Here is a 57,671-nt window from a genome sequence, read left to right as displayed (position 1 = left end):
CCGGCCGTGCAGGTGTCGCAGTTGCCGCACGGTTCCGGCAGCTCGTCCCCGAAGTACCCGAGCAGGAACTGCCGACGGCACCCGCCGGTCTCGGCGAACCGGCGCATCATCGTGATGCGGGACTCCTCGATCTGCTCGCGCTCGGTGGCGTGCGCTCGTGACCGGTCGGCGGCGGCGTCGGCGCTCGCCGGACCGCCGGGGACGCGGTGCAGGCCGGATGCGTCGTCGGCGAGGACACCGGCGTCGACCAGGGCGTTCGCCGCGCGACCCGCGGTGCGGGCGGCGAGGCCGCTGGCCGCCGCGAGTTCGGACCGGGGGAGGGTGCCGGTGGCGGGCACGGCGTCGAAGACCGCGCGGAGCGAGGCCGGGCGCGGGCTGCCGGACGCGAAGAACCGGCGGAGCCCCAGGTCCTCGGCGCGGTAGTGCATCGTCGCGAGGGCGACGTCGCGGTCGCGGCCGGCGCGCCCGACCTCCTGGTAGTAGGCGTCGATCGACTCCGGCACGTCCGCGTGCACCACGAACCGGACGTCGGGCTTGTCGATCCCCATGCCGAAGGCGCTCGTCGCGACGACGACGTCCACGTCGCCCCCGAGGAAGGCGTGGTGGACGGCCTCGCGATCCCGGACCCGCAGGCCCGCGTGGTACGGCTTCGCCCGGCGTCCGGCCTCCACGAGCTCGTCCGCGTACACGAGCGTCTCGGCTCGGGTGGCGACGTAGACGATCCCGCTGCCGGACAGCTCGGTGACCTGAGCCACCAGGGCTTCGCGCTTGCCCTCCTCGTCCTCGTGTCGACGGACCTCGAGACGCAGTTCGGGCCGGTCGAACCCGGTGGCGAGGACGAGCGGGTCGCGCATGCCGAGGCGTTCGACGATCTCGGTCCGCACCGGGGTGGACCCGGTCGCGGTCATCGCGAGCACCGGCGGGCGTCCCAGCCGCTCGACCACCTCACCGAGCACGAGGTAGTCCGGACGGAAGTCGTGCCCCCACGAGGAGACGCAGTGCGCCTCGTCGACGGTGACGAGCGCGACGCCGGCGTCACGGAGCCGCTCCACGATCCCGTCCTTCGCGAGCTGCTCGGGAGCCAGGAACACGTAACCGACCTCGCCGCCCGCCACCGCGCCCCAGGCGTCGTCGAGCTCGCGGTGGCTCCTCGTCGCGTTGATCGTCACGGCACGCGGCGCGTCCGGGTGGACCTCGATGCCGACCACCTGGTCCTCCTGCAGGGCCACGAGCGGGGACACGACGACGACCGGCCCGTCGAGCGCGAGGGCCGCCACCTGGTGGATCGCGGACTTCCCGGACCCGGTCGGCATCAGCGCGAGTGCGTCGCGGCCGGCCAGCACCGCGTCGATCACGGTCTCCTGCGCAGGACGGAGGTGCCAGCCGAAGACGTCGGCGGCACGGGAACGGAGTGCGGTGTCCACGGTCACACCGTGCCGGAGCACTGCTGGGGGACGGCCGTGGGTCCGCGCGCACCGGACGTTCACGGTCCGGCGCTAGGCTGGCTCCGGCCGTTGTCTCGACATCGAGCGACCCTCGATGTGGAGTGCGCGACCGGGAAACCGATGCCGATCGCACGAACCGTGCGGGAAGAAGAACAGCGTGGATCTTTTCGAGTATCAGGCCAGGGACCTCTTCGAGTCCTACGGCGTCCCCGTCCTCCAGGGGATCATCGCCGACACCCCGGACGAGGCGAGAGCGGCGGCCGAGAAGATCGGCGGTGTCGTCGTCGTCAAGGCCCAGGTGAAGGTCGGCGGTCGCGGCAAGGCCGGCGGCGTCAAGGTCGCGAAGACCCCGGACGAGGCGTTCGAGCACGCGCAGGCGATCCTCGGCCTCGACATCAAGGGCCACACGGTCAAGCGGGTCATGATCGCGCAGGGTGCGGACATCGCCGAGGAGTTCTACTTCTCCGTGCTGCTCGACCGGGCCAACCGCTCCTACCTCTCGCTCACCAGCGTCGAGGGCGGCATGGAGATCGAGCAGCTCGCGGTCGAGAAGCCCGAGGCGCTCGCCCGGGTCGAGGTGGACCCCCTCACCGGGATCGACGCTGCCGCCGGTCGCGCGATCGCGGAGCAGGCCGGGTTCCCCGCGGACCTCGTCGAGCAGGTGGCCGACGTCTTCGCCAAGCTCTACGACGTCTACAAGGGCGAGGACGCCACCCTGGTCGAGGTGAACCCCCTGGTCCGGACGGGCGACGGGCAGATTCTCGCGCTCGACGGCAAGGTCTCGCTCGACGAGAACGCCGACTTCCGGCACGAGGGCCACAAGGCGCTCGAGGACTCCGCCAGCGAGGACCCGCTCGAGGCCAAGGCGAAGGCCCACGGCCTGAACTACGTCAAGCTCGACGGTGAGATCGGGGTCATCGGCAACGGTGCCGGTCTCGTGATGTCGACGCTCGACGTCGTCGCCTACGCCGGTGAGCGCCACGGTGGCGTCAAGCCCGCGAACTTCCTCGACATCGGCGGCGGCGCCTCGGCCGAGGTCATGGCCAACGGCCTCGACGTCATCCTCGGCGACCCGCAGGTGAAGAGCGTCTTCGTGAACGTCTTCGGAGGCATCACCGCCTGCGACGCCGTCGCGAACGGCATCGTCGCCGCGCTCGGCATCCTCGGTGACGCGGCCACCAAGCCGCTCGTCGTGCGGCTCGACGGCAACAAGGTGGAAGAGGGTCGACGGATCCTGGCGGAGGCAGCGCACCCGCTCGTCACCGTCGCCGCGACCATGGACGATGCGGCCGAGCAGGCCGCCGAGCTCGCCGCGGCCGCGGCGTAAGGAGCGAGAAGCAAGCATGTCGATCTTCCTCAACAAGGACTCCAAGGTCATCGTCCAGGGCATCACCGGCGGCGAGGGCACGAAGCACACCGCGCTCATGCTCAAGGCCGGCACCCAGGTCGTCGGCGGCGTCAACGCCCGCAAGGCCGGCACGACCGTCACCCACGGCGACGTCACCCTGCCGGTCTTCGGCTCCGTGCGCGAAGCCATCGACACCACCGGTGCCGACGTCTCGATCGTCTTCGTCCCCCCGGCGTTCGCGAAGGACGCCGTGATGGAGGCCATCGACGCCGAGATCCCGCTCGTCGTCGTCATCACCGAGGGCATCCCGGTGCAGGACTCCGCGGAGTTCTGGGCGCACGCGAAGGCCCTCGGCGGGAAGACCCGCATCATCGGCCCGAACTGCCCCGGCATCATCACCCCGGGGGAGTCCCTCGTCGGCATCACCCCCGCGACGATCACCGGCAAGGGGCCGATCGGCCTGGTCTCGAAGTCGGGCACCCTGACCTACCAGATGATGTACGAGCTCCGTGACCTCGGCTTCTCGACCGCCATCGGCATCGGTGGCGACCCGGTCATCGGCACCACGCACATCGACGCGCTCGCCGCGTTCGAGGCCGACCCCGAGACCGAGGCGATCGTGATGATCGGTGAGATCGGTGGCGACGCGGAAGAGCGCGCAGCCGAGTTCATCAAGGCGCACGTCACGAAGCCGGTCGTCGGGTACGTCGCGGGCTTCACCGCCCCCGAGGGCAAGACGATGGGCCACGCCGGAGCGATCGTGTCCGGATCCGCCGGCACCGCCGAGGCGAAGAAGCAGGCGCTCGAGGCGGCCGGGGTCAAGGTCGGCAAGACGCCGTCCGAGACCGCTGCGCTGCTGCGCGAGGTGGTCGCCGCTCGCTAGGCGCGTCACGCCCGACACGTGGTCGGGCAGCTGCCGGGAGGCTCGGTGCGGGTTCCGCACCGAGCCTCCTGTCGTTCGCGGGCAGCGTCCTCGACGGCCGTGCGCCCGAGCCGTGGCTGCCCCGTTGGCGCGCACTGCAACCGGGGTACGCGGCCAGCCTCGGCTGAGCCGCCCCACCGCGCGGCTGCCCGGGGATGCGGGCTGCTGCACGTATCCTCGCTCCGATGAACCGCCTGGGAACCGCTCTGCTCGCCGCGATCGAGGCGGTCGTGACGGTCGGCGTCGGGATCGGCGTCGCCCTCGTGCCGCTGACGCTGCTCTGGGGGTTCGAGTACGGCCTGCAGGTCGACTGGGACGTGTTCTGGAAGGCCACGGGGAGCGTCTGGCTCGTCGGCCACGGTGTCGACGTGTCGTTCCTGCTCGGGTCGGCGCTGGCGAAGAGCTCCGGGGTGAGCGGCGCCGCCGACCCCATCCACGTGACGCTCGCGGCGCTCGGCTTCGCGGTCGTCACGGCCTGGCTCGGCGCCCGCGCCGGACGCCGGTTCGCCGAGACCGAGCACCGCACCACCGGACTCCTGGTCGGCACCCTGGTCGTCGCGCTCCTCGGGCTCGCTGTTGCGCTGTCGTCGACCTCGGCGGCCACCCGTCCGACGATCTGGCAGGCCGTCGTCCTGCCGGCGCTGTGGTTCGGCATCCCAGCGCTCGTCGCGTCCGAGGTCTGCCGTCGTCGCCGCGACCTGCCCGCCGACGCCGGGACACAATGGCTGCTCGACCGGCTCGACCGCGTCCCCGCGGCCTGGCGCGCGGTCGTCGGCTTCGGGCTCCGGGCCGGCACCGCAGCCACCGCGGCCGTCGTCGCCGTCGCGGGGATCGTCGTCGCCCTGCTCCTGTTCGGGTCGTTCGCCGAGGTCATCACCCTGTACGAGCAGTCGCACGCCGGCGTCATCGGCGGGATCGCCCTGACGGTGGGGCAGCTCGCGTTCCTGCCCGACTTCGTCGGCTGGGCGACGTCGTGGCTGATCGGCCCCGGGTTCGCCATCGGCACCGGGTCGAGCGTGTCCCCGATCGCCACCACCCTCGGGCCGATCCCCGGGCTGCCGGTGTTCGGCGCGCTGCCGACGTCCGGGCACACCTTCGGTCTCGTCTGGATCCTCGTGCCGGTGGTCGCCGGCTTCGCGATCGGCGGCGCGATGCGACCCCGGCTCGTCCGGGCGCTGGGGCACGTCGACTCCGCGCTGCACCGCGCGCTCGCCGGGGTGGCCACCGGCCTGGTCGCCGGGGTCCTCACCGGACTGATCGCCTGGGCGTCGTCGGGGTCGTTCGGCCCCGGACGCCTGGCCGACGTCGGCCCGCACGCGCTCGTCGTCGGCGGGTTCGCCGCGCTCGAGGTCGGGGTGCCCGCCATCCTCGCGCTCGCGATGGGCAGCGACCTCGTCCGGATGCCGGAGCGCGGGTGGGGCCGCGAGCGGTGGAACGAGTCCGAGGACGACGACGCCGAGGCCGCTGCGCAGGCGGACGCCCACGAGGGCTCCCTGCTCGCCGCGCTCGACCTGGCCGGCGCCGGACGCACCACCGACGTGCACCGGTTCGTGGTCGAGGAGGAGCACGACGGCTCCACGGCAGCAGAGCCGCCCCGCTCGCGGGTGGACGCCCCGACGGAGCCGATCACCGACGAGCACGAGCACGAGCGCGAGCGCGAGCACGAGCACGACGCCCCCGGCCGCCAGGACACCGACCACGACGTGGCGCTGCCGGCCTGGGCGCGGACCGACGCAGTCGCCGCCGAACGGCTCGCCGACGCCCCGACCACCGAGCGCCGCGGTGCCGGACGACTGGGCATGGGCGGCCTGCGCGACCGGCTGCTCGGCGCGGCCGACGGTGTGCGCGAGCGCGCGGGCGAGCTGCGGGACCGGGTGACCGGGGCCGACGCCGAGCAGACGCCAGAGCGCCCGTCAGCCCCGTCCGCGACTCAGCGGGCCGTGACCCCCGACGCATCGCCTGCCCCCGACGCATCGCCTGCCGCCGACGCGCAGCCCGCGTTCCCGTGGAGCACCGAGGAGTTCGTTGCCGGTCGCGACGACGTGGACGACGAGCCCGACGCCCCCGCCACCCCCGCGCAGCCCGCACGCCCGGCGAACTGGGACGTCACCGACCAGATCCCCGAAGAGGAACTGCCGTGGTGGCGGCAGCCGAAGGGCGACCGGTAGCGACGACGTCACGTCGCGCGGGTCCCGGTAGGGTTGGTGCCGTGCTCGAACTGGTCGTCCTGATCTCCGGTACCGGGTCGAACCTCCGAGCCCTGCTCGAAGCGACCTTCGACGCCGAGTACCCCGCCCGTGTCGTCGCGATCGGCGCCGACCGCGACGCCGAGGGCCTCGGCCTCGGCGAGGAGTTCTCCATCCCCACCTTCACGGTGCCGTTCTCCCGGTACGAGACCCGCGCCGAGTGGGGGCAGGCGGTCGCCGAGCAGATCCGGCCGTGGTCGCCCGACCTGCTCGTGCTCTCCGGGCTGATGCGGCTGCTGCCGCCGGCCGTGGTGTCCGAGTTCGCGCCCGCGATCATCAACACCCACCCCGCGTACCTGCCCGAGTTCCCCGGCGCCCACGGTGTGCGGGACGCCCTCGCCGCCGGTGTCGACCAGACCGGCGCGAGCGTGATCCAGGTCGACGACGGCGTCGACAGCGGACCGATCCTCGCCCAGGAGCGCGTCCCCGTGCTGCCCGGCGACTCCGAGTCGACGCTGCACGACCGCATCAAGCCGGTCGAGCGTCGCCTGCTCGTCCAGACCATCCTCGACATCGCCAACGGCACCACCGAACTGAAGGGCACCACGAGCGCATGAGCGTGCACGCAGCCGACCCCAGCCTCTACCGCGACCGTGACGTCGTCCCGGTGCGGCGTGCCCTCATCTCGGTGAGCGACAAGTCCGGCCTGCTCGAGCTCGCGGGTGCGCTCGCCGACTCGGGCGTCGAGATCGTGTCGACGGGCTCGACCGCCCAGACGATCCGCGACGCTGGCTTCCCGGTGACCGACGTCTCGAGCGTGACCGGGTTCCCGGAGTCGCTCGACGGCCGCGTGAAGACGCTGCACCCCGCCGTGCACGCCGGTCTGCTCGCCGACCTCCGTCTCGAGTCGCACGAGCAGCAGCTGGCCGACCTCGGCATCGCGGCCTTCGAGCTCGTCGTCGTGAACCTGTACCCGTTCGTCGAGACGGTGGCCTCCGGTGCCGAGACGGCCACGGTCGTCGAGAACGTCGACATCGGCGGTCCGGCCATGGTCCGCGCGTCGGCGAAGAACCACCCGAACGTCGCGATCGTCGTGTCGCCGTCCTCGTACGCCGAGGTCGTCGAGGCCGTCCGTGCCGGCGGCACGACGCTCGAGCTCCGGAAGCGGCTCGCCGCGCAGGCCTTCGCCCACACCGCCGCCTACGACACCGCCGTCGCGTCGTACTTCGCGAGCGACGTCGTCGCGGCCGCCGCTGCTCCGACGACGAGCGGCGACATCCAGGCGCCCGGTGCGTTCGACGAGCACCTCAGCATCTCCGCCGACCTGTCCGCCACCCTGCGCTACGGCGAGAACGCGCACCAGGCCGCAGCGCTCTACACGCTGCAGGACGGCACCGGCACCGGCATCGCGCAGGCGACGCAGCTGCACGGCAAGGAGATGTCGTACAACAACTACGTCGACGCCGATGCAGCGGTCCGTGCCGCGTTCGACTTCGACGCCCCGGCCGTCGCGATCATCAAGCACGCGAACCCGTGCGGCATCGCGATCGCCCCGGCCGACGCCGCCGACCCGATCGCCTCGGCCCACGCCGCCGCGCACGCCTGCGACCCGCTGTCGGCGTTCGGCGGGGTCATCGCGGCGAACCGACCGGTCACCGTGGCCATGGCCGAGACCGTGAAGGACATCTTCACCGAGGTCGTCGTGGCCCCGGGCTTCGACCCCGAGGCCCTCGAGATCCTGTCCCGCAAGAAGAACATCCGTCTGCTCACGCTGCCGGCCGACTTCGCCCTCGCCGACCGCGAGGTCAAGCAGATCTCCGGCGGGTTCCTCGTGCAGGACGCCGACCGCTTCACCGGGTTCGACCAGTCCTCGTGGACCCTCGTCGCCGGGGAGCCCGCCGACGACCAGACCCTCGCGGACCTGGCGTTCGCGTGGAAGGCGAGCCGTTCGGTGAAGTCGAACGCGATCCTCCTGGCGAACCAGGGGGCGAGCGTCGGAGTCGGCATGGGCCAGGTCAACCGGGTCGACTCGTGCCACCTCGCGGTGAACCGTGCGGGCGAGCGAGCTGCGGGCAGCGTGGCGGCCTCCGACGCGTTCTTCCCGTTCGCCGACGGCCTGCAGGTCCTGCTCGACGCCGGCGTCCGCGCCGTCGCCCAGCCCGGCGGCAGTGTCCGCGACGACGAGGTCATCGCGGCGGCGACGGCTGCCGGCGTCACGATGTACTTCACGAGCGAGCGCCACTTCTTCCACTGAAGTGAACAGATCGCGGCACCCTATTGCGCGCCGAGAGTCACTGTGAATAGTCTGTAAGGCTCCGCGACAGGCAGTCGACGATCCTCCGGGACCGGCGGCACCGCGGACACAACGGTGACGAAGACGACGACTGGAGTGACGATGGACATCTCGACCGGAACCGTGGCGACGGCCGCCCGTGCAGGTCTCGTGTCCTTCGTGGGGACCGCTCCCGCACCGCGACCCCGAGTCGTGGCCGCCGCCTAGCCAGGCCGTTCCCACGGCCTCGCCGCGCCGTACCACCGGCGCCGGCGAACCAACCCGCCTGAACCCGGGGGACGAGTGTCTCCCGGTGCCCTCCGGCCCGACCGACGTCACGCGAGTGACGACGGAGGCGCGACCACGCGCCCGGCCGATGATCACCACGCAACGCCACACCGAGCCTCCAGGTCGAGGCCGCGCACGCAACGCAAGCAAGCGGCACGCCGCGAGCGAGCGACGCACGCGCGACGCGACCCGGGGACCCGGCAGACGCATGAGGACGCAACGCATGTCCAAGTCGCCCACCACGGCGCGCCCGTCCACCTTCCGCGCGATCGCGCGGATCTACCCCTACGTGAAGCCCTACCAGGGCCGCCTCATCGCCGGCATGGCCGCGGCGTTGGGTGCCTCCTTGGTGGCGCTCGCCATCCCCTACGTGCTGCAGTGGCTCGTCGACGGTCCGCTGTCGTCGCGCGACTCCGCCCAGATCTGGCCAGCCGGCCTCGCCGTGCTCGCACTCGGTGTGCTGGAGTCGGTGTTCATCGCCTCCCGTCGCCGGATGGTGATGCGGCCCTCGACGCGCATCGAGACGAGCATGCGGAACGCGCTCTACGCGAAGTTGCAGGACCTGCCCGTCGCCTTCCACGACCGGTGGGAGTCCGGGCAGCTGCTGTCCCGTTCCGTCTCGGACCTGTCGCTGATCCGCCGCTGGCTGGCGTTCGGTGTCGTGCTGCTCGTCGTGAACATCGTGACGATCGTCGTCGGCTTCGTCGTGCTGTTCACCTTCGGGTGGCTGCTCGGCCTGATCTTCCTGGTCGCGTCCATCCCGCTCTGGATCAACGGGCTGCTGTTCGAACGCCGGTACTCCGTCGTCGCGCGCCGCAGCCAGGACCAGGTCGGTGACCTCGCGACGAGCGTCGAGCAGTCGGTCCACGGCATCCGCGTGCTCAAGGCGTTCGGGCGCGGCGGCGCGAAGCTCGAAGAGTTCAGCGAGCAGGCCGAAGCGCTCCGCGGCACCGAGATCAAGAAGGCGAAGGCCATCGCGAGCATCTGGCTGTGGCTGCTGCTCGTGCCGGACGTCGCGTTCGCGCTCTGCCTGCTCGCCGGCATCTGGCTGGCGTCGCAGGGGGAGCTCAGCGTCGGGCAGCTCTTCGGGTTCTTCGCGACGGCGACGGTGCTCCGGTTCCCGATCGAGTCGATCGGCTTCTTCCTCTCGATGACGTTCGACACCCGCACCGCGGTGGACCGTTTCTTCGAGGTGATGGACTCCGAGAACACCATCACGGACCCGGAGGACCCGAAGACGATCGCCGAGCCGCACGGAGCGCTCTCCTTCAACGCCGTGCACTTCCGGTACCAGGACTCCGCGCCGCAGTACCCGGACCTCGTCAACGGCGTCGAGCTGCGGCTCGAGCCGGGCGAGACGATGGCGCTCGTCGGGCTCACCGGCTCCGGCAAGACGACGCTCCTGTCGCTCGTGCCGCGTCTGTACGACGTGACCGGCGGATCGGTGACGATCGACGGCGTCGACATCCGCGACCTCACGCGCGAGGAACTGCGGCGCCACGTCGGCGTCGCGTTCGAGGACGCCACCCTGTTCTCGACGACGGTGCGGCAGAACGTGCTGCTCGGTCGTCCGGACGTCGAGGGTGACGAGGCCGAGGCGCTGATGCGCGAGGCCCTCGACATCGCGCAGGCGTCCTTCGTGGACGACCTGCCGGAGGGCGTCGACACCCGCGTCGGCGAAGAGGGCCTCTCGCTCTCGGGTGGCCAGCGACAGCGGCTGGCGCTCGCCCGCGCGATCGCGGCGCGGCCGTCGGTGCTGGTGCTCGACGACCCCCTGTCGGCGCTCGACGTCGACACCGAGGCACGGGTCGAGGCGGGGCTCCGCCGCGTCCTCGCCGAGACCACGTCGCTCATCGTGGCGCACCGTCCGTCGACGGTGACGCTCGCGGACCGGGTGGCGCTGATGGAGAACGGCGTCATCTCCGCCGTCGGGACGCACCACGACCTGATGGCCACCAACGAGCACTACCGGTACGTCATCTCGTCGCTCGACGACGACGATGCGACTTCCCGACAGGAGGCGATGGCATGAGCCAGCAGACGGACCAGAACCTGCCGGGAGGCACGGCACCGGTCACGGACGACGCTGCGGACACGCAGTCTGCCGCACCCGTCACCGCGTCGATCACCACCCTGGGCGTGCGCGGCGAGGAGCGCGAGGACTTCACCAAGGCGGAGAGCAAGCGCCTGCGGCGCCGCTCCCTCGCCCTGCTCGGCTCCCTCGCCGCACCGCTGAAGCTGCGCCTCGTGCTGCTCGGGATCGTCGTGGTCGTCTCCACGGCCGGCACCGTCGCGGGTCCGGCGCTCATCGCGTGGGGCATCGACAACGCCCTGCCCCGGGTGCTCGACCAGAACGACTGGGTCCCGGCCTTCGCGGTCGTCTCGACGTACATCGTCGTGGCGGTCGTCGGTGCGGTGCTCACCGCCTGGTACACCGTGCTCGCGGCGCGGATCAGCCAGGCGATCCTGTTCGACCTGCGCAAGCGGGTGTTCCTGCACACGCAGCGGCTGTCGCTCGAGTTCCACGAGACCTACACGTCCGGCCGGATCATCTCCCGCCAGACGAGTGACCTCGACTCGATCCGCGAGCTGCTCGACTCCGGGCTCAACCAGCTCATCCAGGGCGTGCTGTACATGGTGTTCACCGCCGTGGCCCTGGTGCTGCTCGACCCGACCTCGGGTCTGGTGCTCGCGGTGTCGCTCATCCCGCTCTGGTTCCTGATCCGTTGGTTCCAGACGAACTCGCAGACGCTGTTCCGCTCCACCCGTGTCACGTCGGCCCGTGTGATCGTGCACTTCGTCGAGACGATGACGGGCATCCGCGCGGTGCAGGCGTTCCGCAAGGAGTCCCGCAACCGTGACGAGTACGGCGCGTACGTCGAGGACTACCGGGTGGCGAACACGAAGGTGTTCAACCTGTTCGGGACCTTCGACCCCGTGCTCGTGCTCATCGGGAACGTCACCCTCGCGGCGGTCGTCATCGTCGGCGGGTTCCGGATCGTCGGTGACTCGCTCGAGGTCGGGGTGCTCCTGGCGGTCGCGCTGTACGCCAAGCGCTTCTTCGACCCCGCGCAGGAACTCGCGATGTTCTACAACGGGTACCAGTCGGCGTCGGCGGCGATGGAGAAGATCTCCGGCGTCCTCGAGGAACGCCCGAGCGTGCCGGACCCGGCGAAGCCGACCCGGCTGGCGGACGCCACCGGTCGGATGGACTTCGACGGGGTCGAGTTCGCGTACAACGCGGGCAAGGTCGTGCTGCCGGAGTTCGACCTGCACATCCCGTCGGGGCAGACCATCGCCCTGGTCGGGTCCACCGGTGCCGGCAAGTCGACGCTCGCCAAGCTGATGGCGCGCTTCTACGACCCGACGAAGGGCGCGGTGACGCTCGACGGCGTGGACCTCCGCGACCTGGACACCCGGGACATGCGGCGCGCGATCGTCATGGTCACACAAGAGGCGTACCTGTTCTCCGGCACGGTCGCGGACAACATCGCGCTCGGCAAGCCGGGGGCCTCGCAGGACGAGATCGAGGCATCGGCGCGGGCGGTCGGCGCGCACGAGTTCATCATGGCGCTGCCCGACGGGTACGACACCGACGTGAACAAGCGCGGCGGTCGTGTCTCGGCGGGTCAGCGACAGCTGCTCTCGTTCGCCCGGGCGTTCATCGCGGACCCGAAGGTGCTCATCCTCGACGAGGCGACGGCATCGCTCGACATCCCCTCGGAGCGGCTCGTGCAGGAGGGTCTGGAGACCTTGCTCGCGGACCGCACCGCGGTGATCATCGCGCACCGGCTCTCCACCGTCGCGATCGCCCACCGGGTGCTCGTGATGGAGCACGGGAAGATCGTCGAGGACGGCGCTCCCGCCGACCTCATCGGCGGGACCGGGCGGTTTGCCCAGCTCCACGCGGCCTGGCGCGACTCGCTCGTGTAGGACGCGGCCGGGCTGCACGCACGTGGTTGGCTTGACCCATGAGCAACGACAGCGTGCAGCCCGGCGGCGTCGCCCTCGGCGACCCCTTCTACGGCGCACCCTTCCCCGAGGCGGTCCGGCGGTTCTGGCGGAAGTACACGGTGTTCACCGGCCGGGCCTCGCGGGCCGAGTTCTGGTGGTGGTGGCTGACGTCGCTCGCGATCGGACTCGTGTTGCAGCTCGTCCCGCAGGTGTTCACGCCGGACAGCGCGTTGTTCGAGAACCCCGTCGGCTCGTACCTGTTCATGCTGTGGGTGCTCGCGACGCTCATCGGGTCGCTCGCCCTCGGGGCCCGACGCCTGCACGACGCGAACCTGTCCGGCTTCTGGCAGTTCCTGCACGTGCTGCCGGGCATCGGGTCGCTCGCGCTGTTCGTCGTGTTCCTCCTGCCGACGAACCCGAAGGGCGTGCGCTTCGACCGCTGACGGGGGTGTCGGGCAGGATGGACCCGACAGGCACCGCACGACACGATCTGGGGGACGCACGATGTTCGGGTTCGGCAAGAAGAACGCCACGACGACGGAGACCGCGCCGGGGACCGCGGCAGGAGCAGCGTCGGCAGCCGCTCCGGCACCGGCCGCAGCAACACCGGCGGCGCCGGCCTCGGACCTCGGTCTGGCGAAGGGGCGGATCAGCCTCGAGAAGCGCCAGGTCATCAGCCTGACCAAGACGCCGACGATCACGGTGACGATCTCGTGGCCCAACAGCACCGACTACGACGTCTACGCGCTCGTGCAGTACCGCGACGGCCACGTCGAGACCGTCTCGCAGTTCGGCACGAAGGACGACCGCCACTTCACGGCGTCCACTGCCGACGGTGCCGTCGTGCACCGTGGCGACGAACGGCGCGGTGCCCGTGGCAAGACCACCCTGGCGGACGAGGTCGTCTCGATCACCCTCAACCCGGAGATCCTCCGCATCGTGCCGGTCGTCTACTCCGCGCAGTCGAACGGCACCGGGTCCTTCCGGCGGTACCAGGTGGGCATGACGATCGACAACGGCGCCGGCGACGTCGTCGAGATCGCCGCACGTGACGCCGACAAGAACGACAAGGTCTACACGTGCGTGCCCGGCGTCATCACCAACGGCGACCAGGTCCGGATCGAGAAGCTCGAGTCCTACTCGGCCCCCGGCTCCGAGAAGCGCCCGACGATCACCACCGACGGGGCCGTCGTGATGGACTCCGGCGCGGTGAACGCCTACAAGTAGTCACTCGGGCCCGGCCTGCTGCAGAACGGGTCGCGCGGGAACCCCGGATCGTCGCGGTCCGTCGGGTCGTCCGCGCCCGTGGGCGGCGACCAGCGCGCCCGACGCATGTCGAGCCTCCAGGCCGTCGTCCCCGCCACGATCGGCGTGCCCTCTGCGCGGTAGTGCTGGAGCGCACGGGCCTCGTGGTGGAGCGGCGGGTGCCCGCCGGCGCGCACGACGCGCCACCACGGCAGGTCGGCGCCCTCGTGGGCCATGACCTTGCCGACTGCTCGGGACGCACGCGAGCCGAGCGCTGCTGCGACGTCGCCGTAGGTCATGACGTGGCCGGGTGGGATCGACCGCACCACGTCGGCGACCGCTGCCCCGAAGTCGTCGGGAGCGGACGCCGGAGTGGCCGGCGCCACTAGAGCGTCAGGACCGCGAAGTGGTCGCCGTACTGGGTCTCACGGACGACCTCGAAACCGACGGCACGGAAGAACGCCTCGGGGCTGTCCTCGCCGCCGGGCTCGTAGACGACCGTCAGGCGCTCGAGGCCACGGCTCCGGGCCTCGTCCGCCAGGCCGTGCACCGCGAACCGGCCGACTCCGCGACCCTGCGCGCTGCCGGCCACGTTGACGCGCCAGATGCAGCTGCGGAGTTCTTCCTGCGCGTTGTCGGCGTCGAACGAACCGATGATCAGGCCCAGGACCTCGTCGTCGTCGAGCACCACACGGGTCCACGCGGAGCTCGGCTTGACGTCGGACTCGGCGACCCCGTAGGTCGTCGGCTGCACGAACTGTTCCTGCCCTGGCTTGAGCGTCAGGGAGTTCGCCGCGGCAGCGGTCTTCGCGGAGAGTTCTTCGAGACGCAGGTCGGACATGCGGCCAGGGTAGTGGTGCGACCCGTGTGGGGGCCAGAGACCACGGGAGACCGATACCGCACCGTTGCCGCGGTATGGTCGCGGCATGGCAGAGCATCGGCGTGGGGCGAACCTGCCGTCGATCGGTGGGTTCAACCGCACCGTCGTGCTCGACGCCGTCCGTCGGTCGCCGGACGGTCTGAGCCGCGTCGAGCTCGCCGCCCGCACCGGCCTCAGCGCGCAGACCGTCTCGAACGTCACCCGGTTCCTGATCGAGGCCGGCATGATCGTCGAGTCCGGCACCGTCGTCTCCGGTCGCGGGAAGCCCCGGACGATCCTGCGGCTCGAGCCGGGCAGCCGCTACGCGGTCGGCGTCCACGTCGACCCGGCCGTCGTCACCTACGTCCTGCTCGACCTGACCGGGACCGTGATCGCGTCCTCCACCACCTCGACCCCGACCGCCGACGACCCCTCGGAGGTCGTGCGCACCATCGCCTCGGCCGTCGACGGGCTCATCGCCGACGCCGGAGTGGACGTCGACGCCGTGCTCGGGGTCGGGATCGCGAGCCCCGGACCCATCGACGTCGACGCCGGCATCGTCGTGGACCCACCGTTCCTGCCCCGGTGGTGGGACGTCCCGCTCCGCGACGCGCTCGCCGACGCCACCGGCTACCCGGTGCTGCTCGAGAAGGACGTGACGGCGGCCGCGGTCGGCGAGATGTTCCTGGCGGGGGAGTCCTCGGCGCGGAACTTCGCCTTCGTGTACTTCGGCACCGGGTTCGGTGTCGGGCTCGTCATCGACCACGAACCCGTCCGCGGGGTCGGGTCGAACGCCGGTGACGCCGGGCACATCATGGTCGACCAGGGTGCGCTCGCGGGCACGCCGGACGGCTCCGGGACCCGGGGTGAGGTCGGCGCGGCGGTGGCTCCGGAGCGGCTGGTGCAGATCGCCCGGTCCCGAGGGGTGCCACTCGCCGGCGGTGGGGCAGGTGCCGGTGCCGAGTCCGTCGCTGGCTCCGGTGGTGTGTCCGTCGACGCGGTCGACCGCGCGTGGGACGAGCTCTCCGCCGCGATCGCCGCGGGTGACGAGGCCGCTGCGGGCCTGGCCGCGGACGCCGGCGCCGTGATGGGGAACGCCGTCGTGCTCATCGTGAACCTGCTCGACATCGACCGCGTGGTGTTCGGAGGCCCGTTCTGGTCCCGCATCGCGAGTGCCGCGCTGCCCGCTGCCCGCGAGTCCATCATCGGGTCGCCGTTGCTCGTGCCGAAGCACCCGGTCGAGGTCGTCGAGAGTGACCGCGGCGCCGACGTGGCGGCGGTCGGGGCGGCGTGCCTCGTGCTCGACGCGGCACTGTCCCCGCGGGCGAGTGCCCTGCTGATCCGGCGCTGATCCGCTGGCCGCTGGCCGCTGGCCGCTGATCCGCTGGCCGCTGGCCGCGGGCTGCTGCCGCCTGCGCCGTGCTGCTCGGTGCGGGTCGGTGCTGCTGCTCGGTGCTGGTCGGTGCTGCTGCTCGGTGCCGGTCGGTGCTGCCGCTCGGTCCCGCTACGCTGCGGAGCAATGCATCCGCCGAGGTGGGCGGGGAACGGCGGGGGACACATGACGGACACCGGGACGAACGGCGCGATCGACCCACGGTGGGCGAGGGTGCGCCCCCTCGTCTTCCGGACGATCATCGGAGCGGTCGTCGCGGCCGGGCTCGTCGGGATCGCCGCCGTGCTGCTCGGCGACTTCGGCAGGGTCGCGGTGCAGCTGCTCCTGACGATCGTCGTGGTGGTCGTCTTCGCGCTGCTGTCCTGGTACGACGCCGACGTCTCGTCCCGGCGATCGGGCACGTTCGCGTTCGCGAGCGTCGCCACGTCGATGTACCTGCTCGTTGCTGGGCTGTACAAGGTGTGGCTCGTCCCGGCGGATCCGTCCGGTGGAGACGGCATCTGGCTCGTCGGCGAGCGGTTCTGGCACTGGATCTGGCTCGTCGGCGTCGCCCGGGTGGCGCTCCTGCACGTGCACCTGCTGCTCGTCATCCACCGCCGGTACCCGACGCCCGCCCTGCAGGTCGTCGCCAAGGCCACCGTCGGGGTGATCGCCCTGCTCGCGCTGCTGCTGTCGATCCCGCTGCTCGCGCCGGACGTCGACTACGCCCGGGGGTACTGGCGCCTCGTGTGGGTGGTGGTCATCCTCGACCTGCTCGGGACGGTCGTCGTGCCGCTCAGCAACGCGCTCTTCCGGCCGCGGGGCATCCCGTCGGCGCCCGGCGGGTGGGAGGTCCCCGGCGGCGCCCCCTTCGGAGCCGGGGTCGGTGGGCCCGTCTCCGGACCGCCGTCGGCGCCGGGCACCGCGTGGCCGGGCACGGCAGCGCAGGGCACGGCCTGGCAGGGCACGGCAGCGCAGGGCGCGGCCTGGCAGGGCACCCCGATGCCGGGCGCACCAGCACCTGCTGCGCCCGCCGCTCCGTCCGTGCCCGCTGCGCCCGCCACCGGGGCTGCCGAGGCCGCTCCGTCGTCGCCGAGCCCGGCCGCGGTCACCGGCTCGGACGGCCACCGCTACGAGGCACGTCCGACGCCGTCCCGCGCGCTCGCCTGGCCGCGGTACGTCGACGGCACCCCGCTGCCCGCGCTGCCCGACGGGTCGCCGGACTTCTCCGAGGTCGCGCGCGCCTGAGCCAGACGAGCCGCGCGACACCTGTCGTTCACCTTCGAGTCATCCCCCGGACGCCCGGGTCCTGAACAGTCGTGCAGGTCCACCCCCCCTGCACACCCGAGAAGGACTCTGCATGCGCACTCCTGCCCTGCGACCCGCACCGTTGCGGCTCGGCGCCGCGATCGCGACGGCACTCGTCGTGGCCGCCGGCGTCACGACCGCCAGCCCGGCCTTCGCGGCCGTCGGTGACGACGACCCGACCATCGGTGCCGCCGCCGCGAACGGCCTCGTCGTGAACGAGGTCGAGTCCAACGGTGACGACACCGACTGGGTCGAGCTGAAGAACACGTCCGCCGCGTCGATCGACCTCAGCGGGTACTCGTTCCTCGACGACGACAGCACCCACGACGCGTACGTCCTGCCGTCCGGCTCGACCATCGCGGCCGGCGGCTACTTCGTGATCGACCAGCTCTCGGCCACGGCGTCGGGCTTCGACTTCGGACTGGGTGGCGCCGACACCGCCCGCGTGTACGACCCCGCCGGTGACCTGGTGCTCCGGTACTCGTGGACGAGCCACGCGGTCGTCACGTACGGCCGCTGTGCCGACGGAACCGGTGCGCTCGTGGAGACCACGGCATCCACGAAGGGCGCGGCGAACGACTGCTCTTCGCCGGTCCGCATCAACGAGGTCGAGTCGCAGGACGGCACCCCGGGCGACTGGGTGGAGCTGACCAACGTCGGCAGCACCACGGTCGACCTGGGTGGGTACGTCCTCAAGGACAGCGAGGACGACCACGCGTACACGATCCCCGACGGCACGACCGTTGCGGCCGGGGGCTTCACCGTCCTCGACGAGGCGGACTTCGGCTTCGGGCTCGGCAAGGCCGACTCCGCCCGGGTCTTCGATCCGCGGGGTGCGCTGGTCGACTCGTACTCGTGGTCGGCTCACGCTGCCTCGACCTACGGCCGCAACCCGGACGGCACCGGCGACTTCGCCGACACCGCCGAGCCGACCAAGGGTGCCGCGAACCGGTTCGCCGGGGTCGTCACCGCCGAGGCGTGGCCTGGTGGCCCCGACGAGACCGTGCTCGACGACGAGGACACCTTCTCCGGTGACCTGAGCGGCATCGACTGGACCACCTCCAGCACGTCCGAGGACGGCCAGCTGTGGGCCGTGCAGAACGGCGACGGCCTGCTCTACCACCTGACCTCGGACGGCCAGGGCGGCTGGGCGCCGTCGAACACCGCGGGAACGGACCTGCGGTACGCGGACGGTACGGGGACTCCGGACGCCGAGGGTGTCACCGTGACCAGCGACGACCCCGACGCCGTGTACGTGTCGACCGAGCGGGACAACGACGCGTCGAGCACGAGCCGACCCGCGGTCCTGCGCTTCGCCACGTCCGACGGCGCAGAGTCGACGCTCCGGGCCACCGACGAGTGGAACCTCGCCGCGGACTTCCCGGGTCTCGGTGCCAACGCCGGCCTCGAGGGGGTCACCTGGATCCCGGACTCGTGGCTCACCGAGCACGGCTTCGCGGACGAGCACACCGGCGCGGCCTACGCCCCGTCGACCTACGCCGGCCACGGCGACGGACTCTTCTTCGTCGGCGTCGAGGGCACCGCGAGCGTGTACGCCTACGCCCTGATGGCGGACGGATCGTTCCAGCGCGTGGCGACCATCGGCTCGCCGTTCGCCGTGGTCGCCGACGTGCAGTTCGACCCGACCCTCGATGCCCTCTGGGTGGCCTGCGACGACGCCTGCGCCGGCCGCACCGCACTGTACGAGCTGACCGACGGTGTGTTCACCGCCGCGAAGGTCTTCGAGGCACCGTCGAACGCGGACCGCACGCTCGCGAACGAGGGCTTCGCCGTCTCCGGCGTCTGCACCGACGGGGAGCTCGCGACCTTCTACGCGGACGACAACGACACGGACGGCTTCTCGCTCCGCACGGGGACGTACCCCTGCGAGGGCGGCGGCACGGAACCGGGCACCGACCCGACGGAGCCCACCGATCCCACCGACCCGACCGACCCGACCCCGACACCGACGCCGACGCCCGCGCCGAGCCCTGGTGCCGGTGTGACCCCGTCGCCGACCACGCCGGTCGCCCCGTCGGCCCCGTCCGAGACCGGTCTGACCGATGCGAACCGTGGGAACGTCTCGGCGCCGTCGTCGGCCCGTGCGGGAGAGACGATCACGGTGACGGTGGGCACGCAGTACACGGGTGACGTCGTGAAGGTCTGGCTGTACTCGACCCCGACGCTGCTCGGCACCGTGACGGTCGCCGCGGACGGCACGGTGCGCGTCACGATCCCGGCCGATGCTCCGGCTGGCGAGCACCGCATCGTGGTGACCGCCGCGGACGGCACGGTGCTGGGCTGGACCCCGATCACGATCACCGCGTCGGGTGAACTCGCGTTCACGGGCGCGGAGGGCCTCGGTGCCGGCGCGCTGGTCGCGTTCCTGCTGCTCGCGGCGGGTGCCGGCGTCCTGATCGTCCGCCGCCGTCGCACCGAGGCCGCCGCGGAGTAGTCCCCACGCCCCACGGGGGCACTTCGTGAGCAGGAATGGTCGGGTTCGCACAGCGGACCCGACCATTCCTGCTCACCATCCGAACCGCGAAGCGCGAACCGCGAACCGCGAACCGCGAACCGCGAACCGCGAACCGCGAACCGCGAAGCGCGAGCCGCCCCCGCCGGGCCACCCGAGGACGATCGGCCCGCGCGGCCCTCGCTGCTTCCGCAGTAGCGTCGAACCGTGAGCATCGACATCCTCCGGTACACCGCGTTCGCCTCCGAGCCCGGGGGCGGCAACCCCGCCGGGCTGGTCCTCGACGCAGCGGCACTCTCCGACGACGAGATGCTCGCGATCGCCAGCGAGGTCGGCTACCCCGAGACCGCCTTCGTCGTCGGCTCGACCGCGACGGGGCCGCACGTCCGCTACTTCTCGCCGAGCGCCGAGGTCCCGTTCTGCGGTCACGCCACGGTGGCGCTCGCCGTCGCACTGGCCGAACGCGACGGCCTCGGTCAGCGGGTCTTCACGACCGCTGCCGGCGAGGTCGCCCTCGACGCCACGACCGGTCCGGACGGGGCGGTGCAGGTCGCGATGACGAGTGTCGAGCCGGCCACACGAACCATCGACCCCGCGCGACGCGAGCGGCTGTTCGACCTGCTCGGCCTCCGGGCAGAGGACATCGCGCCCGGCTTCCCGGTACTCGAGTCCTTCGCCGGCAACTGGCACCCGGTGCTCGTGCTGCACGACCGCGAGCTGTTCCACCAGTTCCGCTTCGCTCCCGGCCCGCTCGCCGACCTCAAGCGCGAGGCCGGCTGGGCGGGGACGGTCACCGTGCTGCACCGCACGGGCGACCTGGAGTACGAGGCGCGGAACCTGTTCCCCGCCGGTCGCATCACCGAGGACCCGGCGACGGGTTCGGCGGCGGCGTCGACCGGCGCGTACCTGCGTGAGATCGGTGCGGTCGGACCGGGTGACCGCGTCGTCATCCGGCAGGGGCGCCACGTCGGCCGTCCGAGCCTGCTGCTCGTCGACGTCCCGGAGGCCGGCGGCATCACGGTGACGGGGAGCGCGACCCCGATCCAGTGAGCAGAAGATGTCGGGTCGAACGCGCGGACCCGACATCTTCTGCTCACCAAGTGGAAAAACTCCTTGACACGGTTAAGTCAATACGCTGGACTAATCCTGCGCGCGGGCGATGGAGCCCGCGGATGTCACCCGTGCAAAGGAGCACCGATGAAACGCACCCGCATCATCGCCGGACTCGCAGCCGTGGCCGTCGCCGCGGTCGGCCTGGCAGGCTGCTCGAGCTCGGGGTCCGCCTCGAGCGACACGATCAAGATCGCGTACCAGAAGTTCGGAGCCTTCCAGCAGCTCGACGCCCAGATGAAGGTCGTCAAGAAGGAGTACGAGAAGGACAACCCGGGCAAGAAGGTCACCCTCGTCCCGATCCAGGCCCAGGGCAACGACTACTACACGAAGCTCGCGCTGATGAACAAGGCGCCCGCGACCGCTCCCGACGTCATGTACGAGGACACCTTCCTCGTCAAGGCGGACGCCGAGGCGGGCTACCTCCTGCCGCTCGACAAGTACACGGCGAAGTGGAAGGAGTGGGACCAGTTCTTCGACAACGCCAAGCAGGCCGGGCAGGGTGACGACGGCAAGATCTACGGCGTCCCGATGGGCACCGACACCCGGGCGCTCTGGTACAACAAGGACATCTTCAAGTCGGTCGGCCTGCCGGTCCCGTGGAAGCCGAAGACGTGGGACGACGTGCTCGCGGCGGCGAAGACGATCAAGGACAAGAAGCCGGACGTCATCCCGTTCAACATCTACTCGGGCAAGGCGCAGGGCGAAGCGTCGACCATGCAGGGCTTCGAGATGCTCCTGTACGGCGCGGACGGCTCCGGCAACACGCTCTACAAGGACAAGAAGTGGGTCACCGGCTCGAAGCAGTTCGAGGACTCGCTGCAGTTCGTGAAGGACGTCTACCAGGGCGGCCTCGGCCCGACACCGCAGCAGGCGCTCGACACGAACGTCGGCACGACCATCGCGCAGACGTGGCTGCCCAAGGGCAAGCTCGCGATCGACCTCGACGGTTCGTGGCAGTCCGGCACCTGGCTGAAGTCCGGCACCGCGCCGTGGGCCGAGTGGAACGACGTGATGGGCCAGGCTCCGATGCCGACCCAGAACGGTCAGGACCCGGGCTACAACTCGATGTCCGGTGGGTGGACGCTCGCGGTCGGCAAGAACTCGAAGAACCCGCAGGCGGCGTTCGACTTCATCACCAGCTTCCTGAACAAGGACGGCTCGCTGAAGTACGACACCGAGAACAGCCAGATCGCCGTCCGCAAGGACGTCGCTGACGACCCCGCCTACACGGACGCCAACCCGACGTTCAAGTTCTTCTCCGGGCTGGTGGAGAACACCAACTTCCGCCCCGCGACGAGCGACTACTCGCAGGTGTCCAACGCGATCCAGGTCGCGATGGAAGCGGTGATGACCGGGCAGCAGACGCCGAAGCAGGCGGCTGCCGCGTACGACAAGGCCGTCACCCAGGTGGTCGGCAAGGAGAACACGGTCTCCGGCTGACGCGGCCGGACCACCTGACGGACTGGAGGCGCGGCGCAGTCCCGCACCGCGCCTCCCGTCCGTCCTTCCCCACCTTCGGAACCCCTCCGCACCCGGAAGGCACCCAACGTGTCCAGCACCCCCCTCGCGCCGACGCTGTCGGCGCCCGGTGCGCCGAAGCGCACCGATCCACCCGTGCCGCGCAAGCGGCGACCACTGCGGAACGTCGGACGAGCGGTCCCGCTCCTGCCCGCACTGGTCCTCCTCGTCATCTTCCTGCTCGGCCCGGTCATCTCGTCGTTCTACGGGTCGTTCACGAACTCCGCGCTCACCGGCGCCGGCGCCGCCGACCAGCAGTTCGTCGGCTTCCAGAACTACGTCGAGTTGTTCCAGGACCCGGACTTCCCGAAGTCCGTCATCCTGACGATCGTGTTCCTGCTCGCCTCTGCTGTGGTCGGGCAGAACGTGCTCGGGCTCGGCCTCGCGCTCCTGATGCGCTCCGCGCACAAGGCCGTCCGGTCGATCGTCGGCACCTTCGTCGTCGCCGCCTGGGTCCTGCCGGAGATCGTCGCCTCGTTCGCGGCGTACGCGTTCTTCAACGACGAGGGCACGCTCAACTCGTTCTTGAAGACCATCGGGATCAGCGGGCCGAACTGGCTCTACACGTTCCCGATGTTCGCGATCATCCTGGCGAACATCTGGCGAGGCACGGCCTTCTCGATGCTCGTCTACTCGGCCGCCGTGCAGGAGGTCCCCGAGGAGATCACCGAGTCGGCCGAGGTCGACGGCGCCACCGGCTGGCAGCGCCTGGTGTACATCACGCTCCCGGTCATCCGTCGGAGCATCTCGACGAACCTCATGCTGACGACGCTGCAGACGCTGTCGGTGTTCACGCTGATCTTCGTGATGACCGGCGGCGGTCCGGGCACGAACTCGTCGACCCTGCCGATCCTGGCGTACCAAGAGGCGTTCAAGTTCTCGCAGCTCGGCTTCGGGACCGCGATCGCGACCATCCTGCTCGTGGTGGGGGCGGTCTTCTCGATCATCTACATCCGAGCCCTCAAGCCGGAGGTGGACTGATGGCCATCACTGCCCCGTCCCTCGACCAGACGACCACCCGCTCGGTGACCGCTCCCGGTTCCCTGCACATGACGTCGCCGCGCGGCCGCACCATGCGGTGGGTGGCGAACATCGTGCTGCTCGTCATCGCGGTCTGCTTCGCGGTGCCGCTGCTGTGGCTCGTGCTCGCCTCGCTCGACACGCAGGCGTCCCTGTCGGTGAAGCTGCCGTCGCAGTTCACGCTCGACAACTTCGCGAAGGTTCTGACGCCCGAGTTGTCGTTCATCCCGCTCGCGAACAGCCTGCTGCTCTCCGGTGGCACCGCGGTCGTCACCGTGGTGTTCGCGCTCCTCGCCGCCTACCCGCTGTCCCGCTACAAGATGCGGGTCAACAAGCCGTTCCTGTACAGCATCCTGTTCGGGACCGGCCTGCCGATCACCGCGATGATGGTGCCCGTCTACGCGCTGTTCGTGTCGCTCAACCTGATCGACAACGTGTGGGGCTGCATCTTCTTCCTCGCCGCCACGTCGCTGCCGATGGCGATCTGGATGGCGAAGAACTTCATGGACTCGGTCCCGATCTCGCTGGAAGAAGCAGCGTGGACCGACGGAGCGTCGATGATGACCACCCTGACGCGCATCGTGATCCCGCTCATGCGTCCGGGCATCGCCGTCGTGTTCATCTTCGTGTTCATCCAGGCGTGGGGGAACTTCTTCGTCCCGTTCGTGCTGCTCCTCTCGCCCGACAAGGTGCCCGCCGCGGTGAGCATCTTCAACTTCTTCGGGCAGAACGGGGCGGTGGCGTACGGCCAGCTCGCCGCGTTCTCCATCGTGTACTCCGTGCCCGTCATCGCCCTCTACGTGATCGTGTCCCGAGGCCTCGGCGGCGGCAACGCCCTCGCCGGCGGCATCAAGGGCTGATCTGCTGGCTCCGGCCGGCTCTCTCGAAAGGAAGCACATGCACCAGGACGAACCGCTCGTCGAGGCCAGGGTCGCCCGCCTCGTCCGCGACCGCGTCGACCCCGCCGTCCACCGTCGTTCGGCGCCGGTGACGATCGAGGCGTGGGAGGTGCCGGACGAGCCGGTGCCGTTCGCGGACGCGGTGTCCCAGCAGTACGCGCCGTTCACCGTCGGCAGCGCCTGGGGTGGCCGGCCGTGGGGGACCACCTGGTTCCGGATCACCGGCACCGTGCCCGAGGACTTCGGCACCGCGCCGGGCACCACCGCGGAACTGCTCGTCGACCTCGGGTTCACGAAGCGCCACCCGGGGTTCCAGGCGGAGGGCCTCGCCTACCGCCCGGACGGCTCCACGATCAAGGGCATCGAGCCGCGGAACGACACCGTGCCGCTCGAGGTCGGCCCCGGGGAGTCCTTCGAGCTCTACGTCGAGGCCGGCGCGAACCCGGACATCGGCGGCGACTCGTTCCAGGGCGCGACGCCGCTCGGGTCCCGGTCGACCGCGGGGGAGAAGCCGATCTACCGCGTGCGCTCCCTCGAACTCGTCGAACGTGACGATACCGTGTGGGAACTGCAGCAGGACTTCTGGGTGCTGCGTGGCCTGATGGCGGAACTCCCCACCGACGGCACCCGCGGCGCGGACATCCTGCATGCGCTCGAGCTCGCCGCGGACGCGCTGGACCCCGACGACGTCGCCGGCACCGCAGCCGACGCCCGTGCGGTCCTCGCGCCGATCCTGGCCGTGCCCGCCAGCGCCGCGGCGCACCGTGCGATCGCGGTCGGCCACGCGCACATCGACTCCGCCTGGCTCTGGCCGGTGCGCGAGACGATCCGCAAGTGTGCCCGCACCTTCTCGAACGTGCTCGACCTGATGGACCGCGACCCCGACTTCACGTTCGCGTGCTCGTCCGCGCAGCAGTACGCCTGGATCCGCGACGGGTACCCGTCGATCTGGGCCCGGATCAAGGAGCGCGTCGCCGAGGGCCGGTGGATCCCGGTCGGCGGCATGTGGGTCGAGTCCGACACGAACCTGCCGGGTGGCGAGGCCCTCGCACGCCAGTTCGTCGCCGGCAAGCGGTTCTTCCTCGAGGAGTTCGGCATCGACACCCCGGAGGCCTGGCTGCCCGACTCGTTCGGCTACTCGGGTGCCCTGCCGCAGATCGTGCGCGCCGCGGGCTCGAAGTGGTTCGTCACGCAGAAGCCCTCGTGGAACGAGACGAACGTCATCCCGCACACGTCCTTCCACTGGGAGGGCATCGACGGTTCCCGCGTCCTGACGCACCTGCCGCCGGCGGACACCTACAACTCGGACGTCTCGGCGGCCGACCTGCACCGCGGCGAACGGAACAACAAGGAGCGCGGCGTCGCGAACACGTCGATGCTGCTCTACGGCTTCGGCGACGGCGGCGGTGGGCCCACGCGCGAGATGGTCGCGGCGGCTCGTCGGCAGCACGACCTGGACGGCTCGCCCCGCGTCGACCTCGGCACCCCCGCCCAGGTCTTCGAGGAACTCGAGCAGGCACTGCCGACCCCAGGGGTCTGGTCCGGCGAGATGTACCTCGAGTTCCACCGCGGCACGTACACGTCGCAGATCCGCACGAAGCAGGGCAACCGCCGCTCGGAGCACCTCCTGCGCGAGTCCGAACTCTGGGCGTCCACAGCGGCCGTTCGTCTCGGCCTGGACTACCCCTACGAGGAGCTCGAGCGCGCCTGGCACACCGTGCTGCTGCAGCAGTTCCACGACATCCTGCCGGGGTCCTCGATCGCCTGGGTCTACGAGAACGCCGAGGAGAACTACGCGAAGATCGCCGTGGTCCTCGAGGGGCTCATCGGCAACGCGACGACCGCGCTCGCGAACGGGGGCGCTGCGGCGCTCGCCGGGGTCGGGGCCTCGACGTCGACGGCCGCCGGCGGGAGCACCGGCAGCAGCCTGCTCGACACGCCGTCCGGCGCGGACGCCGTCGGCGGGAGCGGCTCGTCCGGGAACGTCGTGCGCTTCAACGCGTCGCCGGTCACGGCAGGAGGCGCAACCGCCCTGGGAGGTTCGCTCGGCGAGGAGACGCGAGCCGTGCCTCCCGTCCGCTCCGGTGACCACTTCGTCTTCGACACCGGCGTCGTCACCGCGACCATCGACGCAGCCGGACACGTCGTGTCGCTCGTCGACCGCGCCAGCGGACGCGACGCGATCGCGCCGGGTGCCGCCGCGGCCGAGTACACAGTGTTCCGGGACACCCCGAACCAGTGGGAGGCGTGGGACATCGACCGGGCGTACCAGCGGAACGGGACCGTGCCCGCCGCGACGTCCGTCTCGGTGTCCGGGGGCGCCGTCGTCGTGGAGCGATCGTTCGGCTCCTCGACGCTCACGACCCGGTTCTCCGCTGTGGTCGGGGAACCCGAGCTGACGATCGAGACCGAGGTCGACTGGCACGAGCACCAGAAGCTGCTCAAGCTCGCGTTCCCGCTGGACGTGCGTGCGGCATCGGCCTCGAGCGAGATCCAGTTCGGGCACATCGACCGACCGACCCACCAGAACACCTCGTGGGACCACGCCCGCTTCGAGACCTCGGCTCACCGGTGGGTGCACGTCGCGGAGCCCGGGTTCGGCGTCGCGGTGGCGAACGACTCCACGTACGGGCACGACATCACCCGGAACACACGAGCGGACGGCGGGACGACGACGCTCGTGCGGGAGTCGCTGCTGCGCGGACCGACGTTCCCGGACCCGAACGCCGACCAGGGGCACCACGTGTTCCGGACGGTGCTGCGGGTCGGTGCGTCGGTGCTCGACGCCGCGGACTCCGGCTACCGGCTGAACCTGCCGGTGCGGTCGGTGGCCGGCACGACCTCGGTCGACCCGTTGGTCGTCGTGTCGTCGCCGCAGGTCCTGGTGGAGGCCGTGAAGCTCGCCGAGGACCGGTCGGGCGACGTCGTCGTGCGGCTCTACGAGGGCTCCGGCGGCCGGGCGACCGACGTCGGCGTCGACTTCGGGTTCGACGTGGCCTCGGTCACGTCGGTCGACCTGCTCGAACGACCCGTGGGCGCGGCGTCGACTTCGGCGTCGGCGTCGGCGTCGGCGTCGTCCTCGGCGTCGTGGGACGCGGGTGAGCCGGTCGTGCTCACCCTGCGTCCGTTCGAGATCGTCACCCTGCGGGTGCGACGGGCCTGAGGCAGCGGGCCCGGGGAGACCGCGGCGTCGGACGGAGCACGGGTGCGCTCCGTCCGGCGCCGCTCCGCTGCGTCCGGCCATCCATCATTGCCGTTGTCATTGCAGTAGTGATATTCTGAATATGTGATTGCAGCCCCGACTCCTCCCGAACGCATGCGCTTCCGGCCCGATCTCGAGGGGCTGCGTGGTTGGGCGGTCATCGTCGTCGTGCTCGACCACCTCTGGCGGATCCCGCTCGGTGGGCCGCTCCGTCCGGACCTGTTCTTCGTCCTCTCCGGCTTCCTCATCACCCGCCTGCTCGTGCTCGAGATGCGCCGGACCGGTCGCATCGCCCTCACCGCCTACTTCCTGCGCCGCGCCCGTCGGATCGTCCCCGTCGCCGTGGTCGTGGTGATCGTCACGGTCGGTGTCGCCGCGCTCATCTGGTACCCGCCACGTGCCGTAGCCGTGGGACAGGACGCCGTCGCGGCACTCGGCTTCGTGACGAACTGGCACGAGATCGTCGCCGGCAGCTCCTACCTCACCGACGACACCGTGTCGTCGCCACTCCTGCACTTCTGGTCCCTCGCGATCGAGGAGCAGTTCTACGTCGTCTGGCCGCTGATCGTCGGTGGGGCGCTCCTGCTCGGTCGCCGGTGGTTCCGCGGTGACGGCACGGTGTTCCTGGCGGTGGTGCTGAGCGCCCTGCTCGTGGTGCTCTGCGTCGCATCGGCAACCCGCACCGCGGCGGACGGTGACGCTGCGTACTTCGACACCTTCGCCCGTGCGTGGGTGTTCCTGCCAGGGGCACTCGCCGCGATCGCCGTCGACCACGTCCGGGTCCCGAACCGGACGCTGCGGACGGCCCTGGTCGGTGCCGGGGTCCTGCTGGTCGCAGTGGCCCTGCTCTTCGTCGACCCGCACTCCGGGTACCCGTGGCCGAAGGGGTGGCTCGTCGTCGGCGGCACCGTGCTCATCGTGCTGGTCGGGACCGGCGACGAGTCGGCGGCCTCCCGGTTCCTCGCGTGCCCGCCAGCGCGGTGGCTCGGACGGATGTCGTACTCGCTCTACCTCTGGCACCTGCCGCTCATCGTGCTCGTGCTCGCGGTGACGGGGCGTTCGGTCATCGCGGAGTGGTCCGTCCTCGTGGGCAGCGTCGTCGTCGGGTGGATCTCCTACCGGTGCATCGAGCGGCCGATCATGACCTCGGCGCGGTTGTCCGAGTACATCCGACGGACGGCGGCCCCGCGGGAGCGCGCCTCCCGGCCGCTCCGGGACGTCTCCGTGGTTGCCGTCATCTCCTGTGTGCTGGTCGGCGGGACCGTGGCGCAGTACGTCGCGCCGTCGTGGCTGTCGACCTCCGACCGCATCGTCGCGGCCCTCGGCAGCGACACCGCGGCGGCGGAGACCGCCGATGCGCTCGGTGAACGCAGCGCCGCGGTCGCGCGGGCTGTCCGTTCGCACGAGTGGCCGCGGACCGCCTCGGAGCAACTCGCGCGGCTGTCGATGGCGGACGCCGCCCCCGCCATGCTCGACAGGAGCTGCATGGAGTTCGTGGGGGCGCCGCTCGGATCGCTCGAGGGGTGCACCCTGCAGCCGGGGACCCGGGCCACCGGCGTCGTCCGGCACGCGGTCGTCATCGGGGACTCCACCGCCGCGTCGTGGACACCGGGACTCCTCGAGGCACTCGGTCCCGAGTGGCGTGTCACCGTCCTCACCGCGACCGGGTGCAGCGCCGTCGGCGTCGACGGCTGGCCGCAGTCGCAGCAGTGGCGGACGGGGTGCGACCGTGCCCGCGCCGCGATGCTCCGACTGGTCGATCGCACCCGGCCGGACCTGGTCGTCCTCGGCGCGGCCTCAGGGCCGTTCACTGCGGCCGCCGCACACGACGGCACACCGCTCGACACTGCAGCCAAGGCATGGCGGGCATCGGCGGACCGGGTCCTGCCGCGACTCGTCGCCGCCGCCGGGGACGCCGTCGTGCTGCAGGCACCGCCGTCGGTGCTCGACCCGAGGGGGTGCGCTTCCCGCGTCGGACCGGCCACGGAGTGCGTCGCACCGCCGCCTTCCGCAGGGTCGCCTGCGCGGGTCGCCGACGCTGCGCTCCGCTCCGCAGCCGACTCGGCAGGTGCCCGGTTCGTCGCGACCACGGACTGGTTCTGTGCGGACGGCGGCTGCCCGGCAGAGGTCGGCGGGGTCGTCCAGCGGTTCGACAACGTCCACCTGACCGAGGGCGGCTCGCAGTCCGTCGCACCCGAGCTCCGAGCTGCCCTGCGCTGACGCAGTCCGCTCCGCCGGTCGGCTGCGGGCCCGGCCAGCGGTCGTCGCTAGCGTGGGTGGCATGTCCGTCACCGAGATCTGGCTCATCCGACACGGCGAGTCCGTCGCCAACGTCGCCGCGGCCCATGCCGACGCAACCGGTGCCGACGTCATCGAGGTCGAGCAGCGCGACGCCGACGTGCCGCTCAGCCCGCTCGGCGAGGAGCAGTCGCGGTCGCTGGGTGCGGAGCTCGCCGACCGCGGCGTGGACGACGTCCCCACCGTGCTGTGGGTCTCGCCGTACCGCCGTGCACAGCAGACCATCGCCATCGCGCTGCAGGCCGGCGGGGTCACCGAGCCGCCGAAGCGCGTCGACGAACGGCTCCGCGACCGTGAGCTCGGGGTCCTCGACCTCCTGACTCGGGCGGGTGTGCGGAACCGCTTCCCGGACGAGGAGCGCCGTCGGCAGTGGCTCGGCAAGTACTACCACCGGCCAGCCGGCGGGGAGTCGTGGGTGGACGTGATTGGCCGGTTGCGGTCGGTGTTCGCCGACGTGGACCGGCTCGACGGACCCGTTCGGCTCGTGATCGCCGCACACGACGCCGTCGTCATGCTCGCCGTCGCGGTCTGCCTCGACCTCGACGAACCCGCGCTGATGGACTTCGCGGCCACGCACACCGTGGCGAACGCCTCGCTGACGACGCTGCGGCGCGACGCCGTCGGGTCGCCGTGGTCGCTCGAGGAGTTCTCCGCAGTCGAGCACCTCGACGACAGCGAGGTCACCGAGCACAGCGGACGGAAGGACGACGCCCATGCCGGCTGAACCGATCACCCCGAACACCCTGCGGGACTGGCCGCTGCCCGAGCCCGGAGCCGGCAAGTACGGCCGTGGACAGGTGCTCGTCGTCGGCGGCGCGGCGCGCACCCCCGGTGCCGCGATGCTGTCGGCGCTCGCCGCACTCCGGGTCGGCGCCGGCCGGTTGACGCTCGCCGTCGCCGAGAGCGTCGCCGCCCAGGTCGCCGTCGCCGTTCCCGAGTCCGGGGTCGAACCCCTCGCCGAGGACGACGGCGGACACATCGCCGTCGGTGCCGTGGCGGCCATCGTCGACGACGCGGGCAGTGCGGACGCCGTGCTGGTCGGGCCGGGGCTCGACGAGCCGGACGGTGCGCGGGACCTGGTCGCCCACATCGCCGAGGTGGTCGGAGAGGACACGAAGGTCGTGCTCGACGCGTTCGCGCTCGGGGTCGCAGCCGACGTCGCCGACCGGCTCGAACCACTGCGTGGACGGCTCGTCATGACGCCGAACAGCGGCGAGGCCGAGCGGTTGCTCGGTCGGCCCTGCGAGGACGACGAAGCCGACGCCCTCGCGATCGCGGAGCGCTTCGGTGCAGTCGTGGCGCTTGCCGACGTCATCGCGGCGCCTGACGGCCGAGTCTGGATCAAGGGCACCGGAGCCGGCGGCCTGGGGACGAGCGGGAGCGGTGACGTGCTGTCCGGCGTGGTCGTCGGGCTGCTCGCCCGTGGCGCAGACCCAGCCCAAGCCGCGGCGTGGGCGAGCTCGGTGCACGCGACCGCCGGGGACCGGCTCGCGGTGCAGGTCGGGCCGCTCGGGTACCTGGCGAGCGAACTGCTGACCGAGATCCCGAGGGTGCTGGTCGAGCTCGGCCGCTGACGACGGGCGCCGACGACGGCCGCTCACCACCGCGTTGCGGCCGCGCTGGATCGCGTGGTCCTCGGCTGGTACCGTTGTGGTCGAAGGGCGGGATGCAGATCCCTTCCGGTTCACGACCGGTCGTCCTACAGAAACGCGGAGATCCGGGTGCGAGTCCCGGCGGGAAACCGTAGCTCAACGAGCAGAGCCCCGTTTTGTTCTTCTCCTCAGTGCTGAGCGCGTTCCGCCCGGAGCGCGTCGGCGATATCGTCCCTGCTCAGGCCCAACGCGCCGTACAGGTGTCGCGCCATCCCGTGCGCCTTCCGGAGTGCTGTTCCCGATCGCAGGGACGACGGGTGTTCCTCGAGGGCATCGAGCACGGCGATGCGGGCCCACTCCGCCCGCGGGAGCCCGGTCTGCAGGAGCGCGTTGCAGTTCCGGTCGACGTTCTTCGTCACTGCCAGGGCCAGGAGCATCTCGCCGTGCCCGAGGCGGAGCCTGTCGCCGACGCGCAGGTTCGACGGGTCGGCGGTCGAGAGGTGGATCCAGCCGTCGAGCGCCGTCCCGCTCAACGCGTCGATGGCCGCGACCAATCCGGAGTCGACCCGCCCGCCGTCGTGGATCACCGCGTTGCGCATCCTCCGGAGCACGTGGAGTTGCTCGATCGGGACCGGATCGAGCACGGATCCGCACGCGTCTTCGAGGAGATCGTGCTGGCCGGACGACCGGGCTTCACGGGCCTTCCGCCGCGAGATCGAGCCGGCGTCGGCGCACATCGTCAGGCACGTCTTCAAGTAGTCCTCGTGGAGCGCCAGCGTGTAGGCGATGCTCATCGTGCCCAGGTGGACATCCGCCTCCGCGAGGATGTCACTCGCGGCCTCGGCGGTGAGGTTGAACCGCTTGATGTGCGGCACGTTCGGGTACACCTCGGGCAGCAGGCGTTCCGACCCTCGGTTCAGCTGGAGGAGGTGGCCCGAGAGCTGCGCGCCGGCGAGGAGCCCCATCAGCGCATTGCTCGCATCGACTCGGAGGGCTTCGTACTGTCGGTAGGCGCGGAAGCGGACCACTCCGGACGAACTGACATGCCACACATCATGTCAGGAGCGCAGCGCCTCCACGGCCTGCGCGATCCGGCGTGCCCGGGTCTCCGGCGCCTTCGCCTGCGACACCGGGTCGGCCAGGGCACGCTGCCGTGAGTTCGACAGCGTGTCGAAGGCCGCACGCACCCCGGCCTCCTGCAGCGCCGCCGCGAGGTCCTCGGGCACGTCGACCACCCGGGGCAGCGCATCGATCTCGAGCCGGACCTCGACGGTGTCCCCGGCCGCGATGCCCGCGGCTTCGCGGTGCGACGCGGACAGCGGCACCAGGAACTGCTCGTTCATGACCCCGACGGTGGACCGGTACGTGTAGCCGCCGTTGATGGTGACGACCACGGGCGGACGCTTCCCCGCACCCAACGCGTCGATCACGGCGGACGGGACCGGGAGCCCTGTCGCCGTCTTCCTCGCCAGCAGGACCGTCGTCGTGAACTGCATCCGTGCCTCCAGTGCGATGTGGACGCGACCGTGCGTCCGAGGTGGGAAACCAGCAGAACCGTACAGGCGTACCCGCTGTTCTGCCACCGTTCACCGCCGCAGCACGGGCCGGAAACCGGCCGCGTCCACGATCGTCCCGGGTCGAACAACCCCCGGCCCCACCCGCAGCACCCACCCGAAAGGCACCTCCCGTGCAGCACAAGCGCACCATCGCCGGCCTCGCCCTGGCCGCCGCAGCGATCGTCACCCTCGCCGGATGCTCGGCGACGAGCGCCGCGACCGCCGGCTCGGACAGCGACACCGACTGGAAGACCGCCACCAGCGCCGAGTCGACCGGTGGCATGGACGCCCTCGTCAAGGCCGCCAAGGCCGAGGGCCAGCTCAACGTCATCGCGCTGCCGCCGTCGTGGGCCAACTACGGCAAGATCATCGACGGCTTCACCAAGAAGTACGACATCAAGGTCAACTCGGCGAACCCGAACGGCTCCAGCGCCGACGAGGTCGCCGCGGTGAAGTCGCAGAAGGGGCAGTCCACCGCTCCCGACGTGCTCGACCTCGGCAACGCCGTGCTGCAGGAGAACCTCGACCTGCTCGCGGACTACAAGGTCGCGAACTGGGACGACATCCCCACCGACCTGAAGGACGCGGACGGCGCCTGGACCCGTGACTACACGGGCCTGATGTCGATCGGCTACGACTCGTCGAAGATCTCGGACGCACCGAAGGACCTGGACGACCTGCTCGGCTCGGAGTACAAGGGCAAGGTCTCGATCTCGGGTGACCCGACGCAGGCGAACCAGGCGGCGTCGGCCGTGTACCTGGCGGCGCTGGAGAACGGCGGCTCGGCGGACGACATCACGAAGGGCGTCGACTACTTCGGCAAGCTGAAGCAGGCCGGCAACTTCCAGAACGTGTTGCCGACGCAGGCCACGGTCGCTTCTGGTGAGACGCCGGTCGTCATCCAGTGGTCGTACAACAACCTGGCGTGGGGTCCCGCCGCCGGTGCGTCGGGCAACCAGGAGTGGAAGACCGTGGTGCCGGAGGGTCAGGCGCTCGGTTCGTACTACTCGCAGGCGATCACCAAGGACGCCCCGCACCCGGCCGCCGCGCGCCTGTGGCAGGAGTACATCGCCAGCCCGGAGGCGCAGAACCTGTACCTGCAGGCCGGTGCCTTCCCCTCGACCCTCGCGGCGCTGGAGCAGTCCGGCAAGGTCGACCAGGACGCCCTCGACGCGGCCGGTGGCGCACCGAAGGACTACGTCGAGCTGACCGACGCGCAGGTCGCGGACGCAGCGAAGGTCCTGGCGGCCAAGTGGTCCTCGACGATGGGGTCCTGACCAGCATGACCACCGCATCGACGGGCGCGCCCGCGACGAGCGGGGCTCCGGGACCCGCTCCGGCCCCCGGCCGGGCGTCCGCGCCCGGTCGTGCGCCGGGCCTCGCGCCGGGCCGTACGCCGGGCCTCGCGTCCAGCCTCGCGCCCGCCGATGCGACCACCCGCCGCGACGCCGGACCCCGTGTCCGGCGTCGCGCCGGCCTGGCGTGGCTCGGCCTCACCCCGTTCGCCGCCTACGTCCTGCTCTTCCTGGCTGTCCCCGCCGTCATCGCGATCGGCAGCGGGTTCTTCACCAGCGACGGCGCGTTCACCCTCGCCAACCTCGGGGCCTTCGCCGAGCCCTCGGTCCTGCGGGCCTTCGGCGGCTCGTTCGGCCTCTCCGCCGTGTCCGCCGTGCTCGGCGCCGTCATCGGGGCCCTGGTCTGCTGGGCACTGTCGGCGCTCCGGCCCGACGGCCTCGTCCGTTCGATGATCGACTCGGCCGCGAGCGTCCTCGCCCAGTTCGGCGGCGTCATGCTCGCGTTCGCGTTCATCGCGACGATCGGCGTGCAGGGACTCGTCACGACCTGGCTGGTGACCGTCTTCGACGTCGACCGCAACGCGACCGGCGCCTTCCTGTACACGGTCCCGGGGCTCGTGATCCCGTACGTCTACTTCCAGGTGCCGCTGATGGTCCTCACGTTCATGCCCGCGCTCGAGGGCGTGAAGACGCAGTGGGGCGAGGCCGCCGCCACCCTCGGGGCCTCGCGCGCGACCTACTGGCGCCGGATCGGTCTACCTGTGTTGGCACCGGCGTTCTGGGGTTCGCTACTGCTGCTGTTCGCGAACGGGTTCTCGTCCTTCGCGACGGCCGCAGCGCTCATCTCGCAGGGTGGCATCGTGCCGCTGACGATCCGCACGCAGCTCACCAGCGAGACCCTCATCGGCCTGCAGAACGTCGCGGGGGTGCTCGCGTTCGGCATGGTCGTCGTCATGGCCGTGGTGATGGGCGCGTACTCGCTGCTGCAGCGTCGGGCCGCCAGGTGGCAGCGATGAGCGCTCCGGTGGGGCAGTCGGGTCCAGCGTCGGTCGCGTCTCCGGTCGTGTCTCCGGTCGTGTCGTCGGTCGCGTCCACGCGGCCTGGAGGCGCGGCTCGCGTCGGCCGCTTCGGCGCGGCTCCGTCGCGGGTCACCGCCACGATCGTCCTGGCGGTCGTCGGGATCGCCTTCGCCGTCCCGCTGGTCGCCCTGCTGCAGTTCACGTTCCGGCAAGGGACCGACGGTGGCCTGACGTTCGCGCACTGGACCGCCATCGCGGACCCGGTCAACGCGTTCACGTACCAGCCGGTGTTCGACGGACTCGGGGCGTCCCTGCTCATCGCCCTGATCACCGTCGGGATCGTCCTGGTCGTGCTGCTCCCCGCCCAGATCATCACGGCGCTGCGCTACCCGAGACTCCGACGCGTGCTGGAGTTCGTCTGCATCGTGCCGATCACCGTACCCGTGGTGGTGCTCGTCGTCGGCTTCGTCCCCGTCTACCAGGTGGTGTCGCGGGTCTTCGGCTCCGGCGCCTGGACCCTGGCCTTCGCCATCGGCATCATCACGCTGCCGTTCGCGTTCCGCCCGATCGCCGCCGCCATCACCGCGATGGACATGACGGTGCTGTCCGAGGCGGCACGGTCGCTCGGGGCTTCGTGGTGGACACTCACGTGGCGGGTCCTCCTGCCGAACCTCCGTCGGGGGATCACCGCGGCCTGCTTCCTCACCATCACGGTGGTCCTCGGCGAGTACACCCTCGCCGCGTTCCTCTCCCGCACCACCTTCCAGACCGCGCTCGTGCTCGTGCAGCAGACCGACCCGTACGTCGCCGCGATCTTCTCGGTCGCCGCGCTCGTGTTCGGGTTCGTGCTGCTGGTCGTCATCGGCCGCATCGGGTCCGGGCGCCGATCCGGCCGCCGACCCGATCGCCGATCCGGTCGCCGGCCCGATCGCCGATCCGGTCGCCGGCCCGATCGCCGATCCGGCCGCCCGTCCGGCCGTGCACGCCCAGCTCGCCGGCACACTTCCGAGGAGTCCGCATGACCACCACCGCACCGGCCTCCCCGGCGTCCCTCGCCACGACCGGCGCCGTCGTCGAGCTCGATGCCGTCGAGAAGCACTACGGCGCCCACCGCGCCCTCGCCGGGCTGTCGCTCCGCGTCGAACCGGGCGAGTTCGTCTCGCTGCTCGGCCCGTCCGGCTGTGGCAAGACGACGGCGCTCCGAGCGCTCGCCGGCCTGGAGGGCATCGACTCCGGATCGATCCGCATCGACGGGCAGGACGTCGCTGCGACCCCGGTGAACAAACGCGACATCGGGATGGTGTTCCAGCAGTACTCGTTGTTCCCGCACATGACGGTGCGGCAGAACGTGGCGTTCGGGCTCGAGATGCGCCGTGTCCCGGCTGCCGAACGGCGCACCCGCGTGGTCGAAGCCCTCGACATGGTGCACCTCGGGGAGTTCGCCGAGCGGTACCCGCACCAGCTCTCCGGCGGGCAGCAGCAGCGCGTTGCCCTCGCCCGGGCCCTGGTCACCCGCCCGCGCGTGCTCCTGCTCGACGAACCGCTGTCCGCCCTCGACGCCAAGGTGCGGGTCTCGCTCCGCGACGAGATCCGCCGGATCCAGACCGACCTCGGCATCACGACCGTGTTCGTCACGCACGACCAGGAAGAAGCGCTCGCCGTCTCCGACCGCATCGCCGTGATGAACGCGGGTGACATCGAGCAGATCGGCACGCCGGAGGACCTCTACCGTTCCCCGTCGTCGGCGTTCACCGCGGACTTCGTCGGCCAGTCCAACCGGCTGCAGGGCGACCTGCGCGGCGGCGACGTGTTCGTGTACGGGTTCCGGGTGCCGGCGCTCGACGCCTCGGTGCCCGACGGGCCGGTGCTCGCCTACGTCCGACCGGAGGACGTCGCCTTCGCACCGGAGGGCGTCACCGGCACCGTCGTCTCGTCGAGCTTCCTCGGGTCGATCCGCCGCACCACGGTCCGCCTCGACGACGACACCGTCGTGACCGTGCAGCACGAGGTCGGCGACCGTCGTGCCGCCGGCGAGGCCGTCGCCGTCCGCCTGCTCGGCGCCCCGGTGGCGGTCGCGCCGGTCGCGTAGCGCGCGGCGCTCTGGCGCCGTTTCGCGCTGAGCGACAGTCCACGCCCGCCGTCGCCCGTGAACTGTCGCTGGGCCCGTGAGGTCGCACGCGCGCGGACGGACGGGAGGCGCGGGGCGCGCTCCCGGCCGGTGGGGTCAGCGCTGGAAGCGCGCCTCGCGCTCGTCCGACAGTGCGGCCTCGACACGGGACCGCATGTCGGCGGACATCTCGGGCAGGGCGTCGAGTCGGGCCCAGAACGCCTCGGTGTTCTCGCCGTCGGCCGGGTTCGGCGTGCCGGAGACGTACCGGCAGGCGAAGACGAGGTCGAGGTACTGCGCCTGGTCCCCGTTCGTGTAGGTCATCTCCGGCAGGACCTGCACCCACGCCAGCCGTTCGGCGACCGCGACGACGTCGGCTTCCTCCAGGACTTCGCGTTCGGCGGCGACGGCAGGCTCCTCACCCGGGTCGACGATCCCCGTCACCGGGGTGAACGCCCCCGTGTCGGCCCGACGGACGACGAGCAGCTCGCGCTCGGCACCGGATCCCCGCGTGACCACGGCCGTCACCCCCGTCAACCAGAGCGGGTCCGTGCCGATCTTCGCGCGGAGGGACAGGACGAAGTCGGGAGTCGGCATGTGGCCACGGTACCGAAACCGCTCTGTCGGATACTGGTCATGACCAGTAGGCTGGCCCCGTGGAGATCATCATCCTGCCCACGCCGGCCGAGGTGGGTCGCGTCGCCGCGGCCAAGATCGCGTCCGTCGTCGCCGAGAAGCCGTCCGCCGTCATCGGTCTCGCCACCGGGTCCAGCCCGCAGGGCATCTACGCCGACCTGCAGCGTCGGGTCGCCGCGGGCGAGATCTCGTTCGCCCAGGCTCGTGGGTTCGCCCTCGACGAGTACGTCGGCATCCCGCTGGAGCACCCGGAGTCGTACGCGAGCGTCATCGCCCGCGACGTCGTGGCGCCGCTCGGGTTCGACGCATCCCGCGTGCGGGTGCCGGACGGCCGTGCCGACGACCTCGAGTTCGCGGCGAAGGAGTACGACGCCGCGATCCGTGCCGCCGGCGGGATCGACGTGCAGATCCTCGGCATCGGTGCGAACGGGCACATCGGGTTCAACGAGCCGACGTCGTCGTTCGCGTCGCGCACCCGCATCAAGACGCTGGCGCCCTCGACGCGTGACGCCAACGCCCGCTTCTTCGACTCGCCCGAGCAGGTCCCGACGCACTGCATGACGCAAGGGCTCGGCACCATCCTCGAAGCCGAGCAGCTCGTCCTCGTCGCCCAGGGCTCCGCGAAGGCGGCTGCGGTCGCCGCAGCGGTCGAGGGGCCGCTCAGCTCGTTCGTCCCCGGCTCCGCGCTGCAGCTGCACGAGCACGCGACGGTCGTCGTCGACGAAGCAGCCGCCGCCGGGCTGCAGCTCGCCGACTACTACCGGTACACGTACGCGAACAAGCCGGCCTGGCAGCGGTTCGAGTAGGCCGACCGATCAGCCGTCCGCGCGCTGCCGGAACGCGGTGTGCAGACGGCTGAGGCCCTCGTCGAGGGTCTCCGCCGAACACCCGAAGTTGAGCCGCGCGTGGCCGGTGCCCTGGCGCCCGAACGACGGGCCGGACGCCAGCGCCACCTTCGCCTCGTCGACGAGCGCCGTCGCGGGGTCGTCGCCCCACGGCAGTGTCCGCAGGTCGAGCCAGGCCAGGTAGGACGCCTGCGGCTGCCGGTACTCCGCTCCGGGCAGGACGTCACCGATCCGCTCGGCGAGGGTGCGGCGGTTCGCGGCCAGTTCGGTGAGCAGTGACGCGAGCCACGGCCCGCCCTCGCTGAACGCCGCGACGCTCGCCGTGTACCCGAGGATGCCGGTGCGCTCGACGACCTCGGTCGGCAGAGCGTCGAACCACGCACGGGCCCGCTCCGAGGCGCCGACGATGAGTGCGCACTTCGTGCCGGCGAGGTTCCAGGCCTTGCTCGCACTCGTCAGCGAGACGCCGAGCGCAGCCGCCTCGGGGCAGGACTCGAGGAACGGCGTGAACAGCGCGTCCGCGTGCACGAGCGGCGCGTGGATCTCGTCCGAGACGACGACGGCGTCCCACTCGGCGGCGAGCTGCGCGAGTGCGACGAGTGACGCGCGGTCGTGCACCAGCCCGAGCGGGTTGTGCGGGTTGCAGAGCAGTACGGTGCGGGCCCCGTCGGCGAACGCCTGCGCGACGCCGTCCAGGTCCATCCGCCAGCCCGCCGTGGTGTCGAAGGGGTCGGCCGGTCCGGTCGGCGCGAGCAACGGCACCTCGGTCACGGTGCCGCCGGCCTCGGACACGTACTCCCAGAACGGCGGGTACACGGGCGGCATGATGACGACCTGGTCGCCGGGCTCGATGATCCGGCGGAGCATCTCCACAGCGGCGACGGAGACGTCCGTGGTCGTCCGGACGAGGTCGGGGTCGACCCGCCACCCCCATCGGTCCTCGGCGAAGTCGGCGAACGCCTCGGGCAGTGCTCTCCCGTGGCCGACGTACCCGGTGTCGCCGTTCGTCACCGCCGCGACGAGGGCATCCCGCACCGGCTCGGCGAGCATGCTGTCCATCTCGGCGACGAACATCGGCAGGACGTCCGGCGGGTAGGCCGTGTACTTCTCGCTGGTGCGGGAACGGTGCGCATCGAACATGGAGACCATGACGCTCATGCGCCCATCCTGGCAGCGATCCCCGTCCGCCGCGGGGTCCGCTCTCAGGCGGGCCGGATGCCGCTGAGCAGGACCTCGGCGTACCGGTCGGGCCGCTCGACCGGATGGCCCCCGGCGACGGCGGCCGTCCGCATCCCGCAGAGCAGCCGGCGCAGGTCGTCTGCGTCGATGTCTGCCCGGACGAGGCCCTCGGCGCGACCCCGCTCGAGCAGGGCGTCGACGGAGACGACCAGGTCCCCGGCGAGTGCGGCCGTGTCGGCGCACGAGAACCCGCCGTTCGTCAGCAGGTCACCGAGCGCTGCGTCGCCGACCATGCTCCGGAAGGCGGTGGTGACGACACCGCGGAGCGCGTCCCCGGTGTCCGGCAGCACGACGGCGTCGCGGACCTGGTCGAGCATGTCCTCGAGCGCGTCGATCGCGAGCGCTTCGAGCAGGTGCTGCTGGCTCGGGAAGTGCCGGTAGGCCGTCCCGACCCCCACTCCGGCCTCGTGCGCGACGGCGTTGAGCAGGGCTGGTTCGCCCCGGTCGACGAAGGCGCGGGCCACGTCGAGCAGTGCCGTCCGGTTGCGCTGGGCGTCGGAGCGCAGCGCCTCGGGTCGGGCCATCGCGATCGTCATGTGGACACTCTATCCGGTTGTGCTAGCGTTCCGGATGAATCATCCGATTGGGTGCGCCGAACGAGCAGGAGACGACGATGGACAGCTTCGAGTGGGAACCGGCAGCGATGCCCGACCAGCACGGCAGGACCGTGGTGGTCACCGGCGCGACCGGTGGGCTCGGCCTCGTCGTCGCCACGACCCTCGCCTCGGCCGGCGCCCGCGTCGTCGCCGGGGTGCGCGACCTCGACAAGGCGGCTCGCGTCTTCCCGGTGGGTCTCGACCTGGAGGCGCGGCTCGTCGACACCGCGTCCGTCGCGTCCGTCACGGCGTTCGCCCGGCAGCTCGCCGAGGACGGCATCGCCGTGGACGCCCTCGTCAACAACGCCGGTGCGACGATCGGCACGTTCGGGCGCACCGACGAGGGCATCGAACGGACCTGGGCGACGAACGCCGTCGGGCCGGCCGTGCTCGCCGAGGCGATGCTCCCGCTGCTCGGCGGGTCGTCGCCCCGCATCGTGCTCGTCGGCTCGAACCTGTCGCAGCGCACCCGCCGCGTGCCTGGTCCCGGCGGGGTCGACGGTCCGGACGACTACTCGCAGTTCGGTGTGTACACCGACTCCAAGACCGCGGCCGCAGCGCTGAGCGTCGACCTCGGTGAACGACTCCGTGCTGCCGGTTCGGACATCCGGTCGGTGATCGCGCACCCCGGCATCGCGGCGACGGGGATGAACGGCCAGGCGGAGACCCTGACACAGCGCCTCGGCGGCATGGTCGCACGCAGCCTGGCCCGGACCGCTGCGGACGGCGCTCGTTCGACCCTCTGGGCAGCCACCGCCCCGGACGTCACCGAGGGGGTGTTCGTCGGACCGGCCCTCCGCCGTGGTGACCGGCGGCTGCACGTCGTGCCGGTGCAGGGCCCGGCGGCGGACCCGGCATTCCGCGCTCGCGTCCGGGCGTTCGTGGACCAGGTCGCGGTGCGCGACGGGACCTGATCATCCCTTCACGTGGACAGCAGGTGCCGGAGTGCCGCTTCCGTGATGCGCGCCGGCATCGTGTGGCCGCCGTCGAACACCTCGGTCGTCGCGACACCCGGAGGGAACGCGTCGAGGACGCGCCGGACGCCGGCGAGGGGGAACAGTCCGTCGTCCCGTCCCGCCGCGACGAGGACCGGTTGATCAACGGCCGACGCGACCAGGGGGACGTCGCCGGCGGCGGTGAGTCCCGGGACGAACCAGGCCGGGTTGTGGCGGATCCGAGCGTCCTCGAACGAGGCCAGCGTCCCGAGCCCGCAGCTGACCACGCCCCGCGTGAGTCGGGCGTCCACGGCGAGTGCGAACAGCGCCACCTGTGCACCGAGGGAGTGTCCGACGATGCCGAGTTCGGTGTCGGCAGTACTCGTCTCGATCATCCAGGACGTCACCGTGGCGATGTCACGCGAGTGCTTCGCCTGCAGGCTGCTGCCGTCCGCCACACGGAAGAGCGCGTCGAGGCGTTCGTCGGCCGCCGGGTCGTCCGTCCAGTCGCGTCGGCGTTCCTCGAAACCGATCAGATCGGGGATGACCACGCGGGCCCCACTGCGAGCGAGCACCACGCCGTAGGCGAGGGTCGGATCCCCCGCCCGCCCGGCGGCCTCGCTCTTCCCGGAGGTGAAGTCGCCCGCGTGCTGGTGGACGGCGATGACGTCCGTTCCCGTGCCGTGGTCCGGGGTCAGGAGGAAGCACGGGATGGTGTCGCCGTCGGCCGTGTCCAGCTCGACGCGTGCCCACCGCACCGACCCGTCGCGACCGAGCGGCTCCAGGCGGACCGCCACCGGACGGAGCTCGTCAGGGGACGGCAGCCCGAGCAGGTCGCGGACGCGTCCTCGGGCCGGTTCGTCGGTCGTCGACACCATGCCCGGACGCTACCAGCGCGGTGAGCCCGCCTGTTGGCCCCGAACACGCCGACCGACGTGAACAGCAGGAGAGGGCTCGGTGACGGATCGCGCGTCCCCCGTCCGAGGGGTCTAGCGTCGCCGGCGTGAACCGATCTCGCGTGCACCGTCGCCCGCTCCTCCGTCCGCTCCCGCTCGCCGCTGTGGCCACGATCGCTGCGCTGCTGGGCACCGGGGTCGCCGCCGCACCCGCGGTGGCCGCACCCGCGACGCAGGCTGGCCGGACCGTCTCGGACCCCGCGCGGTACGTCGACCCGTTCATCGGCACGAGCGGTGACGGCAACACCTGGCCCGGTGCGACGGCACCGTTCGGCATGCTGCAGTGGAGCCCCACCGGCACCTCGGGTGACCAGACGTCGACCCCGGTGGCGAACGGCTACTCGTACGACGTGGACCGGTTGCGCGGGTTCAGCCTGACGCACCTCAACGGTGCCGGGTGCGCTCCGGGTGCCGCCGGAGACGTGCCGATCATGCCCGTGACGACGCCGGTGACGACCTCGCCCTCGGCCGACAGCACCGACGCGGTCTACGCCGCCGGCTACTCGCACGACGACGAGTCCGCGAGCCCCGGCCGGTACAGCGTCGCGCTGGACAACGGCGTCCGTACCGACCTCGCCGTCACCACCCGAGCGGGCGTCGGCGAGTTCGCGTTCCCCGCGGGCACCGACGCGAACCTGCTGTTCCGCACCTCCAACTCGATCAACGGCAGCGAAGCCGCGACCACCCGCGTCGACGCGCGGACCCGGACGGTCAGCGGCAGCGTCCTGACCGGCGGCTTCTGCAGCCGCCGCGCGAACGGCGGCGGCGCCACCAACCCCGACCGCCGCAGCTACTACCGCCTCTACTTCACGGCCACCTTCGACACGGCGTTCACGAGCACCGGCACCTGGAAGGACGGGACGGTCCAGCCTGGAGGCACGTCCTCCTCCGGTGGGGAGGGGTACCTCACCGGCGCCGACCGCGCCGGACGCGGCTCCGGCGCGTGGGTCGGATTCGACGCGCGTCGCGGTGCGACGGTGCACGCGAAGATCGGCATCTCGTACGTGAGCGCCGCAGGAGCGATCGCGAACCGCGACGGCGAGGTGACCAAGCGCTCGACCGTCGCCAGCGTGGCGGCCGCCACCCGGGCCTCCTGGAACCGTGAACTGTCCCGCCTGCGCGTCGGAGGCGGCACGACGGACCGGACCACCCAGCTGTACACGTCCGTCTACCACGCGCTCATGCAGCCGAACACGCTGAACGACCGCGACGGGCGCTACCTCGGCCCGGACCAGCAGGTGCACCGGATGGACCGAGGGCACGGTGCCGTCTACGGCACGTACTCCGGATGGGACCAGTACCGGGCGCAGATCCAACTGCTCGCGCTGCTGCGACCGGACGTCGCCGGGGACATGGCCCAGTCGATGCTGCGGTTCGCCCAGCAGAACGGCGGCGTCTGGGACCGGTGGCTGCACCTCGGTGCCCCGACCCACGTGATGACCGGGGACCCCTCGGCCGCGACGCTCGCGACCTGGTACGCCATGGGCGTCCGGAACTTCGACGTGCGTGCTGCGTACGCGTCGCTGAAGCACCAGGCGACGGTCGAGAACGCCGACGCGGAGAGCGACATCGGCTGCCCGGGACAGTGCCTGGCGCAGCGACCTGCGCTCGACGAGTACCTGCAGCGGCAGTACGCGGCGAACGACGACTGCTCGTGCTGGGGTGGGGCGGCCGAGACCCTGGAGGACTCGATCTCCGACAGCGCGCTCGGGTACTGGGCATCGTCGCTCGGTCTCCGCTCCGATGCGAAGGCGTTCTCCGCCCGGGGCGAGTACTGGAAGAACACCTTCAACGCGGCCGTCGGGTACCAGGCCGCTCGGCAGGCCGACGGATCGTGGACGCCGGACTGGTCGCCGTCCACCGGGACCGGGTTCGCGCAGGGCACCAGTGCGCAGTACACCTGGCTCGTGCCGCAGGACGTGCAAGGGCTGTCGAGTGCCTTCGGCGGTGACGACGCCGCAGTGGCGCGACTCGACGCGTTCTTCCACGACGCGTCCGGCAACTGGGCCGTGACCGGCGGGGACGCGACGAAGTTCGACCCGACCAACGAGCCCGACATCCACACGCCGTGGATGTACAACGCGCTCGGGAAGCCGTGGAAGACGCAGGAGACCGTGCGCCGCGTCGTCGACGACGCCTACACGACCGGGCCGAGCGGCCTGCCGGGCAACGACGACCTCGGCACGATGAGCGCCTGGTACGTCTTCGCGTCGATCGGGCTGTTCCCGCAGACGCCCGGACGCGCCGACATGCTCATCGGGAGCCCGACGTTCAGCACGGTGGACATCCGACGGTCGAGCGGGGAGCGGATCGTCATCCGGTCCTCCGGCACGGAGCCCTACGTCCAGGGAGCGCGGCTGAACGGTCGGACGCTCGAGAAGTCGTGGGTGCCGGCGTCGTTCGTCACGCGGGGCGCCACGTTGTCCCTGCGGGTCGGGGGCACGGCGGACACGGAGTGGGCTGCGGGGGTGCGGGGGCGGCCGGTCGATCGGTGACGCGGGGCTCCCACAGCTGACGGGCCTTCCGCTCGGTTGACACGCTCCGCGGTTGACACGCGGTACTTCAGCGCTGATATGTTGGCCTCGACGAACGAGTCGAGGGGGCGACATGGGGGATCTGACGGTCGACCTGCGGGTGATGCAGGAGGTGTCGAGGGCGGTCGAGCACGCAGCGGCGGAGTTCCGCGCGGAACGACCGTTGTCGAGTGCGGACGACGGTGCCTTCGGCTCCGGCACGGTGTCGACGGCCTTCACCGCGTCGGCCACCGCGCACGACGCGATGACCCGTTCACTGGGCGACGACGCGGACACACTGTGCGGCTTCGTGTCCGATGCGGCCGATGCCGTGCTGCGCGCCGATGCCGAGCTCGCCTGGGGCGTGCGGTGACCGCGGATCCGATGGCGGGTGACCCGGACGGCATCAAACGCATCGCTCGCCTGCACGAGGACCACTCCGATGCCGTCCGCGAGGGTGCCCGCCACGTCCTCAGCGCGGCGGAGTCGGCATCGTCAGGGTGGGCTGGAGCGGCGCAGCGGCAGTTCCTCACGACCGCCGCCACCGTGCCGGCGAGCGCCCAACGCATCGCCGGGCGGCTGGACTCCGCGGCGACGGCGCTCGCCACCTACGCCCGCGAGGTGCAGCAGATCCAGGACGAGGCCGCCCGGGTGCAGACGACGCTCCGGGACACCGCTGCGGACATCGACGCCAACGGCCGAGCGATCCGCGACGCGGCCGTGACGGCTGCGAGGGCGGACGCGGTCGATTCAGACGACGCACTGCTGCGCCAGTTGCAGCGCAGTGGCGTCTGGCTGGCCGACGTCGAGTCGAGGTTGACGGCGCAGTGGGACGAGCTCGTCGCCCGCCGTGCCGACGCCGACCGTGCGGCTGCCTCGGCGCTCGAGGACCGGTCGGTGCTCGGCACGCTGGTGTCGGCCGCAGTCATCGCGGCGATGAGCGACGGGCAGTTCCTCACCTGGCTCGGCACCCTCGATCGGGAGACGATCGCTGTCCTGCAGGACGACGAGCGGATCGGCGAGCGTCTCGCCGGCCTGGGCTCTGCGGCGGTCGCCAGCTGGTGGCACGCGATGTCCGGACCCGACGGTGCTCCGTCTGCCGCACAACGAGCGTTCATCGCAGCACTGCCAGCGGTCATCGGGAACCGCAACGGCGTTGCCTACTGGGCGCGGGCCAGGGCGAACAGGACCGTCCTGGGGAAGCGCCTCGCGCACGCTGAGCGGCAGGCGGCGCTCTGGCGGAGACGACGGGACGCCGCGAGGACGCCGGCCGAAGCGGCCGCGGCCCGAGAGCAGCTGCTCGTGTGGGAGCGTCAGCGCGACGGGTACCGGAACATCCAGGACACGCTCGAAACCTCCACGGTGTCGTTGGTCTCGCTCGTCGACGACCGGCCCCCGCTCGCGCAGATCGTCGTCGGTGACCTCGACCGGGCCGCGCACGTCAGCGTGATCGTGCCGGGCATGAACACCGCCACGTACCAGGACGGCACGGTGCAGAACTACGCCGCGATCGCGATGGGGATGTGGGCCGCGCAGGTCCGCGTGTCCGGTGCCCGCCGCAGCGACGTCGCCGTCCTGTCGTGGATCGGCTACCACCCGCCGATGGCGGACGATCCGTCGTTCGCGACCGTGATCGGGAACGACCGTGCGAACGCGGGTGCCACTCGGCTGGTGGCCGATCTCGACGGGTTCCACGCGGCACGCGCCGCCGCCGGACGCGACACCGACCTGACCGTGATGGGCCACTCCTACGGCACGACCGTCGCGACGATCGCCTTGACGAAGACGCACGCCGACCACGTGGTGCTGCTCGGCTCAGCAGGCGTCACCGACGTCGCGCCGAACGCTTCCGCGCTCCGCGTACCCGACGGCGAGGTGTTCGCGACCCAGGGGGCGAAGGACGGCTGGGCCGTCACCGGGCAGAACCTGTCCGGTCGGCGGGATCCGACCGAGTCGTCCTGGGGATCGCACGAGTTCAGTTCGGAGACCGAACGGAGCGGTGGGCAGACCCTGCACGGTGTCACCCACCACGGCCCGTACGACGGTGAGAACGCCGACGGCCGGTACTCGTACTTCGACAACCGCACTACCGCCCAGGACAACGCGGCCCGAGCCGCGATGGGGCTCGGCGGCGAGATCCCCGAGCAGGGCGGCCCCTTCGACCGGATGCGGCAGCAGACGGAGGACGACTGGCTCATGTTCGGCTGGCAGACAGGACTCACCGGTGACCCGAGGCTCTGAACGACGGCTCCGTGCCGCAGCCACCAGCGTCGCGATTGCTGCGCTCCTGACCGGGTGCGCCGGTTCCTCCCCGTACTCCCCGATGCAGAAGGACAGGTCGATGAACGTCGAAGAGTCACACCAGGACGTCCTGGACATCTTCGCCGCGGTGCAGTCCGTCGTCGGGGCGGACGGTTGGGGAGATGACGACCCCGGGTGGAACCTGTGTGGGAGCGGTGGCGAAGACGCGGCGCAGTACACCTACGCCAGTACCCGAAGGCTTCCGCTTCCCGGCACACCGGACGAGGTCGCCGCACGGTTCGTGAAGGCCCTCGCGGCGATCGGCTACGAGGGTGCGCGCGTCGAGCACGACACGGAGCTCACGCCGGAGCGGACGGTGATCAGCTACCCGAAGGGCTACCTCCGCGGGACCGCGGGGGACGGGTTCGCCATCTTCTTCCAAGCCTTCGAGTCGTACGTCGATGTGTCCATCGATGGCCACTGCGTGCCCGGCAGGACCCCGAAGTTCGGGGAACCGCTCAACCCACGCCCCACCGACCTGCCGTGACGGAGCGATGGCTGCGTGCCGCAGCGGCCAGCGTGGCGGTCGCTGCGCTCCTGACCGGGTGCGCCTCAGCTCCCTACTCCCCGATGCAGAAGGAGACGACGATGAACGTCGAAGAGTCACACCAGGACGTCCTGGACATCTTCGCTGCTGTCCGGTCGGCCGTCGGCGAGGACGGTTGGGGCGATGACATGCCCGCTTGGCTCCGCTGCGGCAGCCGTGGTGCGGAGGCCTCCCAGTACTCGTACTCGGCCAGTAGACGTCTCCCGCTCCCCGGCACACCGGACGAAGTCGCCGAGCGGGTCGCGAAGGCGCTCGCCGCTATCGGGTACCACGGTGCACGCGTCGAGCACGACGCGACGCTCACGCCGAGGCGGACGGTCATCGGCTACCCGAACGGCTACCTCGGCGGGACCGCAGGGGACGGTTTCGGCATCGGGTTCCAGGTGTTCGACTCGTACGCCGATGTGTTCATCGATGGACACTGTGTGCCGGGGCGCACCCCGAGGTTCGGGGAGCCGCTCAACCCACGCCCCACCAACCTGCCGTGACGGACCCGATCAGCGGTTCTCGTACGTCCCCTCGAGACGAGCACGACCGATCACGCGACCGGCCATGGCCCCGACCGCGTCGGCGAGCGTGAACGCGTCCGGGAGCTCGATCCGCTCGTCGAGTGCGAACAGCTGGAAGACGTAGGAGTGCGGCCCGTGGGAGCGGATCGGGAGCGGTCCGGCGTAGCCGCGTCGTCCGAGTGCGCCCTTGCCGTGGACCAGCCCGGGGACGGGACTGGGCTGGGCGAGTCCGTTCTCCGGGATGCTCCGGAGCTCCGGGTCGATGCCGACGGTGAGACCGTGGGTGGCGGGCCTGCCGAACGGCACGTCGGGGTCCTGTACGACGAGGACGAGTTCCCGCGCGCCGAGCGGCGGGGCGGTCCACACGAGGGCGGGGGAGATGTTCGGACCGCGCAGCCTGCCCCTGTGCCGCTCGGGGATCGGCGTGCCGTCGTCGAACGCCGGACTGGCGAGGGTGAAGGTCTCGTCGACCTGCAGGTCCGGATCCGCCCAGGCGAGGGTGTGCTGGCCGGCTCGTCGGTTGCGCAGCAGGTGTCCGATGGGGTTCGTGGGCATCACGTCAGCCGAGCTCTCGGCCGTCGGCCCACACCCGCTGCACCTCGAGCGACGGCGACAGCGCCACGAGGTCCGCCGCGTACCCCGGCGCGAGCCGACCCAACCGGTCGCCGAGCCCGAGCGCACCGGCCGGCACACTCGTCAGGGCCGCGACGGCCTCGGGCAGTGTCCGTCCGGCGAGCCCGACCGCGTTCCGCAGCGCCACGTCCTGGGTCAACGTCGAGCCCGCGATGGTGTCGGTCCCGGCGACGTGCGCGACACCGCCCGACACGGTGACGTCGAGCGACCCCAGACGGTAGGACCCGTCGGCAGCGCCGGCAGCGCCCATCGCGTCGGTGATGAGCGCGACCCGGCCCGGGGCAGCACGGAACAGCGTGTCCGCCACGACGGGGTGCACGTGGACGCCGTCGAGGATCAACTCGAGCGTCACCCGGTCGTCGGCCACGGCCGCGCCGATCGGCCCGGGCGCCCGGTGGTGCAGGCCCGGCATGGCGTTGAACGCGTGGGTCAGCAGGGTCGCCCCGGCGTCGAACGCGGCGCGGGCCTGGTCGAGGGTGCCGACGGTGTGGCCGACGGCGACGGTGACCCCGGCAGCGACGAACCGGCCGACGGCGTCGAGTGCGCCTGGGAGTTCAGGGGCGATGGTGACCTGGCGGATGACGTCTTCGCCGGACTCGAGCAGTGCGGACACCGCCGACGGCGACGGGTCGACCAGGAACGACTCGTTGTGGGCGCCCTTGTTGTGCGGGGACAGGAACGGCCCCTCCAGGTGCGCGCCGAGCACGAGCGCGTCGTGGTCCATCACGGAGCGGACCCGTGCGAGCGACGCCGCGAGGTCCGGGAGCGGGTTGGCGACGAGCGACAGGACCGAGCGGGTCGTGCCGTGCGCTCGGTGCATCGCGAGTGATTCGGCGAAGGAGTCGTCCTCGTAGGCCTCGGTCGCCCCACCGTGCCCGTGCAGGTCGATGAACCCGGGCGTCAGGATCGCGTCGCCCAGGTCGACGACCTGGTCGGCTGCCGGGGCCTCGGGGCCGGAACCGACCGCGTGGACGGTGTCACCGACGATCAGGACCCAGCCGTCCGCCGTGGACCCGGCCGCGTCGACGACGCGGGCTGCGCGCACCAGGGTGCGTCGGGCCTCCCGGCCGGTCTGGAGGCCCGTGGCGGTCACGCGGTCTCCCTGCGGAACGCGACGACGCCGCTCAGGGCGGCGATCACGATGAAGACGAGGCCCACGACCGGGTGGCCGATCGCGATCCAGCAGCCGCCTGCGGCGACGACCAGGGCGACCTCGACGATCGTCTTGCCGACGACGTCGGTCTCGATCGGGGAGGCGGGCGAGCGGAAGAAGTACCAGACCACGGCGGCGAAGACCGGAGCTCCCACCAGGAAGAGGATGCTCGGCATCGGGTACGGCCACGCGATGTAGCCCCAGTAGGCCAGGGAGAGCAGTCCGAAGGCGCAGACGATGATCCGGAGGACGCGCCAGCCGTCGAACTGCCGCCGAGGCTTCCCGACGGCTGAGGGATCGGGGACTTCTCCCCAGTCGACGGGGGACTTCGGGGCGTTCGTCATGATGTTGCCTACTTGAAGATGATGGTGCGGGCGCCGTCGAGCAGGACACGGTCCTCCGCGATCCAGCGCACCGCCTGGGTGAGGGTGCGGGACTCCTCGTCCTGGCCGATGGAGACCAACTCGGCGGGGTCCTTCGTGTGGTCGACGCGGACGACGTTCTGCTCGATGATCGGCCCCTCGTCGAGGTCGCTCGTCACGAAGTGCGCGGTGGCGCCGATGAGCTTCACGCCGCGGGCGTGCGCCTGGCGGTAGGGGTTCGCCCCCTTGAAGCCGGGCAGGAACGAGTGGTGGATGTTCACGGCGCGCCCCTCGAGCGCCGCGCAGAGCTCCGGCGACAGGATCTGCATGTAGCGGGCGAGGACGACGAGTTCGATGTCGTGCTCCTCGACGGCCTCGAGCACGCGGCGTTCCATCTGCTGCTTGGAGTCGGCGTCGGTGACGGGCCGGTGCTCGAACGGCACCGAGTAGAACGACGCGAGCTCGGACAGGTCCGGGTGGTTCGACAGGACGAGCGGCACCTCGATCGGCAGCTGACCGCCGCGCTGGCGGTAGAGCAGGTCGTTGAGGCAGTGCCCGGCCTTCGACACGAGCACGAGCGTGCGCAGCGGGCGACCGACGACGTCGAGCTGGACGCGGGCGTCGTAGCGTGCGGCGACGGGGGCGAGGGCAGCCTCGAAGGTCGCGCGGTCCACGGGCGCCATCACCTGCAGCCGCATGAAGAAGGTGTTCGTGTCGACGCTCGAGAACTGCTGCGACTCGGTGATGTTGCCGTTCGCGGCCACGACGGCTCCGGAGACGGCGTGCACGATGCCGGGCTGGTCGTCGCAGACGAGCGTCAGGGTCCAGTGCGTGGGGGTCTGCTCGGGCTGCGCAGGCGTCGGGTCGGTCACCGGATCAGGGTACCCGGCGCGGCGAGCGCGGTGCTTCGTGAGCAGAAATGGTCGAGTGCCGTCACACGACCCGACCAATTCTGCTCACGAAGCGGGCGCGGCGGCGGGCGTTCGGAGGCGCCGGTCGGCCAGGGTCAGGGCGGTCAGGAGCACCGCGACACCGACGATCACCCACGCGAGCACGTGCAGGTCCGGCGTGGTGGGGGCCTGCCCGAACACCCCGCCGATCAACGACGACGCCGCGATCGCGCCGATGTACACGGCGGTGCGCGAGAGCCCCGCCGCGGTACCGATGTACTCCGCGGGGACGAGGCGGTACAGCGCTGCCTGGTTCGACACCGACGCCAGGGCCTGCGGGACACCGAACAGCGCGGGAGTCAAGGCGAGGAGCACGATCGGCGACCCGGTGTGCAGGAACAGCAGGAGCGCCCCGCCGACGATCGGCACGACTGCGGCGACGATGAGTGGTCCGCGCACGGCGGTCTTCCGGGCGACGACGAACGACGCGACCCCGGCGACGATCGCGGCCGGCAGCTGGATGTACCCGGCGACGTCGCTCGAGTACCCGGCGACGTCCTGCACCCACTGCGAGAACCCGTAGGTCATCGTGTAGGCGAGCAGGTAGGTCAGGAACAGTCGGACGTAGGTGCGGGAGAGCGCACCGTTCCGCGCGAGCATCCGGACGTCCACGAACGGCCGCGTCGCCCGCAGTTCCCACAGGACGAGGGCGACGAGCAGCACGATCGCCACCGCGAGCAGCCACCAGAGCCCGGCGGACAGGTCGAGCAGGAAGACGAGCAGCGCCGAGACGGTGCCGGTCATGAGCACCATGCCGAGCGGGTCGAGCGCCTGCAGGACCGGCAGGGTCGCGTCGTCTCGGGGGCGCAGCCGGTCGGACGGCAGCCAGAGGGACGCGACGACGATCCCGAAGGCGGCGAGCGGGACGTTCACCAGGAAGATCGCGTGCCAGCCGAAGGCCGCGATGAGCGCGCCGCCGAGGGGCGGGCCGGCAGCAGCGGACACGAGGGACGTGATCGACAGCGCGCCGAGCACGAGCGGGGGCGTCGGCTTGCCGATCCGGGCGGAGTGCTGCCGCAACGTGGTGAGCGCCGCCGGGTACGCCGACGAGGTCCCGATGCCGATGAGGACCCGTGCGAAGACCGCGCCGCCGAACCCGGTGAGGAACTCGGGCACCACTCCGGCGACGCCGACGATGACCAGCCCGGTCAGGAACACCTTCTTCGGGCCGAAGCGATCGGCGAGCTTGCCCATCGTCGGCTGCGCGATCGCACTCGCCAGGTACAGCGCGGCGACCAGCCAGATCGCCTGCGCGGCACCGATCCCGAGGTCGCGGGAGATGGGCGCCAGGGCGACGGACACCATCGTCGTGTTGATCGGGTTGAGGAGCGGGCCGACGAGGACCGGGATGAGGAGCTTCGGGCCGAAGCCGCTGCCGCTGCCGGATGCTTCCGGGTCGACGGCGGGGGTGGGAGTGGTCGAGGTGGGCGTGAGGGTGCTTCTTCCGGGTCAGCGTTCGGTGAGCGGCACGAGGATCGCGATGGCCCGGGCGACGGTGTCTCGGTCGTCGTCGGCGAGCCCGTCGAGCCGGTCGGCGAGGACACGCGTCCGGGAGGCCCAGGCATCCGCGCGTGCGCGGGCACCGTCGTCGGTCGCGTGGACCAGCGAGCGGCGGCCGTCGGCGGGGTCGGGTCGGCGTTCGACGAGGCCGAGGTCCTCGAGCGCTTGGACGGTGGCGCCCATGGACTGCGGTCGGACACCCTCGGCGCGGGCGAGGTCGGCGACGGTCGTCTCGCCGTACCGGAGGAGCCGGCCGAGTGCTGCGGTCTGGGACGCCGTGACCTCGTCCGCCTGGCCGGTCAGGAGGGTGCGGCGGATCCGGCCGTACAGCGTCAGCAGGTCGCTGGCGAGCTCGGTCTGGTCCGGTGTACCCATGCCGTCACGGTACTCCTTCGACAGGAGGACTTGCAAGGCATCCTTCCGACCACTCGCTCCGGGTCAGGCGCCGCCGGTCATCGTCGTGATGAGGTGCTCCTGGACGTACCCGAGCCAGTCGTAGACGTCGCGGAGTCCGACGCCGGAATCGGCCGCGACCGAGCGCTCCTCGTCGCCGGCGTCGACGATGCCGAGCCGGTCCGCGATCGTCAGCCGCAGGTCGGTCAGGGTGCGGAGCCAGGCCTGTTCGTCCTCTGCGCCGAGGGCACCGTCGCGGGTGCCCGTCAGCCACTCGTGCACCGTCGTCGCATTCGTCGTCTTCTGCGTCAGCAGGTCCGACTGCGTGTACTTCCGGAACTCGGCGCTCGCGTCGTCGTCGTCCGGGTAGGCGTCGGGGAACATCCGCTCCGCGACGGGATCAGCGGACAGGTCGCCGTCGAGGACCTGCCGCAGCTGCTCGGTGAGCGACGTGAGCATGCCGCGCTCGCCGGCGGACATGGCGAGGTGCACGCCGTCGGCGCGGCGGACGAACGGGATCACGCTTCGGGGGCCTTGTCGACGGTCGCCTGCAGGCCGTACCCGTGCATCGACTGCACGTGGGCTTCCATCGCCTCGCGCGGGCCGGTGGCCACGATCGCCCGGCCCTCGTCGTTGACCTGGTGCATCAAGCGCTCCGCCTTGTCCCGCCCGAACCCGAAGTGCTGCTGGAAGACGTAGGTGACGTACGACATCAGGTTCACCGGGTCGTCCCACACGACGGTGACCCACGGCGAGTCCGTCCGGGCACTCGTGCGCTCGTCCACGTCAGGCGACAGCAGGGTCATGCATCCAGGGTGACACAGGCCGGACGGCTCGGTACGATCGTCACGTCGCGACTGGCGTTGGATGGGTCACCATCGGGGAGCGACACCTGACACGGTGCGCGGCCGTACGCCTGGGCTGCACCGACCGATCGTCCGTGCGCGACCTCCCGGTCGTCGCCATCTCACGTAGGAGAACCGTGTCCATCACCGATCTGCCCCCCGTGGCCGCCGCCGTCGACTCCGACCGCGCAGCCTTCAACGCCCCCCTCAGCGAGGTCGACCCCGAGATCGCCGCCGTCCTGCAGCAGGAGCTCGGCCGTCAGCGCGACTTCCTCGAGATGATCGCGTCCGAGAACTTCGTGCCCCGCGCCGTGCTCGAGTCCCAGGGCTCCGTGCTCACCAACAAGTACGCCGAGGGCTACCCGGGCAAGCGCTACTACGGCGGCTGCGAGTACGTCGACATCGCCGAGTCGCTGGCCATCGAGCGCGCCAAGAAGCTGTTCGGGGCTTCCTACGCCAACGTGCAGCCGCACTCCGGTGCGACCGCGAACGCCGCCGTCCTGCACGCCATCGCCACCGCGGGCGACACCATCCTCGGCCTCGAGCTCTCGCACGGTGGCCACCTCACCCACGGCATGAAGCTCAACTTCTCCGGCCGCATCTACAACGCCGTCTCGTACGGCGTCGACCCCGAGACGTTCGAGGTCGACTACGACGACATCCGCGCCAAGGCCGTCGAGCACCAGCCGAAGGTCATCATCGCCGGCTGGTCGGCGTACCCCCGTCAGCTCGACTTCGCGAAGTTCCGCGAGATCGCGGACGAGGTCGGCGCGAAGCTCTGGGTCGACATGGCGCACTTCGCCGGTCTCGTCGCCGCTGGTCTGCACCCGTCGCCGGTCCCGCACGCCCACGTCGTCTCCTCGACGGTGCACAAGACCCTCGCCGGTCCCCGCTCCGGCCTGATCCTGTCGAACGACGAGACCCTGTTCAAGAAGCTGAACTCGGCCGTCTTCCCCGGGCAGCAGGGCGGCCCGCTCATGCACGTCATCGCGGCGAAGGCCACCGCGTTCCTGCTCGCCGGCACCCCGGAGTTCAAGGACCGTCAGGAGCGCACCATCCGTGGCGCCCAGGCCCTGGCCGCCCGCCTCACCGCTGACGACGCCAAGGCCGCCGGCATCGACGTCCTCACCGGCGGCACCGACGTGCACCTGGTGCTGGTCGACCTGCGCACCTCCGAGGTCGACGGCAAGCAGGCCGAAGACCTGCTGCACGACGTCGGCATCACCGTGAACCGCAACTCCGTGCCGTTCGACCCGCGTCCGCCGATGGTCACCTCGGGTGTCCGCATCGGTACCTCGGCGCTCGCGACGCGTGGCTTCGGCGACGCCGAGTTCACCGAGGTCGCGGACATCATCGCGCTGACCCTCATGCCGAACCCGGACATCGCGGCGCTCTCGGCACGGGTCAAGGCCCTGACCGACGCGTTCCCGCTCTACGCGTGAGCGGCGCTGTGGCGTCCCTCCCCCGGGAGACCTGGAACGGCGAGGGCTCTGCGGTCCGCATCGACGGCACCGCCCTCGCCGCCAGGACCCTCGAGGAACTCCGGCTCCGGATCGACCGGCTGCACGAACACGGCATCCGACCGGGCCTCGGCACGATCCTGGTCGGCGAGAACCCGGGGTCGCTGTCGTACGTGGCGGGCAAGCACCGCGACTCGGCGCAGATCGGGCTGGACTCGTACCGGATCGACCTGCCCGCGACGGCGTCGGCCGCGGACATCCGCGCCGCGATCCTGCAGATGAACGACGACCCCCGGGTCACCGCGTTCATCGTGCAGCTCCCGTTGCCCGAGGGCATCGACCCCACGCCGATGCTCGAGCTGATGGACCCCGCGAAGGACGCCGACGGCCTGCACCCGACCAACCTCGGTGAGCTCGTGCTCGCCGTGCCCGGTGGCGCCGGCACGATCGACGCCCCGCTGCCCTGCACGCCGCGGGGCATCGTCGCGATGCTCGAGGCGTACGACATCCCGATCCGCGGCAAGCACGTCACGATCATCGGTCAGGGCCTGACGGTCGGCCGTCCCCTCGGTCTGCTGCTCACGCGGCTCGAGGCCACCGCGACGCTCACGCACTCGTTGACGGCGGACGTCGCGGCGGAGTGCCGTCGCGCCGACATCGTCATCGCCGCAGCGGGGGTCGCCGGGCTCGTCAAACCGGACTGGGTGCAGCCCGGAGCAGCCGTCATCGACGTGGGCATCACCCGCGTCGTGAACGAGGAGACCGGCAAGGCGAAGCTGCACGGCGACGTCGACCCTGCGGTCGCGGCCGTCGCCGGCTTCATGTCGCCGGTCCCCGGAGGCGTCGGCCCGATGACCCGCGCGATGCTCATGAAGAACGTCGTCGAGGCTGCGGAGCGCCACCTGAAGTAGCGCGCGTTCGCATCGTGAGCAGAAATGGTCGGGTCCCGTCGCGGGACTCGACCATTCCTGCTCACCAGATGCGGCCAGGAGGCGCGGCTCGCCCCCGCCCGTGGGTTCCGGGGACGAGTGCGGTGCCAGCGCCAGTGCTACGGTCACCACGACCGTCGATCCTTCGCGCTGAGCGACAGTTCACGGGGCGTGGGCCGCGTGGACTGTCGCTGAGCGCGAAACCCGAGCGCGAAACTTGGGCGCGAAAGCCCGACCGCGAGCGCCTCGCGGCACTCAGTCCCGGCGGGCGCCCTGCGCGGCGTGCACCGTGAAGACGTTCGGCTCGCGGTACCCAGCGCTCGCGAAGGCGGCGGTGACGGCCGCGGTGATCGCACCTCGCGATTCCCGGTCGACCAACGCGATCGCCGCCCCACCGAACCCACCACCGGTCATCCGCGCGCCGACGGCGCCCTGCTCGACCGCGGTCGCGACGGCCAGGTCGAGCTCCGGCACGGAGATCTCGAAGTCGTCGCGCATCGACTCGTGCGACGCGACGAGCAGCGACCCGATCGCGCGCGGACCCTGCTCGCGCAGCGTCCGGACGGTGTCGAGGACGCGCTGGTCCTCGGTCACGACGTGCCGCACGCGGCGGAAGGTCTCGTCGTCGAGCAGTTCCTGCGCCCGCGGCAGGTCCTCGACGCTCAGGTCGCGCAGGGCCTCGACGCCGAGCACCTGCGCGCCCTTCTCGCACGAGGCCCGACGCGCCGCGTAGCCGCCGGTGGCGTGGGCGTGCTCGACGCGGGTGTCGATGACCAGGACCTCGAGCCCGTTCGCCTCGAGCGCCAGGTCCACCACGGCGGTGTCGAGCGTGCGGCAGTCGAGGAACACGACGGCGTCCTGCTCGCCGAGCAGCGAGGCGGACTGGTCCATGATGCCGGTCGGCGCACCGACGGCGTGGTTCTCGGAGTACTGGCCGACACGGGCGAGCGTCTTGCGGTCGAGCCCGAGCTCCCACAGGTCGTTGAAGGCGAGCGCGACGCCGCACTCGATCGCAGCGCTGGAGGACAGGCCCGCCCCGACCGGCACGTCGGACTCGATGAACACGTCGAACCCGGTC

The 57,671-nt window shown here is 71.4% G+C and carries 51 protein-coding genes and 1 riboswitch (2 of these 52 only partly in view); of the genes, 33 read left to right on the top strand and 18 right to left on the bottom strand.

Annotated elements, in window-relative coordinates; translation table 11 throughout:
* Window positions 1-1,424 carry the 5' portion of an ATP-dependent DNA helicase RecQ gene (locus EDF19_RS06485; protein WP_123680634.1) on the bottom strand. It extends 208 nt beyond the left edge of the window, so 1,424 of the gene's 1,632 nt are visible here — the first part of the coding sequence; the start codon lies at window positions 1,422-1,424; the stop codon falls past the left edge of the window.
* Window positions 1,425-1,602: 178 nt separating this feature from the next.
* Between EDF19_RS06485 and sucC the strand changes: the two genes are divergently transcribed.
* The 9 genes from sucC (at window position 1,603) to EDF19_RS06440 (ending at window position 13,642) form a co-directional block, all read left to right on the top strand.
* Window positions 1,603-2,772 carry an ADP-forming succinate--CoA ligase subunit beta gene (sucC, locus tag EDF19_RS06480; protein ID WP_123680125.1) on the top strand — a complete coding sequence of 390 codons (1,170 nt, stop codon included), beginning with the start codon at window positions 1,603-1,605 and terminating at the stop codon, window positions 2,770-2,772.
* A 16-nt stretch (window positions 2,773-2,788) separates the two neighbouring features.
* The gene (sucD, locus tag EDF19_RS06475; RefSeq protein ID WP_123680124.1) at window positions 2,789-3,676 is read left to right on the top strand and encodes a succinate--CoA ligase subunit alpha; all 888 of its coding nucleotides are present in this window, start codon (window positions 2,789-2,791) and stop codon (window positions 3,674-3,676) included.
* Between the two features lie 224 nt (window positions 3,677-3,900).
* On the top strand, window positions 3,901-5,883 hold the full coding sequence (locus EDF19_RS06470) for a DUF6350 family protein (protein ID WP_123680123.1): 1,983 nt from the start codon (window positions 3,901-3,903) through the stop codon (window positions 5,881-5,883).
* Between the two features lie 41 nt (window positions 5,884-5,924).
* On the top strand, window positions 5,925-6,518 hold the full coding sequence (purN, locus tag EDF19_RS06465; protein ID WP_123680122.1) for a phosphoribosylglycinamide formyltransferase: 594 nt from the start codon (window positions 5,925-5,927) through the stop codon (window positions 6,516-6,518).
* Window positions 6,515-8,155, top strand: coding sequence for a bifunctional phosphoribosylaminoimidazolecarboxamide formyltransferase/IMP cyclohydrolase (purH, locus tag EDF19_RS06460; protein ID WP_123680121.1), 1,641 nt, complete (start codon window positions 6,515-6,517; stop codon window positions 8,153-8,155). The genes purN and purH overlap by 4 nt, the downstream gene beginning before the upstream one ends.
* 529 nt (window positions 8,156-8,684) lie before the next feature.
* Window positions 8,685-10,493, top strand: coding sequence for an ABC transporter ATP-binding protein (locus tag EDF19_RS06455; RefSeq protein WP_123680120.1), 1,809 nt, complete (start codon window positions 8,685-8,687; stop codon window positions 10,491-10,493).
* A complete protein-coding gene (locus tag EDF19_RS06450; protein WP_260216987.1) occupies window positions 10,490-12,394 on the top strand; it encodes an ABC transporter ATP-binding protein in 1,905 nt (634 codons plus the stop codon). The genes EDF19_RS06455 and EDF19_RS06450 overlap by 4 nt, the downstream gene beginning before the upstream one ends.
* A gap of 38 nt (window positions 12,395-12,432) precedes the next feature.
* The gene (locus EDF19_RS06445) at window positions 12,433-12,858 is read left to right on the top strand and encodes a DUF805 domain-containing protein (protein WP_123680119.1); all 426 of its coding nucleotides are present in this window, start codon (window positions 12,433-12,435) and stop codon (window positions 12,856-12,858) included.
* A gap of 61 nt (window positions 12,859-12,919) precedes the next feature.
* A complete protein-coding gene (locus EDF19_RS06440) occupies window positions 12,920-13,642 on the top strand; it encodes a TerD family protein (RefSeq protein ID WP_123680118.1) in 723 nt (240 codons plus the stop codon).
* Here EDF19_RS06440 and EDF19_RS06435 read toward each other — a convergent pair.
* Window positions 13,633-14,046 (bottom strand): MGMT family protein, encoded by a 414-nt coding sequence (locus EDF19_RS06435; RefSeq protein WP_260216986.1) that lies wholly within the window; start codon window positions 14,044-14,046, stop codon window positions 13,633-13,635. The two genes, EDF19_RS06440 and EDF19_RS06435, sit on opposite strands and share 10 nt — an antisense overlap.
* Entirely contained in the window at window positions 14,046-14,501 is a 456-nt protein-coding gene (locus EDF19_RS06430; protein WP_123680117.1) for a GNAT family N-acetyltransferase, read from the bottom strand. Before EDF19_RS06430 ends, EDF19_RS06435 begins: the two co-directional genes overlap by 1 nt.
* 85 nt (window positions 14,502-14,586) lie before the next feature.
* Here EDF19_RS06430 and EDF19_RS06425 point away from each other — a divergent pair, with 85 nt between their 5' ends.
* The 11 genes from EDF19_RS06425 (at window position 14,587) to EDF19_RS06370 (ending at window position 31,296) form a co-directional block, all read left to right on the top strand.
* Complete coding sequence (locus EDF19_RS06425; RefSeq protein ID WP_123680116.1) at window positions 14,587-15,870, top strand: ROK family transcriptional regulator; 1,284 nt, start codon at window positions 14,587-14,589, stop codon at window positions 15,868-15,870.
* 207 nt (window positions 15,871-16,077) lie between these two features.
* On the top strand, window positions 16,078-17,139 hold the full coding sequence (locus EDF19_RS06420; protein ID WP_123680115.1) for a hypothetical protein: 1,062 nt from the start codon (window positions 16,078-16,080) through the stop codon (window positions 17,137-17,139).
* A 112-nt stretch (window positions 17,140-17,251) separates the two neighbouring features.
* Entirely contained in the window at window positions 17,252-19,654 is a 2,403-nt protein-coding gene (locus EDF19_RS06415) for a lamin tail domain-containing protein (protein WP_123680114.1), read from the top strand.
* 225 nt (window positions 19,655-19,879) lie between these two features.
* The gene (locus EDF19_RS06405; protein ID WP_123680112.1) at window positions 19,880-20,722 is read left to right on the top strand and encodes a PhzF family phenazine biosynthesis protein; all 843 of its coding nucleotides are present in this window, start codon (window positions 19,880-19,882) and stop codon (window positions 20,720-20,722) included.
* A 147-nt stretch (window positions 20,723-20,869) separates the two neighbouring features.
* Entirely contained in the window at window positions 20,870-22,225 is a 1,356-nt protein-coding gene (locus tag EDF19_RS06400; RefSeq protein ID WP_123680111.1) for an extracellular solute-binding protein, read from the top strand.
* Window positions 22,226-22,333: 108 nt separating this feature from the next.
* A complete protein-coding gene (locus tag EDF19_RS06395; protein WP_123680110.1) occupies window positions 22,334-23,284 on the top strand; it encodes a carbohydrate ABC transporter permease in 951 nt (316 codons plus the stop codon).
* A gap of 68 nt (window positions 23,285-23,352) precedes the next feature.
* Window positions 23,353-24,183 (top strand): carbohydrate ABC transporter permease, encoded by an 831-nt coding sequence (locus EDF19_RS06390; RefSeq protein ID WP_185022762.1) that lies wholly within the window; start codon window positions 23,353-23,355, stop codon window positions 24,181-24,183.
* A 37-nt stretch (window positions 24,184-24,220) separates the two neighbouring features.
* A complete protein-coding gene (locus EDF19_RS06385; RefSeq protein WP_123680109.1) occupies window positions 24,221-27,385 on the top strand; it encodes a glycoside hydrolase family 38 C-terminal domain-containing protein in 3,165 nt (1,054 codons plus the stop codon).
* 123 nt (window positions 27,386-27,508) lie between these two features.
* Window positions 27,509-29,644 (top strand): acyltransferase family protein, encoded by a 2,136-nt coding sequence (locus tag EDF19_RS06380; protein WP_148071047.1) that lies wholly within the window; start codon window positions 27,509-27,511, stop codon window positions 29,642-29,644.
* 61 nt (window positions 29,645-29,705) lie between these two features.
* Window positions 29,706-30,446 (top strand): histidine phosphatase family protein, encoded by a 741-nt coding sequence (locus tag EDF19_RS06375; RefSeq protein ID WP_123680631.1) that lies wholly within the window; start codon window positions 29,706-29,708, stop codon window positions 30,444-30,446.
* Entirely contained in the window at window positions 30,436-31,296 is an 861-nt protein-coding gene (locus EDF19_RS06370; RefSeq protein ID WP_123680107.1) for an NAD(P)H-hydrate dehydratase, read from the top strand. Before EDF19_RS06375 ends, EDF19_RS06370 begins: the two co-directional genes overlap by 11 nt.
* Window positions 31,297-31,502: 206 nt before the next feature.
* Here the strand turns inward: EDF19_RS06370 and EDF19_RS06365 are convergent, their stop codons facing one another.
* Together EDF19_RS06365 and EDF19_RS06360 are read right to left on the bottom strand one after the other, a co-directional pair.
* Window positions 31,503-32,279: a hypothetical protein gene (locus EDF19_RS06365; protein ID WP_123680106.1), complete on the bottom strand. Its 777-nt coding sequence runs from the start codon at window positions 32,277-32,279 to the stop codon at window positions 31,503-31,505.
* A 93-nt stretch (window positions 32,280-32,372) separates the two neighbouring features.
* The gene (locus EDF19_RS06360; protein WP_123680105.1) at window positions 32,373-32,810 is read right to left on the bottom strand and encodes a YdeI/OmpD-associated family protein; all 438 of its coding nucleotides are present in this window, start codon (window positions 32,808-32,810) and stop codon (window positions 32,373-32,375) included.
* A 191-nt stretch (window positions 32,811-33,001) separates the two neighbouring features.
* Between EDF19_RS06360 and EDF19_RS06355 the strand changes: the two genes are divergently transcribed.
* The 4 genes from EDF19_RS06355 to EDF19_RS06340 are packed head-to-tail and all read left to right on the top strand — an operon-like array spanning window position 33,002 to window position 37,273.
* Window positions 33,002-34,147 carry an ABC transporter substrate-binding protein gene (locus EDF19_RS06355; RefSeq protein ID WP_123680104.1) on the top strand — a complete coding sequence of 382 codons (1,146 nt, stop codon included), beginning with the start codon at window positions 33,002-33,004 and terminating at the stop codon, window positions 34,145-34,147.
* 5 nt (window positions 34,148-34,152) lie between these two features.
* Window positions 34,153-35,181, top strand: coding sequence for an ABC transporter permease subunit (locus tag EDF19_RS06350; protein ID WP_123680630.1), 1,029 nt, complete (start codon window positions 34,153-34,155; stop codon window positions 35,179-35,181).
* Window positions 35,182-35,228: 47 nt separating this feature from the next.
* Window positions 35,229-36,206 (top strand): ABC transporter permease, encoded by a 978-nt coding sequence (locus EDF19_RS06345; protein WP_260216985.1) that lies wholly within the window; start codon window positions 35,229-35,231, stop codon window positions 36,204-36,206.
* The gene (locus EDF19_RS06340) at window positions 36,203-37,273 is read left to right on the top strand and encodes an ABC transporter ATP-binding protein (RefSeq protein ID WP_123680102.1); all 1,071 of its coding nucleotides are present in this window, start codon (window positions 36,203-36,205) and stop codon (window positions 37,271-37,273) included. The genes EDF19_RS06345 and EDF19_RS06340 overlap by 4 nt, the downstream gene beginning before the upstream one ends.
* A 135-nt stretch (window positions 37,274-37,408) precedes the next feature.
* On the opposite strand, the gene EDF19_RS06335 is transcribed toward EDF19_RS06340, so the two are convergent.
* Window positions 37,409-37,888 carry an NUDIX domain-containing protein gene (locus EDF19_RS06335; protein WP_123680101.1) on the bottom strand — a complete coding sequence of 160 codons (480 nt, stop codon included), beginning with the start codon at window positions 37,886-37,888 and terminating at the stop codon, window positions 37,409-37,411.
* A 59-nt stretch (window positions 37,889-37,947) separates the two neighbouring features.
* Between EDF19_RS06335 and nagB the strand changes: the two genes are divergently transcribed.
* Entirely contained in the window at window positions 37,948-38,733 is a 786-nt protein-coding gene (gene nagB, locus EDF19_RS06330; protein ID WP_123680100.1) for a glucosamine-6-phosphate deaminase, read from the top strand.
* A gap of 9 nt (window positions 38,734-38,742) precedes the next feature.
* Here the strand turns inward: nagB and EDF19_RS06325 are convergent, their stop codons facing one another.
* Both EDF19_RS06325 and EDF19_RS06320 read right to left on the bottom strand, forming a co-directional pair.
* Window positions 38,743-39,930, bottom strand: coding sequence for a MalY/PatB family protein (locus EDF19_RS06325; protein WP_123680099.1), 1,188 nt, complete (start codon window positions 39,928-39,930; stop codon window positions 38,743-38,745).
* Window positions 39,931-39,974: 44 nt separating this feature from the next.
* Window positions 39,975-40,547, bottom strand: coding sequence for a TetR/AcrR family transcriptional regulator (locus EDF19_RS06320; protein WP_123680098.1), 573 nt, complete (start codon window positions 40,545-40,547; stop codon window positions 39,975-39,977).
* A 77-nt stretch (window positions 40,548-40,624) separates the two neighbouring features.
* Here EDF19_RS06320 and EDF19_RS06315 point away from each other — a divergent pair, with 77 nt between their 5' ends.
* A complete protein-coding gene (locus EDF19_RS06315; protein ID WP_148071046.1) occupies window positions 40,625-41,521 on the top strand; it encodes an SDR family NAD(P)-dependent oxidoreductase in 897 nt (298 codons plus the stop codon).
* A gap of 8 nt (window positions 41,522-41,529) precedes the next feature.
* Here EDF19_RS06315 and EDF19_RS06310 read toward each other — a convergent pair whose 3' ends face one another.
* Entirely contained in the window at window positions 41,530-42,420 is an 891-nt protein-coding gene (locus EDF19_RS06310) for a S9 family peptidase (protein WP_123680096.1), read from the bottom strand.
* A 125-nt stretch (window positions 42,421-42,545) separates the two neighbouring features.
* On the opposite strand from EDF19_RS06310, the gene EDF19_RS06305 reads away from it, so the two are divergent.
* The 5 genes from EDF19_RS06305 (at window position 42,546) to EDF19_RS06285 (ending at window position 48,347) form a co-directional block, all read left to right on the top strand.
* Window positions 42,546-44,993: a GH92 family glycosyl hydrolase gene (locus EDF19_RS06305; protein ID WP_260216983.1), complete on the top strand. Its 2,448-nt coding sequence runs from the start codon at window positions 42,546-42,548 to the stop codon at window positions 44,991-44,993.
* A gap of 112 nt (window positions 44,994-45,105) precedes the next feature.
* Window positions 45,106-45,384, top strand: coding sequence for a hypothetical protein (locus EDF19_RS06300; RefSeq protein WP_123680094.1), 279 nt, complete (start codon window positions 45,106-45,108; stop codon window positions 45,382-45,384).
* The gene (locus EDF19_RS06295) at window positions 45,381-47,252 is read left to right on the top strand and encodes an alpha/beta hydrolase (RefSeq protein WP_123680093.1); all 1,872 of its coding nucleotides are present in this window, start codon (window positions 45,381-45,383) and stop codon (window positions 47,250-47,252) included. Before EDF19_RS06300 ends, EDF19_RS06295 begins: the two co-directional genes overlap by 4 nt.
* Window positions 47,253-47,352: 100 nt before the next feature.
* On the top strand, window positions 47,353-47,799 hold the full coding sequence (locus tag EDF19_RS06290) for a hypothetical protein (RefSeq protein WP_260216982.1): 447 nt from the start codon (window positions 47,353-47,355) through the stop codon (window positions 47,797-47,799).
* Between the two features lie 101 nt (window positions 47,800-47,900).
* The gene (locus EDF19_RS06285; protein ID WP_260216981.1) at window positions 47,901-48,347 is read left to right on the top strand and encodes a hypothetical protein; all 447 of its coding nucleotides are present in this window, start codon (window positions 47,901-47,903) and stop codon (window positions 48,345-48,347) included.
* A 9-nt stretch (window positions 48,348-48,356) separates the two neighbouring features.
* Here the strand turns inward: EDF19_RS06285 and EDF19_RS06280 are convergent, their stop codons facing one another.
* The 8 genes from EDF19_RS06280 to clpS form a co-directional block, all read right to left on the bottom strand.
* Complete coding sequence (locus EDF19_RS06280) at window positions 48,357-48,923, bottom strand: YbhB/YbcL family Raf kinase inhibitor-like protein (RefSeq protein ID WP_148071045.1); 567 nt, start codon at window positions 48,921-48,923, stop codon at window positions 48,357-48,359.
* A gap of 4 nt (window positions 48,924-48,927) precedes the next feature.
* Window positions 48,928-50,094 carry an N-acetylglucosamine-6-phosphate deacetylase gene (gene nagA, locus EDF19_RS06275; protein ID WP_123680091.1) on the bottom strand — a complete coding sequence of 389 codons (1,167 nt, stop codon included), beginning with the start codon at window positions 50,092-50,094 and terminating at the stop codon, window positions 48,928-48,930.
* The gene (locus tag EDF19_RS06270) at window positions 50,091-50,498 is read right to left on the bottom strand and encodes a YrdB family protein (RefSeq protein ID WP_123680090.1); all 408 of its coding nucleotides are present in this window, start codon (window positions 50,496-50,498) and stop codon (window positions 50,091-50,093) included. Before EDF19_RS06270 ends, nagA begins: the two co-directional genes overlap by 4 nt.
* An 8-nt stretch (window positions 50,499-50,506) precedes the next feature.
* Entirely contained in the window at window positions 50,507-51,388 is an 882-nt protein-coding gene (purU, locus tag EDF19_RS06265; RefSeq protein WP_260216980.1) for a formyltetrahydrofolate deformylase, read from the bottom strand.
* Between the two features lie 84 nt (window positions 51,389-51,472).
* Window positions 51,473-52,816 carry an MFS transporter gene (locus tag EDF19_RS06260; RefSeq protein ID WP_260217059.1) on the bottom strand — a complete coding sequence of 448 codons (1,344 nt, stop codon included), beginning with the start codon at window positions 52,814-52,816 and terminating at the stop codon, window positions 51,473-51,475.
* Window positions 52,817-52,915: 99 nt separating this feature from the next.
* On the bottom strand, window positions 52,916-53,341 hold the full coding sequence (locus EDF19_RS06255) for a MarR family winged helix-turn-helix transcriptional regulator (RefSeq protein WP_148071044.1): 426 nt from the start codon (window positions 53,339-53,341) through the stop codon (window positions 52,916-52,918).
* 63 nt (window positions 53,342-53,404) lie between these two features.
* The gene (locus EDF19_RS06250) at window positions 53,405-53,881 is read right to left on the bottom strand and encodes a DUF2017 family protein (protein WP_123680087.1); all 477 of its coding nucleotides are present in this window, start codon (window positions 53,879-53,881) and stop codon (window positions 53,405-53,407) included.
* A complete protein-coding gene (clpS, locus tag EDF19_RS06245) occupies window positions 53,878-54,165 on the bottom strand; it encodes an ATP-dependent Clp protease adapter ClpS (RefSeq protein WP_123680086.1) in 288 nt (95 codons plus the stop codon). The genes EDF19_RS06250 and clpS overlap by 4 nt, the downstream gene beginning before the upstream one ends.
* A 37-nt stretch (window positions 54,166-54,202) precedes the next feature.
* Window positions 54,203-54,288: riboswitch (ZMP/ZTP riboswitch) on the top strand.
* 53 nt (window positions 54,289-54,341) lie between these two features.
* Between clpS and glyA the strand changes: the two genes are divergently transcribed.
* Together glyA and EDF19_RS06235 are read left to right on the top strand one after the other, a co-directional pair.
* Window positions 54,342-55,646, top strand: coding sequence for a serine hydroxymethyltransferase (gene glyA, locus EDF19_RS06240; RefSeq protein WP_395859617.1), 1,305 nt, complete (start codon window positions 54,342-54,344; stop codon window positions 55,644-55,646).
* Entirely contained in the window at window positions 55,643-56,575 is a 933-nt protein-coding gene (locus EDF19_RS06235) for a bifunctional 5,10-methylenetetrahydrofolate dehydrogenase/5,10-methenyltetrahydrofolate cyclohydrolase (RefSeq protein ID WP_123680084.1), read from the top strand. The genes glyA and EDF19_RS06235 overlap by 4 nt, the downstream gene beginning before the upstream one ends.
* Before the next feature lie 273 nt (window positions 56,576-56,848).
* Here EDF19_RS06235 and galK read toward each other — a convergent pair whose 3' ends face one another.
* Window positions 56,849-57,671 carry the 3' portion of a galactokinase gene (galK, locus tag EDF19_RS06230; RefSeq protein WP_123680083.1) on the bottom strand. It continues 314 nt past the right edge of the window, so only the last 823 of its 1,137 coding nucleotides appear in the window; its start codon lies beyond the right edge, outside the window — the gene reads right to left on this strand; the stop codon is at window positions 56,849-56,851.

Origin of the sequence: Curtobacterium sp. PhB115 (assembly GCF_003752025.1) — a bacterium.
In the GTDB taxonomy this organism is placed as follows: Bacteria; Actinomycetota; Actinomycetes; order Actinomycetales; family Microbacteriaceae; genus Curtobacterium.
Note: the sequence above shows the minus strand (reverse complement) of the source record. Positions and strands in the feature narration are given on the sequence as shown.

Excerpts from the sequence above, each read along its gene's own strand:
- sucD (WP_123680124.1), top strand. The coding sequence starts at position 2,789 with ATGTCGATCTTCCTCAACAAGGACTCCAAGGTCATCGTCCAGGGCATC.
- EDF19_RS06470 (WP_123680123.1), top strand. The coding sequence starts at position 3,901 with ATGAACCGCCTGGGAACCGCTCTGCTCGCCGCGATCGAGGCGGTCGTG.
- purH (WP_123680121.1), top strand. The coding sequence starts at position 6,515 with ATGAGCGTGCACGCAGCCGACCCCAGCCTCTACCGCGACCGTGACGTC.
- EDF19_RS06455 (WP_123680120.1), top strand. The coding sequence starts at position 8,685 with ATGTCCAAGTCGCCCACCACGGCGCGCCCGTCCACCTTCCGCGCGATC.
- EDF19_RS06450 (WP_260216987.1), top strand. The coding sequence starts at position 10,490 with ATGAGCCAGCAGACGGACCAGAACCTGCCGGGAGGCACGGCACCGGTC.
- EDF19_RS06445 (WP_123680119.1), top strand. The coding sequence starts at position 12,433 with ATGAGCAACGACAGCGTGCAGCCCGGCGGCGTCGCCCTCGGCGACCCC.
- EDF19_RS06440 (WP_123680118.1), top strand. The coding sequence starts at position 12,920 with ATGTTCGGGTTCGGCAAGAAGAACGCCACGACGACGGAGACCGCGCCG.
- EDF19_RS06430 (WP_123680117.1), bottom strand. The coding sequence starts at position 14,501 with ATGTCCGACCTGCGTCTCGAAGAACTCTCCGCGAAGACCGCTGCCGCG.
- EDF19_RS06425 (WP_123680116.1), top strand. The coding sequence starts at position 14,587 with ATGGCAGAGCATCGGCGTGGGGCGAACCTGCCGTCGATCGGTGGGTTC.
- EDF19_RS06420 (WP_123680115.1), top strand. The coding sequence starts at position 16,078 with ATGACGGACACCGGGACGAACGGCGCGATCGACCCACGGTGGGCGAGG.
- EDF19_RS06415 (WP_123680114.1), top strand. The coding sequence starts at position 17,252 with ATGCGCACTCCTGCCCTGCGACCCGCACCGTTGCGGCTCGGCGCCGCG.
- EDF19_RS06400 (WP_123680111.1), top strand. The coding sequence starts at position 20,870 with ATGAAACGCACCCGCATCATCGCCGGACTCGCAGCCGTGGCCGTCGCC.
- EDF19_RS06390 (WP_185022762.1), top strand. The coding sequence starts at position 23,353 with ATGACGTCGCCGCGCGGCCGCACCATGCGGTGGGTGGCGAACATCGTG.
- EDF19_RS06385 (WP_123680109.1), top strand. The coding sequence starts at position 24,221 with ATGCACCAGGACGAACCGCTCGTCGAGGCCAGGGTCGCCCGCCTCGTC.
- EDF19_RS06375 (WP_123680631.1), top strand. The coding sequence starts at position 29,706 with ATGTCCGTCACCGAGATCTGGCTCATCCGACACGGCGAGTCCGTCGCC.
- EDF19_RS06370 (WP_123680107.1), top strand. The coding sequence starts at position 30,436 with ATGCCGGCTGAACCGATCACCCCGAACACCCTGCGGGACTGGCCGCTG.
- EDF19_RS06365 (WP_123680106.1), bottom strand. The coding sequence starts at position 32,279 with ATGGGGCTCCTCGCCGGCGCGCAGCTCTCGGGCCACCTCCTCCAGCTG.
- EDF19_RS06360 (WP_123680105.1), bottom strand. The coding sequence starts at position 32,810 with ATGCAGTTCACGACGACGGTCCTGCTGGCGAGGAAGACGGCGACAGGG.
- EDF19_RS06350 (WP_123680630.1), top strand. The coding sequence starts at position 34,153 with ATGACCACCGCATCGACGGGCGCGCCCGCGACGAGCGGGGCTCCGGGA.
- EDF19_RS06340 (WP_123680102.1), top strand. The coding sequence starts at position 36,203 with ATGACCACCACCGCACCGGCCTCCCCGGCGTCCCTCGCCACGACCGGC.
- EDF19_RS06335 (WP_123680101.1), bottom strand. The coding sequence starts at position 37,888 with ATGCCGACTCCCGACTTCGTCCTGTCCCTCCGCGCGAAGATCGGCACG.
- EDF19_RS06325 (WP_123680099.1), bottom strand. The coding sequence starts at position 39,930 with ATGAGCGTCATGGTCTCCATGTTCGATGCGCACCGTTCCCGCACCAGC.
- EDF19_RS06320 (WP_123680098.1), bottom strand. The coding sequence starts at position 40,547 with ATGACGATCGCGATGGCCCGACCCGAGGCGCTGCGCTCCGACGCCCAG.
- EDF19_RS06315 (WP_148071046.1), top strand. The coding sequence starts at position 40,625 with ATGGACAGCTTCGAGTGGGAACCGGCAGCGATGCCCGACCAGCACGGC.
- EDF19_RS06310 (WP_123680096.1), bottom strand. The coding sequence starts at position 42,420 with ATGGTGTCGACGACCGACGAACCGGCCCGAGGACGCGTCCGCGACCTG.
- EDF19_RS06300 (WP_123680094.1), top strand. The coding sequence starts at position 45,106 with ATGGGGGATCTGACGGTCGACCTGCGGGTGATGCAGGAGGTGTCGAGG.
- EDF19_RS06290 (WP_260216982.1), top strand. The coding sequence starts at position 47,353 with ATGAACGTCGAAGAGTCACACCAGGACGTCCTGGACATCTTCGCCGCG.
- EDF19_RS06285 (WP_260216981.1), top strand. The coding sequence starts at position 47,901 with ATGAACGTCGAAGAGTCACACCAGGACGTCCTGGACATCTTCGCTGCT.
- EDF19_RS06280 (WP_148071045.1), bottom strand. The coding sequence starts at position 48,923 with ATGCCCACGAACCCCATCGGACACCTGCTGCGCAACCGACGAGCCGGC.
- EDF19_RS06270 (WP_123680090.1), bottom strand. The coding sequence starts at position 50,498 with ATGACGAACGCCCCGAAGTCCCCCGTCGACTGGGGAGAAGTCCCCGAT.
- EDF19_RS06255 (WP_148071044.1), bottom strand. The coding sequence starts at position 53,341 with ATGGGTACACCGGACCAGACCGAGCTCGCCAGCGACCTGCTGACGCTG.
- clpS (WP_123680086.1), bottom strand. The coding sequence starts at position 54,165 with ATGACCCTGCTGTCGCCTGACGTGGACGAGCGCACGAGTGCCCGGACG.